The sequence below is a fragment of the Kitasatospora sp. NPDC048545 genome (assembly GCF_040651155.1).
Lineage (GTDB): Bacteria > Actinomycetota > Actinomycetes > Streptomycetales > Streptomycetaceae > Kitasatospora.
Genome location: NZ_JBEZIQ010000049.1, coordinates 1 through 57126 on the forward strand (window position 1 = coordinate 1; position 57126 = coordinate 57126).

Sequence of the window (57126 nt, forward strand, 5' to 3'; positions counted from 1 at the left end):
GACGCCGGAGCCACCGTCGCCACCCACCTCTTCAACGCCATGCCCGCCATCGCCCACCGCGCCCCCGGCCCCATCGTCGCCCTCCTGGAGGACGACCGGGTCACCGTCGAACTCATCAACGACGGCGTCCACCTGCACCCCTCCGTCCTCGACCTCGCCTACAACACCGCCGGCCCCTCCCGCGTCGCCCTCATCACCGACGCCATGGGCGCCGCCGGCATGGGCGACGGCCTCTACCCCCTCGGCCCCCTCCAGGTCCAGGTCAAGGACGGCGTCGCGCGGCTCCCCGACGGCAGCTCCATCGCCGGGTCCACCCTCACCCTCGACCGGGTCCTCCGAAGGTCCCTGACCGCGGGACGGATGACGCTGCCGCAGGCCGTCGAGTCGCTGTCCACGACCCCGGCCCGGCTGCTCGGCCTGAGCGACTCCGTCGGCTCGCTGGAGACCGGCAAGCTCGCCGACCTCGTCGTGGTCGACTCCGGGACCTACGACCTGGTCGCCGTGATGCGCCGCGGCCGCTGGGCCGTCGGCGACGGCCGGTTCACGGCGGTGCGGCGCGGCCGGTGATGGCACCCCTGGCATTTCTGCTCAAAGTTGCAGCATTTGCCGGTTCTATTGACATTAATGCGCAGTAACAGTGCACTTGGTGCGCAGGTCTCCTCGGCATCCTCGATACAAGGAGCTGGCTGTGCACCTCTCGGCCGCCGCCATCGCCCGCCGCTACGCCGCCGCCACCGGCGAACGGGACGTCACCGCCCGGCAGGTCGCCGAGCGCGCCGCGACCGGGGACCGGACGGCCACCGCCGTCCGGCAGGAAGCCGTCGACGCGCTCGCCGACGGCTTGGCGAGCGCGGTCACCCTGCTCGACCCGGAACGCGTCGTGATCGGCGGCGGCCTGGCGCGGGCCGGTGAGCCGTACTTGGCGCCGCTGCGCGAATCGCTGGGCGCCCGGCTCGCCTTCCAGGCGATGCCGGATCTCGTACCCGCCGAACTCGGCCACGAGGCAGGCTGCTTCGGGGCCGGACTGCTCGCGCGGGACCTCCTGGGCGCGGGAGCGGCGACGTGATCCTCACCGTCACGCCCAACGCGGCCCTGGACATCACCCACCACCTGGACCGGTTGCGCCCGCACGGCAGCAACCGGGTCCGGGCGGTGGCCGAGCGTGCGGGCGGCAAGGGCGTCAACGTCGCCCGGGTCCTGCACGCCCTCGGTCACCCGACCGTCGTCACCGGGCTGGTCGGCGGCATCACCGGCCGGGCGATCCGCGCCGAACTCGCCGCCGCCGGACTGACCGACCGCATGCTGGCGATCCCTGGTGAATCCCGGCGGACGGTGGCCGTGGTCGAGGAGAGCGTCGGGGACACCACCGTGCTGCTCGAACCCGGACCGGTGGTGGGTGTCGAGGAGTGGGAGCGGTTCCTCCATCACCTCGACACGCTGCTACCGGGCGCCGCCGCGGTGGTCCTCTCCGGCAGCCTGCCGCGCGGCCTCCCCCGGGACGCCTACGCCCAGTTGCTCCGGCACGCACACGCACACGGCGTCCCGGCCGTACTCGACGCCGACGGGGCGGCCCTGCGCGCGGCGCTTCCGGCAGGACCGGCCCTCATCAAGCCGAACGCCGACGAACTGACCGCCGCCACCGGCCTCGCCGACCCGGTCGCCGCCGCCCGCGCCCTGCACGCCGCCGGAGCGGGCGCGGTGGTCGCCTCGCTCGGCGCCGACGGCGTCATCGCCGTCACGCCGCACGGGAGTTGGCACGCCCGCGGACCCGAGCGGCTGGCCGGCAACCCCACCGGCGCCGGCGACGCCGCGGTCGCCGCGCTCACCCTCGGCCTGGTCACCCGCACCCCCTGGCCCGACCGGCTGGCCGAGGCCGTGGCACTCTCCGCGGCCGCCGTCGCCGCACCGCTCGCGGGCGACTTCGACCCGGCCGTCCACCGGGCCCTGCGCCCCCGCGTGAACGTCCGGCATCTCGCACCCTTCGCAGCAGAGGAGCCCGACCCGTGCCCCTGACCGGAACCGGCGCGATCGCCGCCGGACCCGTTGCCGATGCCGTGCGCGGCGTCGGCGCGTTCAACGTCATCCACCTCGAACACGCCCAGGCCGTCGTCGCCGGCGCCGAAGCCGCCGGTGCCCCGGTCATCCTGCAGATCAGCGAGAACGCCGTCCGCTACCACGGCGCCCTCGCCCCGATCGCCGCCGCCACCCTGGTCGTCGCCCGTGCCGCGAAGGTACCGGTCGCGGTGCACCTCGACCACGCCACCTCCATCGAACTCGTCCACGAAGCGGTGCAGTTGGGCCTCACCTCGGTCATGTACGACGCCTCCGCGCTCCCCTACAAGGAGAATGTGCGCACCACCGCCGAGGTGGTCCGGCACTGTCACGCCGCCGGCGTCTGGGTCGAGGCCGAACTCGGCGAGGTCGGCGGCAAGGACGGCGTCCACGCCCCCGGAGTGCGCACCGACCCCGCCGAGGCCGCCGCATTCGTCGCCGCCACCGGCGTGGACGCGCTCGCGGTGGCCGTCGGCACCTCCCACGCCATGCTCACCCGCGACGCGGTCCTCGACTTCGAACTCATCGCACGGCTGCACGAGGCAGTGCCGGTCCCGCTCGTGCTGCACGGCTCCTCCGGCGTGGCGGACCGTGACCTCACCGCCGCCGTGGACGCCGGCATGACCAAGGTCAACATAGCTACCCACCTCAACCGGGTGTTCACCACCGCCGTCCGCCGGGCCCTGGCCGACGACACCCGGCTGGTCGACACCCGCCGCTACCTCGGGCCCGCCCGCGCCGCCGTCGCCACCGAGGTCGCCCGCCTGCTCGGCGTGCTGAAGGCGGCGCCCGCCGTCTCCGAGCGCGGGCTCCACGCGCCGGCGGACTGAGACGTCGACATCGCCGGGTTCGACCCGCGCGGCTCACCGACGCCGGCCGACGGGCCCCGTCCCCGTCCCCGTTCTTCCGGACCCAGGTGAACCCCTACGGCCGGTTCGAGCCGGAGCCGGATTCCCGCCTCGACCTCGCCGTCGTGGCGCACTCCTGGAGGGCCTGACCGGAGTCGTCGGTCAGAGCGGCCGCGGTCAGGGTGAGGTGCCGGACCAGGATCTCGGCTGCGGTGTCGGCGTCGCGGGCCAGCGCAGCCTCCTCCAGCCTGCGGTGTTCCTCGGCGCCGTCCCGGTCGGGGTTGCGGTGCGCCGACCAACGGCGGGCCAGCTCACTCGCGGTCCACAACCGGTCGAAGGTCTCCAGCAGTGCGTGGTTTCCGCACCCCTCCAGCAACGTGCGGTGGAAGGCCCGATGAGCCTCGGCCCACGCGCCGGTGTAGTACTCGCCCTCCTCCGGCTCGTACGCCGGGGTGCGCGCCAGTCGGTGGTGGGAGGCCCGCACGCGGGCTTCCCAGTCGACGTCGCCGCGCTCGATGGACATGCGCAGTACGACCGGTTCGACGGTCCGGCGGGCTTCCGCGATCTCCTGCCAGCGGCGGTCGGAGAAGGACGGGACGGCGAAGCCGCGGTTGGGCAGCCGGTCGGCGAGCCCCTCACCGACCAGCCGCACGAGCGCCTCGCGCACCACGGCCAGGCTCACGCCCTGCTCCCTGGCAAGGTCCTGCGGCTTGAGGGGGGCACCAGGGGCGTGGTCCCCGCGCATGATCGCGTCCCGCAGGTGCGCGTAGACCTGCTCGGAGAGCATCTGCTTCCCCGGCGGGGTCGAGGAGTGCGCCGTCTGAGTCATGAGCTCATCCTAGACGATCCACTGGATAATCGATTATCCGTGTTATCGTCGATTCAGTAGTCGGCAGGGACGTCCGCCACCGTCACTTCGTCGTGGTGCATGCCCTCGACACCCCTCGGACGCGCGGTGCCGGTCGCCACTGCCGAAACTCCCGCACGACAGCGCCACCCGACTCCCGGAGACACCACCGCCATGCACCTCGACCCCCTTCCCGCCTCCGCCCGTACCGGCGACGGCCCGATGGACCTGAACGCCGTCCGCACCGTCAGCCACGCCGTCAGCGCCGCCCACCTGTTCATCCACCTCGCCCCCGAGACCGCCGAGCAGGCGGCCGAGCTCGGCGTGACCGACCGCGGGCCGGCCTACCTGGCCTTCCGGTCGGCCGCGATGGGCGGCGTTCCGTGGCAGGTCACGCTCGCGGCCTTCTACAACTTCAGCCCGCGGGCAGTACGGGCCATGGCGGGCGTGTGGGACGCCGCACCGCCCGAGCGGTGGCAGGCCGCCCGCTTCCTGGCCGCCGGACGGGCGATGCGGCGCGTCGACGTACGTCTCACGGACGACCACCGTGCCGAGGCCCGCTCGCTGATCGACCCGGTCGTCGCCGGTGCCGACTACGCCGGAAAGGTGCTGGCCGCCGCGAACGCCTCGGTCGGGCTTCCCCCCGATCCCCTCGTCGCGCTCTGGCAGCAGATCACGGTGGCGCGCGAGTGGCGCGGCGACGCCCATCTCGTCGTACTCGCCGACAACGGCCTCGGGCCGTGCGACTGCCTCGTTCTGCACACCGCGACCGGCCCCCTCCCGACGGCTCTCGCACGAGCGACCCGTCAGTGGGACGACGAGGAGTGGAACGCGGCGACGGCACGCCTCGTCGCACGCGGCTGGCTCGACTCCGACGCCGTGGTCACCGACGCCGGCAGGGCGGCACGCGAGCGCATCGAAGTGGAAACGGACGAGCACTGCGCCGCGTTGTGGGCACCGATCGGCAACGCGGGCGCCCGCCGCTTCGCCGCGCTCATCGCGCCGATCACCGACGCGTTCACCACAGCGGGAACGTTCCAGGCCGTTCGCGGGCGGTCCGATCCCGCATGAACGGTCCTTTGCGCGAGCACGGCCGGTAATGAGCCGCGAAGCCCCGGGCCCACGACCGGCCCTCAGCCCGCATCCCCGACCGGCTACCGGCTACCGGCTCCGCTACGTCCGCGGCCCCGAGGGCATCGTCGTCGGACTCGCCGAGGAACTCGGCTGACGGCCCTCGCAGCGCGGCAGGCGCGGCCGCGGCCGCGACCGGGAGCGCCCCGGCTCAGCCCTGGCCCGGTTCGCGCCCGGCAGGCAAGGGCTCCTGCTCCTCGGCGGACGGCTCGGCCTGCACGCCCGGACGCAGGCCGACGATCGCCACCACCGCGGCCGCGGCCATGATCGCCGCCATCCAGTAGAAGACCGTCTGGGTGGCGTGGGCGAAGTCGGCCCGGAAGAACGGCGGGATGCTCGCGGTGCCCCCGCTCCCGCCGCTCTGCGCCTGGACCTGGGAGAGGTGTGCGGCCGTGGCGGCCGCCTGATCCGGAGGCAGCCCCTGGGCGACCAGCGAGTCGGTCAGCCGGGAGCGCAGGTCGGTGACCAGGACGGTGCCCAGCACCGCCAGTCCCAGGCTCGCGGCGTAGTTGCGGACCGTCTGGGTGATGCCGGTCGCCTCGCCGTAGGACAGCCGCGAGGCGCGGTTGACCGCGTCCGTGCTGGCGGGGGAGAGCATGAAGCCCATGCCCGCGCCGGCCAGCACGATGTCCCACTGCTGGTCGCTGAAGCTCAGCGTGGTCACGTCGCCCGCCCACAGGTAGAACCCGAACGCGGCCAGGACGCACCCGAGCACCACCGGCCGCTTCGCGCCGCCCCGGTCGAGCATCCGGCCGCCGATCTGCGAGGCGATCACGAACCCGATGAAGAAGTAGAGCAGGAAGATGCCGGCGGTCGAGGAGGAGTCGCCCAGTGCGATCTGCGCGTACTCGCTGGAGAAGAAGAACACCGGGACGAAGACCAGCATCGAGATGCCGAGCACCAGGTTCTGCACGGAGAACGCCCGGATGCGGAAGATGTCCACCTGGATCAGCGGCGAGGCGGTGCGCTTCTCGACGAACACGAAGACGACCAGCAGCAGAACGCCGGCCGCGATGCAGAGCCCGATCGCCGGGTTCGACCAGCCCCAGACCTGCGACTGCTGGAACCCGAAGACGCTCAGCGCGACACCACCGGCGATCAGCGCCAGACCGCGGTAGTCCATGGGCGCCGGCCGGCTCTGCGTCACCGGTTTCGAGATCGCGATCAGCACCAGCGCGATCGCGGCCACCGGCAGGTTCACCCAGAAGATGGCCCGCCAGGTCCATTCGGTCAGGTAGCCGCCGAGGACCGGCCCGATCGCGGTCAGACCGCCCGCGATGCCGAAGAACAGGGCCAGCGCCCGCCCCCGCTCGCGCAGCACGAAGTTCTGCACCACGATCGCCAGCGCCGCCGGGAACATGAGGGCGCCGCCGAAGCCCTGGACGGCGCGGAAGGCGATCAGCCACGCCTCGGCCAGGCTCCCGGTGGGGGTGAGACCGCAACAGGCCGACGCGCCCGCGAAGACCAGCACCCCGACCACCACCATCCGGCGGTGGCCGACCGTGTCGGCGAGCCGACCGCCGAAGGCGAAGAACGCCGCCAGGGTGAGCAGGTAGGCGTTGACCGCCCACTGCACCCCCGTGCTGGTCAGTTTCAGCTCGTGCTGGATGTTCGGTACGGCGATCGACACGATCGTCTGGTCGATGAAGGTCATCGCGACGGCGAAGATCATCGCCGACAGCACCAGGTAGCGCGAGGACCCGCCGACGGGCGCACTGCTCACGGTTCGCCATCCCTCCGGGGTGCGTCCGCGCATCGACTGCCGGCGGATCACCTGTGGACCGGCCCCGTTCCTGGGGAAACGGGGCCGGTTCCTGCCGTTCGTGCGGCGGCTCCCATGCTAGCGACGGGCCCGGGGCGACGCCTGACGGAGCAGCGCGGACGGGTTGCCCCGCTGCCCGGGCTCCGCGGACGGGGGGTGGCGGGGCTCCGCAGGCGGGGGCCGTGGGGTGGCCGGGTCACACGGTGTCACGACCCGTTGCGTCGGCGACCGGTGTTTCGCCACCCCGGTGGTCCGGCAGGCGGGCTAGTCTCGGCCCGTGGGGCAGCCTGAGCAGCGCGCCGAGGGCGCGGGACCGTTCACCACCCGGCTCACCTGGCGGCCGCCCGGCGGCGGCACCGCCGTCTGGGAGTCACGACTCGCCCGGCGGCGCGGACTCATCGCCGTCCACCCGCCCGGTGCCCCGGCCCGTCGGCACGCCAGCGCCGACGCCGTTGCGATCACCCGGCTGCGCAGGCTCAACGCCATCGCCGCCACCGCCTTCGTCATCGGCGGAGCGCTGTTCGCGGCCGGCGCCGCCGTCGCCCAGTTCGGCGGGGGCGACGCCACCACCTGTGCGTCGATCTACTTCGCCGGCGGCCTCTTCTTCAACACCGGCGGGTACGTCTCCCTGCTCCAGGTCGTCAACGCCCCCCGGCACGTCCCGGGCGGCGAAGGCCGGCTGGTCACCCGCCGCTGGCGCTGGTGGAGCTACGAGCCGATGCGGGTGGACTGGCTCAGCGCGTCCGCCCTGTTCGCCGGGACCCTCGTGTTCGGCGTCAACCTGCTGGACTCCTTCCTCCAGGGGCTGAACGTCCAGCAGGTCAACCGGCTGATCTGGACTCCCGACGTCATCGGCTGCGTGCTCTTCCTGATCTCCGGTCACCTCGCCTTCGTCGAGATCTGCCACACCCGCCTGCCCTGCGTCCGCCGCCGCAGCCTCGGCTGGTGGATCACCGCCGTCAACCAGCTCGGATCCGTCCTCTTCATGGTGTCGGCACTCGCCGCCTACACCCGCCCCGCGACCGGCAGCCTGGTCAACGCGGACATCGCCGACTGGGGCACCCTCACGGGCGCCCTCTGCTTCTCCGTCGGCGGCGTGCTCCAGTACCTCGAACGTCCCTGACCCGGGCAGCCGGCCCGGCGCTCTGTCGGGAAGCGTTCCTGCCCGGGCCGGCCCCGGCCTGGCGCTCCACGGTCGGACGGGGTCCGGCACCTCCCCCGGTGCCGGACCCCGTCCGCGTTCCGTACGAACCCGTCGAGCTGCCGCACCGGCCCGCTCGGCCCTGCCGCGCACCGCCGTACGGTCCGTGCGGTCCGTGCGGTCCGGGAGTTCGGCGCGGCCGTCCGGCGGGCTCAGCCGTCCTGGAGGATCAGAGCCGCACTGCGGATGGCGGGGAGCCTGGCGTAGAGGGCTCCACCGGGACACTCGGTGGCGAAGCCGTCGCGGTGGCCGGAGATGGTGTCGAAGTCCACGACGGTGCCCTTGGGATACCGGCTGCCGTCGGAGGAGGAGGTCAACCGGGTGGTGCCACCGGCCATCTGGCCGGTGAGGCCGAGCTTCCAGGCCGCGATCTTCGCGAGGCCGTCCTGCAGCGCCTGCGGTGGGACGTCCGAGGTGTAGGTGCCGATCGCGGAGACACCGGCCGAGTTGCTGTTGAAGCCGAGGGTGTGGGCACCGAGGACGGGCTGGTCGACGCCGCCGGCGCGGCCCTCGTAGACGGTGCCGCAGCGGTCGACCAGGAAGTTGTAGCCGATGTCCCGCCAGCCGTTGCTCTGGACGTGGTACTGGTAGATCGATCTGATGATCCGGGGGGCGTCGCTGCAGGCGTAATCGGTGGCACTCGCCGTGTGGTGGACGAAGACCGCCCGGACCGGGCCGGTGTACCCGAATCCCGCCTCGCGGATGGACTCGTCCGCGCCCCAGCCGGCGCGGGTGACGATCTCGGGGCGCCCAGCGGTGTCGGTGGGTCCGGCCGGGCGTTCGGGCACGGTCTGCCGGTCGGTGGTGGCGGCTCCCTGCCCGGGGTCGACGAGTTCGACCCGCAGGCCGCGCGGCAGTCCGGCGGGACCGGGACGCACGTCCACGGCAACGCCGTCGCTGCGGCCGGCCCACAGCGGGGCGGTGGCGCCGCGGGGCACGGTGTCGGGGGCGTCCGCGGCGTCGGCCTCCAGTTGACGCCAGTCGCTCCAGCGGCCGGTGGCGGAGTCGCGGGTGCGGACCCGTACGGACCCCTGGGCGAGGGCGTCGGGGGCACCGTCCCAGACAACACCGAGGAGTTCGAACGGACGGGTTTCCCGGGGCGCGAGGACGCCCCCGGCGCCGAAGGCCAGTGAGGTGACCGAGCCGCCGCCGACGGAGGTGCGCAGCGTGGCAGTGGGGCTGCTCGAACCGTCCACGGCGACGGCCGCGGGCTGGAGGAGCAGGGCAGTGGTGCAGCCGGCAAGGACTGCTGCCGGGATCGAAATGCTCATGGAAGGGATGGTCACCACGGTTCACCGCCCCCGCACGCCACCGCCGGTAACGCACCGTCACGAAACGCCTCGGGGATGCGCCGGCGGGGAGTGGGATTTCCCTGGCCGGATGCACCCGGTCAGGCGGCGGTGGGCGGAGCGGACCGGCGCGGATGCCGTCCGCCGTACGGGTGGTCGGGCAGCGGCCGGTACGGGTGTCGCGGGGCTGGTTCCAGGGCTGACGCGGGTGCGGGAGCGAGGTGCCGGGCCGGGCGGAGAGCGTACGTCCGTTTGCCGTATCTCGTTGGGCCATAGCGGTGACTCAACAGCGACGCGTGTCTTCGCCGGATGGCGCGGAACTGTATACGGAAGATCCGTTTTACGGATCTTCCGGGAGCATCATGCGTACTCGAATCACCGCCCTGGTCCTGTCCGGGCTGACCTCGGCCGCCCTCGTCTGGGGCACGGGCGGCCAGGCATACGCCTCGCCCGTCGCCGACACCGGCACGGCGACGGCTCAGGGCCAATGGGTCGACAGCCTTCTGCGTATGGCCGAGCAGGGCGGCACGTCGGCCCGTGACACCTGGACCCTCACCGGCCGCAGCGACTTCCGTTCCACGTCGGCCCTCCGCCTGACCGACGGCGACCCCGACACCGCGCCGACGGCGACCGGTGACGGGGAAGCCGGCGGGGCACAGACCGATGCCGTGCAGCCCGACGAGGGCGAGCGGCTCGCGGGGCAGGCGCCGTCCACACCGACCACGCTGCCCGCGAAGGCGGGAGCAGGAACGGCCGGCACCGAGAACTGCGCCGGGCCCGGCCACGAGGGCCACGGGCACGTCAGCCGCCCCGTCCCCGGCAAGTGCCACTGCCTGCCCTGCGCCCCCGCCGGGCACGGGGAACACGGCGAGCACGGGGAACACGGGGAACACGGCGAGCACGGCGAGCACGGCGAGCACGGCGAGCACGGCGCCCCCGCCGGGCACGGCGAGCACGGCGAGCACGGCGAGCACGGCGAGCACGGCGAGCACGGCGAGCACGGCGAGCACGGCGCCCCCGCCGGGCACGGCGAACACGGGGAACACGGCGAGCACGGCGAGCACGGCGGCCAGGAGCAGGGCCAGGGTCAGAACGGTCAGCAGAACCAGCACCAGGGGCAAGGCCAGGACCAGCACGTCGACGTGACCGTCATCGTGCAGAACACCGTGGCCAACAACCTCGACAACAGCGCCAACAACATCGCCGCCGCCACCAGCAACTCGAACAACTCGGCACACAACAGCGCCGTCAACAACCAGTCCGCCAAACAGTCCAACCACCTCTCCAACCAGCAGTCCGCGCTCAACAAGATCAAGCTCGTCGCGCAGGAGGAAGGCCCGGGACGGCCGCCCCACAAGGGAGGCCACGAGATGACGCCCGGCCACCACGGCTCGGCCCCGGAGGAGCACGCCGGGCACCACCACGGCGAGCTGGCCCAGACCGGTGCGCCGAAGACACCCGTCCTGCTCGGCCTCTCCGCCGCGTTCCTCGCGGCCGGCGCGGCCGCCGTACGGCTGAGCCGGCGCCGCGCCTGACCGGTGCCTCGCAGGCCCCGGCAGCAGCCGGCCGGAGACGGCCGGAGACGGACGTGACCGCGGGCCCCACCAGGAGATCGTCCTGGTGGGGCCCGCGGTCTTGCGACCTCACGGCCCCCGCTGCCGGGAACCCCGGCACGCACGGCTCTTCCGGACGCCGTGCGCGGCCCACATCAGTCATCTGACTGACCGACACGCCTGCTGCCGGGCAGCACCCGGGACAGCAGGTGACGCGGACGACGGTGGGAAGGACGTCCGGGGTGGCCCGGCAGCCGGTGGCCGGTGGTTCGTCGGGAAGTCCCGGGCGGGGTGGCGTCAGCGGGCGTCGGGCGGGGGCAGGCGGCGGGTGATCCGGTCGAACAGGTCGGTCAGGGGCTCGCCGAGCTCCCGGCCGAACTCCGTGAGCCCGTAGGTGACCTGGGGCGGCGTGGTCGGCTCGACCTCCCGCCGGACCAGGCCGTCCTGGACCAGGGCGCGCAGGGTCTGGGAGAGCATCTTCTCGCTGACACCCCGGATGCTCTCGCGGAGTTCGTGGAACCGCAGGTCGTCGTTCCGCAGGGAGATCAGCACCCAGACACCCCACCGGCTGGTCACGTGGTCGACCACGGCCCGTGCGGGACAGTCGGTGTGAAACACCTCATAGCGCTTCACCGGAGCGGGCCGCCCGAACTGCACACCTTCCGTCATGTCATGAGCTTACCTAAAGGTATGTCCTTACGAAATGTAAGCCTGGCTCCTACTGTCATCGCCATCGACCGCGTCGAGCGCATGGAGCGCGTCGACGACACCGAGAACACCGAGGACATCGGGCAAGGAGCTGATCATGATCGTGGTGACCGGGGCGACCGGAAACGTGGGCCGGCCGCTGGTACGGGTGCTGGCGGACGCGGGCCGGGACGTGACGGCGGTGTCCCGGAACTCCTCCCAAGTACCGGACGGCGTAAGCCACTTCGCCGCCGACCTGGCCGAACCCGCCGGCCTCGAACCCGCACTGGCCGGGGCGGAGGCACTGTTCCTGCTGCTCTCCGGAGACCTGCACGCCGCCGGAGCCGATCCGGCCGGCATCGTCCGGCGCGCGGTGGCGAGCGGGGTCCGCCGGGTCGTCCTGCTCTCCACCCAGGGCGTGTCGACCAGGCCCTTCGGTCCGACCCGGATCGCGATGCGCGAACTGGAGGACGCCGTGCGGCAGTCCGGGACGCAATGGGCGGTCCTGCGGCCGGGAGGCTTCGCCTCCAACGCCCTGTGGTGGGCAGGATCCGTCCGCGACCGGCGGACCGTCGCCGCGCCCTTCGGCGACACCGGCGTGCCGATCATCGACCCGGCGGACATCGCCGAGGTCGCGGCCGCCTGTCTGCTGGACGACCGGTACAGCGGCGGCGTGTACGAGCTGACCGGCCCGGAGGTGATCACGCCGCGCGGGCAAACGGCGGCCATCACCGCCGCGCTGGACTCGCCGGTACGGTTCCACGAACTCACCCGCGACGAGGCCAAGGCGGCGATGGTCCGCAGCATGCCGGCCGAACTCGCCGACGACACCCTGGACATCCTCGGCTCCCCCAACCCGTCCGAGCTGCGCGTCAGCCCGGACGTCGAACGGGTCCTCGGCCGGCCCCCGCGCCGGTTCGCCGAGTGGGCCGTCCGCCACGCCGACGCGTTCCGCTGAGAACGGCGAGCCGGCCCTGCCGGGCATCCGGCCACCTCGGCGGGGTGAGCCGGGGTGAGCCGGGGTGAGCGGGGCAGCGTCGTATGGCTGCGGGGCAGGGCGGGCTCTCGGGACGGGGCCTGACGCCGAAGGCCCTGCCCTGCGGAAACCGTGGGCAGGCTGGGCTGGCGCGCGGCAGGCGTGCGAGAGGTCCCGCGCACCGGGAACGGCGCGCGGGACCGCGGCAGGAGGGTGGCACCTGGTGGGCCCGGTGCCGCCCTCGCGACCTGCCTGGGAAGAACTGCACGATCAGGACAGGACGCTCCAACTCTGCCCGGGCGCCGCGCCGTTCACGGCCTCGGTGGTCACCGTCGAGCCGGCCGTGCCACCGACGGCGCCGAGCGCGAGGCCGCTGGCGACGTTGGTGATGGTGAGCGCGCCGGTCGCGGCGTTCCCGTCGACCCGCCACTCCTGCCACGCGTTGCCCGGCGAGTAGTCCAGCAGGTAGGCGCTGTTGCCGGCCGCGGTGCCCGCTGACAGCACGGTGTGGGCGTGGGTGGCCGTGTCGCAGTTGTCGCTGATCCGCACGGTGCCGTCGGGGTTGGCCGTGAAGGTCCACTGCTCGGAGGTGTGCGTGGGCCACCAGGTGTTGACGTCGGCGGGCGAGGTGAGCGGCGAGCTGCACGTGCCGGCGACCTCCAGGACCAGGCCTGCGGTGCCGCCCGCGCCCAGCGCGTGGTACTTCCCGTCACCCACGACCGCCGCCGGCACGGTGCCGGCCTTCGGCGTGAGCCGGAACATCGCGACGCCGTGCGGGGCCACCCAGGCGCCGCCGACGGTGCCGCCGGCCGCGACCGTGCCGGTCGTGCCGGTCCACAGTTCCTTGTACGTGAACGCGCCGGTCAGCCCCAGCGCGGTGAGGTCGCTGCCGATCGTCCGCCAGTTGTCCGGGTCCTGGTTGACCAGCAGCACGGCGGTGTCCCCGTTCGCCAGCTGCCGCTTGAGCACGACCGGCGCCCTGGAGTCCGTCGGCGCGGCGCCGACCAGCGTCGCGGGCTTGGCGAGCGCGTCCTGGTCGACGGCGATGACGTCGGCGTTCTTGAGGACCGCCAGGCTCGACGCGCCGATCCCGGTGGACCAGGTGGCACCGTCCGCGCTGTGCTGCGACTGAGCGGCGGTGCGCAGGTCGGCGCCGGAGATCAGCGGGGCGGCGAGCATCGACAGGACGGAGGTCTCGGTGCGCGACTCGTCGTCGGTGAACGGCTTGTGGCAGGTGCAGGTGTCGGTGGTGCCGTAGAGGCCGTACACGTCGTTCCAGCCGGTGAACATCATGTCGAGGTCGTTCCAGCTGCCCGGGCGCACGTTGCCGGGGTACTGCAGGGCGGTGCGCAGCTGGCCGTTCCACAGCACGCCGTCGAGTTCGCTGTCGCGGTCCCCGCCGATCCGGCACAGGTTGGCCACCTGCCCGCACCACACGCCCGTCGGGGCGTAGCCCGGCGCGGTGAACGGCGCCGTCCCGGCGCTGCGGACGACCGGGTCGGTGCGGGCCGGATCGGCCGGGTCGAGAAGGTGGGGCACCCCGGTGTGGGCGGGCTGGGCGGAGACGCTGAGGGTGACCTTCGGGCGGCCCTGGGTGGCGGAGGCGGCATCGAGGGCGTGCTGGAAGGTCTGCACGCGGGTGTAGACGGAGCGGGTGAGCTCCTTGCCGATGCCCTGGGTGCCGTAGTCGTGACCGTCCGGGCCGGTGATCGGCGGGCCGTAGGGGCAGTCGTCGTACTTGACGAAGTCGACGCCCCAGGCGACGAAGTCGGCGGCGTCGGTGGTCTCGTGGCCGAGGCTGCCGGGGTGCATCTGGCAGGTCTCGTAGGTGTCGGTGGCGTAGAGGCCGAACTTCAGGCCCTTGGTGTGCGCGTACCGGGCCAGGTACTGGATGCCGTTGACGGTCCGGCCGTCGACGGTCTGCGAGGGGAAGTGGTCGGGGCGCGGGACGAGGTGGCCGGAGGTCGGGTCGTTGCCGGTGCCGTCGGTGCCGCTCACCGGGTTCCCGGCGGCGTCGTAGAGCTGCATCGATCCGCTCGGGGTCCGGACGAAGTCGGTGCTCTGGCCGTCCCGGTGCCACAGCGACCAGCCGTCGTCGATGGTGACGGTGTCGTAGCCGGCGGCGACCAGGCCGTTGGCGGCCATGAAGTCGATCGTCTGGACGACCTGTTCCTCGGTGACCTCGGTGCCGAGGGAGTTCCACGAGTTCCACCCCATGGGCGGGGTGAGGGCGTTGCCGTTGCCCAGGGCGGCGGCCGGGGCGGCCGCGCCGAGGGCGAGGGTTCCGAGGCCGGTCGCGGCGAGTGCCAGCGCGAGCAGGGGTGCCGCGAGGCGGTGCGGGAGCAGGCGCACGTGCGCTCCTGTGGGGGGTGTGGGGGTGTGTGGGGGTGTCATGTGGCGTCGCGCGGTGCCGTGGGGGCGGCGGGCCGATCACGTGTCGCCGGGCGGGGCGTTTGAACGTTCCAATTCGGGCGGCGCGGCCGCACGGCGGACGTGACCCTCGGTCCGCGGACCTCGACCCGCGAACCAGTGACATGTGCCATTTCACATGCCGCACCGGGGCGCCGTCAACGGGGTGCGCAGCAGCGGCCGTTGCTCCGCCCCGACAGGGCGTCAGTCAGAGGGTCGCGACCGCCGGGCCCGGTGACGACCGTCGGTGTCAGTGGCCACCACTACGTTCATCACCACAAGCGCCGCCGTTGCGGCGTACGTTCCCCCGAATCCTGAGGAGATGGTGTGCTTTCGCCTGCCTGGGAGAATGCGAGTACGGCCCGGGTGGTCCCGCCCGTCCGGCCGCGCAAGCTCGCCAAGGTCCCGTTCGTGGAGCTGGCCGACGGACGCCTGCAGGGCGTCGTCTCCAGCGGCTCGGACATCGGCCGGGTCTACGTGTCGGCCATCGCGGCCGGCACCTTCGAGTTCGCGTGCAGCACCAACAACAACCGGCCCTGCGGCGGTGCCAGGGGCAGCTACTGCAAGCACCTGGACGCCCTGATCACCGAGGCCGTCGAGCAGTTCGGCGGCGAGCGCGTCGCCCGCTACCTGCGGGTGGACACCGGCGCGCAGAGCCCCTGTGCCCGGGACATCGGCGGCACGATGACCGCCGCCCGCCCGGCCAAGGCCGCCGCGTCCCCGGCCGCCGCGGTGTTCGCCCGGTTCCTGAACCACCTGGAGTACCTGGAGCACGCCCCGGTGACCGCTCCGCTGCCCGACCTGCACTGGTTCCCGACGACGCGGGCGGTGGCGTGATGCGCACCGACGTCCTCTCCTCGCCGGTCGCCGGTCTCGACGAGGCCCTCGCCGTCGTCGACGCCTTCGACCGGGTGCTGACGGACGGTCTGCTCCGCCCGCAGCCCGCCCAGGCCCGGGCGCTCGCCGATCTCGCCGGTGCCGTCGCGGCCTCCCCGCTCGCCGCCACCGTCGCCGCGGCCGCCGAGAAGGCGGCCGCCGGTGCCGCGGACGAGGAGCACCTGCTCGCCCTGGCCGCGGCCCGTACCGCGCTGCTCGGCGCCGCGCACGACGCGCTCCGGCAGGTCGTCGCCGAGGCGACCGGCCGGACCACCGCCGCGTGGACCGCCCCCGCCCCCGCCACCCAGGACGCACCGAACCTGCTGTCCGCGGCCCGGGCCTGGCTCGCCGACCTGGCCCGCGCGGGCTGGCACGGCATGGACCACGACCTGGTGGCCGGCTCGGCGCAGGTGGTCACCGCGATGCTCCCGGATCCGGACCTGCGCCGACTGGCGGTCCTGCTCGACGGGTTCGCCGGTGAACTCGCCGCGTGTTGTCCCGGGGCCGGTCTGGAACGCGTGCCGGTGCGCCGGTGGGCGGACCTGTGGTCGCGGGCCCTGCTCCTGACGCACCCCGGCATGACCGCCGCGCCGAGCACCGGGACGGTCACCGGCCGACTGCTGCCGCTCGGTGTCGACCTGCAGGAGCACGCGACCGCCGCGCAGGCCCAGGTCCTCGCGGTGTTGGAGCCCGCCGACGGCTCCGCGCCGCGTCTGGTCCGGGCCTCCGTGTCGGCCCCGAAGCCGGACAGCGTCGTCGGCGCCGGGATCTGGCAGCTGCTCCGGCCGCGGCTGTCCCTCCTCGCCGCGGCCGGCGACGGCCGCGCGATGACGGTGACGGACCTGCCGGTCACCGCCGAGGGCGACCTCCTGTGGCGTGACGAGTGCGCGCAACCCGCGTCCCCGGCCGACCCGTTCGCGACCGCCCGAGCCGTCCTGCCCACCGCCCTCGACGCGCCGCTCGCGCCACTGGAGCGGCACCCCGTCCGGCTGGCCGCACCGGTCCTCGTGGAGGGCTACACCGCCCACGAGGACGACGGCGTGCTGACGTTCACCCTGGCCGGCCACCCGCTGACCGTCGACACCGGCCGGATCCCGGCGGCCTCGCCGCTCACGCCCCAGGCCGTGGCCGCGTCCACCGCGTGCATCGGCCTGCTGCGCTGGGACGCCGGGGCCTTCGCCCTCCAGCCGCTCGCCGTGGAAACCACGGTCAAACGCCGGACGGTGGGCGTACACGCCGGCGCATGGGCGGGCGGGACCACCGACAAGGCCGGCGCCAAGGCCGAGGCGGCCGCCACCGACACCGTGGCCGTGCTGCGCGAACGCGCCGGGAAGCTGCTGCGGAAGTGACCGAACCGATGACCGCACCCACCCCGGCGCCCGACGGCGCCCCCGTTCCGGATCCCGACGGCACCCCCCTTTCGGGGCTCAGCGGCCCACCCACCGCGGACTCCTCCGAGAACCGCCGTCAGGTGCTGTACTGGCACCTCCTGGCCCGCCTGTTCGACCCCGCGGAGCAGCCCGCTCTGGAGACGGCCGGCCTGGCCGTCGTCGAGGACATCGGTCTGCCCGCGGGCCTGTTGGACCCGCGCGTCTCCGTCGACTCCCTCGTCCAGCGCCATCCCCGGCTGGCCGCGGAGATCGAGGGCCTGATGACGCCGGACACCGACCCGGCCGACCCGGCCGGCCGTGACCGCGCCGCCGAGGTCCGGCGCGCGGCCCTGTACTCCAAGGTGCTCCTCAACACCTTCGCCACCGGCTCCGGCGCGGTGAGCGCGGGTCAGCTGTCCCGCTGGCAGTCCGACGCCGCGTGGCTGGAGCGCGCGCTCGGCTGCAAGCCGGGCGAGCTGCGCGCCGGCCGCCGCACCGGCGCGGGCGCCGCGTCCACCGGGACGGGCGCCGGCACGGGCTCGGGGAGCCCGGACCTGTCCACGCTCCTCCCCGTGATCGGCCCGGAACTCGCCGGCCTCGAAGCCGACCTGGTCAAGCGGATGCGCCTGCGGGAGGTCCTCGCCGACCACAAGCTCGCCTCCCGGCTCACCCCGAGCATGTCCCTGATCGAGCAGTTGCTGCACGACAAGGGCAATCTCGACGGTGTGGCGCTCGCCAACGCCAAGAAGCTGATCCGCCGCTTCGTCGACGAGGTCGCCGAGGTGCTGCGCACCCAGGTCGAGAAGGCCACGGTCGGGGAGATCGACCGCTCCGTGCCGCCGAAGCGGGTCTACCGCAACCTCGACCTGAAGCGCACGGTCTGGAAGAACCTGCCCAACTGGAACCCGGACGACGAGCGGCTGTACGTCGACCAGCTCCACTACAAGCGGACCGCCCGCAAGACCACGCCCCAGCGGCTGATCGTGGTGGTGGACCAGTCCGGCTCGATGGTCGACTCCATGGTCAACTGCACCATCCTCGCCTCGATCTTCGCCGGCCTGCCCAAGGTGGACGTCCACCTGGTGGCGTACGACACCCGCGCCGTCGACCTCACCCCCTGGGTCCACGACCCGTTCGAGACCCTGCTGCGCACCCAGCTCGGCGGCGGCACCGACGGCACCGTCGCCATGGCGCTCGCCCGGCCCAAGATCGCCGAACCGGTCAACACCGTCGTCGTATGGATATCCGACTTCTACGAGTGGAAGTGCGACGAGCTGTTCGAGCAGATGGCCGCCGTGCACCGCTCCGGGGCGAAGTTCATCCCGGTCGGCTCGGTCACCAGCTCGGGCCGCGGCAGCGTCAACCCGTGGTTCCGCGAACGGTTCAAGGACCAGGGCACCCCGGTGCTCTCCGGCCACATCGGCAAGCTCGTCCACGAGCTCAAGACCTTCCTCACCTGACCCGGCGCCCCGCGCGCCGACGCACACCTCCCCTGACCCCGCCGCAGAAAGGCGCCCGCCCGATGTCCGACATGCTCCGCGCTCCCGCCGAGACCAAGTACGCCGACGAACTGGACTACCTGGAGTCGGTCGACACCGACCCGAAGCCGTCCACCTGGCGGCTGTCCCCGAAGATGATCCGCACCTTCGTCCTCGGCTCCGACTCATCCGACGGCCCGGACCGCGAGATCGCCCAGAAGTGGTTCGGCGACCGCGGCGTCGTCGAACGCGCGATCGTCACCCTCGCCTCCGACCGCGGTCTCCTGCTCATCGGCGACCCCGGCACCGGCAAGAGCTGGCTCGCCGAACTGCTGGCCGCCGCCGTCTGCCGCAACTCGACCCAGGTCGTCCAGGGCACCGCCGGCACCACCGAGGACCACATCAAGTACTCCTGGAACGTGTCCATGGTGATCGCCAAGGGCCAGTCCCGGGAGTCGATGATCCCCTCCCCGATCATGACGGCGATGGAGACCGGCACCATCGGCCGCTTCGAGGAACTCACCCGCTCCACCAGCGACGTCCAGGACGCCCTGATCTCCATCCTGTCCGAGAAGTACGTCTCGGTGCCCGAACTCGGCGGCGAGGACGGCATCGTCTTCGCCAAGCCCGGCTTCGCGGTCATCGCCACGGCCAACAGCCGCGACCGCGGCGTCAACGACCTCTCCTCCGCGCTCAAGCGGCGCTTCAACTTCGTGCAGATCCCGGTCGTCACCGACAAGGCCAGCGAGGCGGAGATCGTCCGCTTCCGCACCGAGGAACTGCTGCGCCGCCACGACCTGCAGCTGGACGTGCCGCCCAGCCTCCTGGACGTGCTCCTGCGCAGCTTCGGAGACCTGCGCGACGTCGCCGCGACGGCGGGCAGCGACGACGAGCGGCTGGAGTCCGCGCTCTCCACCGCCGAACAGATCGGCGTGCTGGAGGACGCCGTCCTGCACAGCGACTTCTTCGGCGACCGCACGCTCACCGCCCGCGCCCTCGGCTCCTCCCTGGTCGCCTCGCTCGCCCGCCGCACCCCCGAGGACTCGGCCATCCTCACCAAGTACCTCACCGGCGTCGTCGGCCCGCGCAGCCAGCAGGAGGGCGGCGAATGGCCGCAGTTCCTCGACGCCGGCCTCGACACCCTCAAGGCGCTCGCATGAGCGACGCGACCACCCGGGTGCCGGCCGGCGACGGGCACCCCGCACCCGACACCTTCGCCGCCCTGCGCACCCAACTGCACGACGCCGCCGTCGAGTTCGCCGGAGGCCCCGGCGCCCTGGACGGCATCCTGCACGGCCTCGTCGACGACGTCGACCGCGCCCTGCGCGAGCCGATGGAGATCTTCCCCGTCTGCCACCACTCCCCCGCCTCCGCCACCGCCATGGCCCGCCGGCTGCGCGCCAAGCAGCCCAGGACGGTGTTCCTGGAGCTGTGCGAGGACATGACGCCGGTCCTCACCGAACTGCGCAACTGCCGCCTGCCGGTGGCGGTCCAGGCGTTCGCCACCCGCATCGACGGGTTCCCTGCCGACTGGGCGCCGCTGTCCGTCGTCGCGCCGATCACCGAGGCCTCCGCCGAGTACCAGGCCATCGCCTACGCGCTGGAGACGCCCGGTGTCGACCTGGTCCTCGTCGACCGGTCCAGCGACCACGTCTTCCAGTGGCAGCCCCGGCTGGACGCACCGGCCGAACCCGCCGCAGGCGAGGAGGAGTCCGCGCTGCACGGCGACGCCGTCGGCGTCGAACTCGGCGACCTGCGGCCCCGCTTCGCCGACCTGGAGAAGCACCTCCTGCGCCACGGCAACGTGCGGCACTGGTCGGAGTGGTGGCACCAGTACGTCGAGGTGCCGCTCGGCGACGCCGACCACGACACCTACCGGCAGGTCATGTTCCTGATCGGCAGCCTGTTCCGCCGGCTCGCACCCGGCGACCCGGACCGCGTCCGCGTGGACGAGGACCGCGAACGGTACATGTGGACCCGCATCCGCGAACACCTGGCCGCCACCGGCGCCGACCCGGCCGACAGCGTGTACGTCTGCGGCGCGTTCCACGCCGCCGGCCGCGTGGCCGAGTTCGGACTCCACGGCTCCGACACCTTCACCGTCTCCCCGCGCACCGCCACCGAGTGGCAGTACGGCCTGATCCCCTCCAGCCACTCCGCCATCGAGGCGCAGTTCGGCCTCGAACGCGGCTCCGTGTCCATCGCCGCGACCCACTGGGCGAAGAACCTCAAGCGCACCCGCACCCAGCCCTACCGGCTGAAGGGCCAGGCCGGTGCCAAGGCGGGCGCGAAGGCCGGCCTCACCTCCCCCCGGGCACGCAGGACCGCCGCGCCCACGCCGGTGCCCGACACCGACGCCACCGACCAGCTGTCCCGGTTCCTCCAGCGCCCGCCCGCCCTCGACCGGCTCGACCAGGAGGAACTGCTCGGCTGGTCCGTCGACATCGTGCGCGCCGCCCGCGGCAACGGCTACCTCGCCTCCACCGCCGACGCCATCGCCGTGTACGAGACCGCCATCCTGCTCGCCGGGATGCGCGACCGGGCCAAGCCCACCCCGTACGACTTCGAGGACGCGGCGGTCACCTGCATCGAGAAGGACACCGTCCCCGGCCGGCGCGACGTCCGCCGCCTCGTCGAGATCATGATGGGCGGCGACCGGATCGGCCAGGTCGGCTACGAATCACTGCCACCGCTCGCCCGTGAGGTCCACGACCGTCTCGCCCCGCTCGGCCTGAACCTCCAGGCCCGCGGCGTCAAACGGGCCCTGCTCGACCTCAAGTCCGACCCCGGCCTGCGGCCCTGCTCCGACGTGCTCTGGATGCTGCGCCACCTGATCCCCGACGCCGCCCGCCCCATCATGGGCGAACGCACCCTCGGCGAGACCTCCGTGCAGGAGTCCTGGGACGTCTCCCTCGGCACCCACCAACGGGCCCTGATCCAGCTCGGCTACGAAGGCGTCAGTCTCGAACAGGTCCTCGAACAGCGACTGCGCCGCGACGCCAACTCCCCGCAGGCCGACGCCGCGGTCGTCCTGCGGACCGTCGAGGACGCCACCCGCTACCTGGGCAGCCGCCGGCTCGCCGACGAACTCGGCACCCGGGCACTGGAGGCGCTGTCCACCGAACGCAGCGTCGACGGCGCGCCCGAAGTACTGCGCCGGGTGCGGAAGCTGCTCGCCTTCTACCGCACCAGCGAACCCGTCCTCCCGGAGTGGATCGAACGGTTCGCCAAGACCGGGTACGCGCACTACTGCACCCTGCTGCCGACGGCCTTCACCGACGAGGCGGCGACGGTGCGTCAGGTCGCGGCGACCCTGGGCTTCCTCTTCGGCATGGAGAGCCTGGCACTCTCGCTCGGCAGCGACCGCACCCAGCTGGAACTGGCCGTCGCGCAGTCCCACCCGGAGGAACCGTCGAAGGTCGCCCTGTTGTGGGCCGCACAGGTCCACCTCGGCCGCCTCACCCGCCATGACCTGCGCGAACGCTGCGCCGAACTGCTCGGCAACCCGCTCATGCTGCCCGCCTACCCCCGCTACCTCAGCGGGCTCCTGCACGCGCTGGAGCCCGTCCCGGGGCTGGTCGACCTCGTCGTCGAAGCCGTCTCCAACGCCTTCGCCCGGCTGCCCGACCCGGTCCTGCTGCCCTGGCTGCCCACCCTCATCGCCACCCTGCGCGTCGGCGGCGCCGACCTGGCACCCCTGCTGACCCGAGAAGCCGGACGCCTCTTCCCCGGCCGGCTCCCCGCCCTGGACGCCTGGGTCCCGCCGTGGCGCGCGACGGCGCCCGAACCGGCCACACCCGGCATCGAACCCGCCGGCCGGGGATCCGCCCTGCTCGCCACGCACCCCGGCACCTGCGACGCCCTCGCGGCCCTCCTCGGCTGCGACGGCACCTGGGCGGCACCGGGCACCCCGACGGGCTCGGCCCTGCTCGGCAGGCACCCCGGCACGGCCGGCGCGCTCGCACTCCTGCTCGGCGCGGCATGAGACGGCATGCCGGGTCGACGGAGGGCTGAGCCGCCGGCGAAGGGACGGGCCGTCCTCCCGGGACGGGCCGTCCCACTACGGGCCGTAGACGCGGCCCGGTTCGCACAGGGCGTCGATCCCGGCGCTCTCCGCCTCGCTCGGCTGCGCGTCCAGGGCGACATCGGTGACCTGCCGGGCACGGGTGCGGCCACCGTTCGATCATCGTGCGTTGTGGCGACAGACGGAGATCAACCGATGGCCGTGGGCCAGAGCGTATCCCCTGTCCGGTGACAGTCGGTATTCGACGGCCTGAGCGGAGATCAGGACGCACGCACCCGCCGCTTGGCGACAGGGCCTACAGGGCCTGCACGCCCGCCCGGTGAACCCGGATCAGGGCATCAGCGTCCATGCGGCCAGGATGCCAGGCACGCTCCGGCTCGCCGCCGCCGGGTCACGGCCGGCGATTCCGTTCCCCGGCGTGCCGGTGCCGGACGGCCTGCTGACAGGCTGCCTCGTGATCCAGGGACCGGTCAGGGGTGCCAGGCGGGGGCGGTGGCGATGGCCCTGAGTTGGTCGACCGTCAGGGCCGGGGTGCCCGGGAGTGCCTGGGCTTCGCTGGTGCCGTTCCATTCGGTCGCGAGGACGCGGGTGCCGTCCGGGTGCAGGACCTCCACGCTCCACCACAGCGTCGGGCCTGCGCCGGTCTTGGTCGCGCCGGTCTCCCGTACCAGCACGCTCGACCCGTCCGGGGCGTGCGTGAGGGTGCCCGACGTGTCCTGCTCGAACGCCTCGCGTTCGCGGGCCGCTTCGGCCTTGTCGCCCGGGCGGGGCCGGATGTGGACGGCGAGCATGCTGGTCCGGCCTTCCAGGGTGAGCGAGAGGTGGGCCTGGCCCGGGGTGTGCTGGGCGGCGCCGCTGTCCGTGACGGCGCCGGGCGGAAGCAGGGTGGCGGCGGTGGCCAGGATCTGCGCGGGTGCCGGTCCGGACGCGGCGGGTGCGGTGCCCGTGGCCCCGGTCGGGGCGGGGTTGGCGAAGACCGGGTTCCAGGCACTGCTGGTGACGGCGGCGACGAGCTGTGCGCTGGTCAGCGGTGGGGCGGGGCGGGACAGCGGGGGCCCGAAGCTGGTGGAGTTGACCTCCCAGATGCCCACCTGGCGCCCGTCGGTGCCGGTGTAGGTCGCCTGCCACTTGGTGACCTGGGCCTGCGCGTCGGGGGCCAGTTTGTCGACCACCACGATTCCCCCGTCGGGCAGGACGGTGCGCTCGCAGCCCTCGCTCGGTGCCTCGACCGGGTCGACGCACTGGGTGCCCCGGGTGGCGTCGGTGATCGGCAGGGCGACGCGGTTGATGGTCAGGTTCACCATGCCGGCGCCGTTGCCGTCGTCGTAGAGCAGGAACGCGGACGGCGGCAGGCCGGGGACGGGCCCGTCACCGACGCCGTTGCCGTTCGTGGCGCCGATCCGGCCGGGCGGCAGGACGGAGGTGAGCGTGTCGGTCATGAACCGGGCGGTGATCTGCTCGGGCCACCCGGCAGTGGGCGCCGTGGCGGTGCCGGTGCCCGCGTCGGCGCCCGGGTGCCACACGGCCAGGGCGACGACGGCGGCCGCGGTGAGGGCCGCGCCGCCGGTCAGCACCGCCTGGCGGCGCCGGTGCCGACGGTGGTGCCGGCGGGCGCCGTCGGCGAGGCCGGCCGCCGACGGGGCGGGGGCCAGGTCGGCGGCGTCGCGCAGGAGGCGCGCGAAGGTGTCGTCCGGGGACATGCCGTGACTCCTCATCTCGTTCGTGGGTGCGGTGGACGCGGTTCGGTCAGGAGCGGGCGAGGTCGTCCAACTCCGTGCCCAGCACGGCACGCAGCCGCGTCAGGGCGCGGGAACTGCGCGACCGTACGGCGCCCGCGCTCAGCTGCAGGACGTGCGCCGTGTCCTCGACGCTGCGGTCCTCCCAGAAGCGCAGGACGAGGACGGCCCGGTCCGGCGGGGGCAGTTCGCCCAGCGCCCGCAACAGGGTCAGGCGCAGGGCGGGGTCGGAGTCGGCGACCGCGGCCTCGGCGAAGGTGTCGGTCACGTGCTCGGTGCTGCTGCGGCGCCGGCGGTGGGACAGGAAGGTGTTGACCAGGACGGTCTGGGCGTAGCCTGCGGGGTTGTCCAGGCGCGCCACGCGGCGCCACTTCCCGTAGAGCTTGCCGAGGGCCTCCTGGGCGAGGTCCTCGGCGAGGTGCGCGTCGCCGCCCGTCAGCAGGAAGGCGGTCCTGACCAGGTGCTGCCCCCGTGCCGCGGCGAACTCCCGGAAGTCCGGGGTGGTTGAGCGGTCCATGTCTCTCTAACGCGGTGGGGGCCGGTTTTCGTCGCACGCGCTCGTTCTGCTTCCGCTCCCCGGCGTGCCGGTGCTCCCCGCCCGGCCGGCGGCCGAGGACACTGGGCGGTGTGACTGACGTGCGCGAGACCTTGGATTACCAGGCATTCGGTCGGGTGGTGCGCGAACTCGCGCAGACGATCGCCGACGACGGGTACGAGCCCGATCTCATCCTGAGCATCGCCCGTGGCGGTGTGTTCGTGGCGGGCGGTCTGGCGTACGCGCTGGACTGCAAGAACATCCACCTCGTGAACGTGGAGTTCTACACGGGCGTGGGCACCACCCTGGAGATGCCCGTCATGCTGGCGCCCGTCCCCGCGGCGATCGACTTCACCGCCAAGAAGGTCCTGATCGCCGACGACGTCGCCGACACGGGCAAGACGCTGAAGCTGGTGCACGACTTCTGTCTCGGTCACGTCGCCGAGGTGCGGTCCGCCGTCATCTACGAGAAGTCGCACTCGCTCGTGAAGTGCGAGTACGTGTGGAAGCGGACCGACCACTGGATCGAGTTCCCGTGGTCGACGCAGGGGCCGGTCGTCAAGCGCGACGGCCAGGTGCTCGACGCCTGACCGGCCCGGGGCGCCCCCGGCGGAAGCGGCTCGTTCCTCGCCCCCGTCGCCTTCACCGGTAGTGGGGTCGAGCAGCAGGTGGTGCATGATGCACGGCATGAGTGGACGGGCGGTCAGCAGTCGGGAGCGGGGGCCTGCCGGTCGCAGCGGCGGCCACGGGGGCTCCGCATGACGGCATCGCGGCGGTCGGACGGGGACGCGCTGGCGGGCGGCGGCGTCAACCACGTCGTGCGGGTCGGTCCGGCGGCCCGCGGGTCCGTGGAGCCGCACGGTCCAGGCCCTGCTGGACCACCTGGGGGAGGCGGGGTTCTCCGGTGCCCCGCGAGCGCACGGCTTCGACGCCGAGGGCCGGGAGGTCCTCGACTTCGTCCCCGGTCGCGTCGCCGGTTACCCGCTGCCGGACCACGTGCGGTCGGACGCGGCGCTGCGGGCCGTGGCGGTGATGCTGCGCGCGTACCACGACGCCACCGTCGGCTTCGTGCCTGCGGCGGACACCCGGTGGTACTTTCCCGCCCGTGAGCCGGCCGAGGTGATCTGTCACGGCGACGTCGCCCCCTACAACTGCGTCTTCCGCGACGAGCGGCCGGTCGCGTTCATCGACTTCGACACCGCCCATCCCGGTCCGCGTGTCTGGGACCTCGCCTACGCCGCCTACCGGTTCGTACCGCTGACCGATCCGGGCAACGAGGACTTCACCCTCCCGGTCGGGGAGCAGGTCCGCAGACTGCGGCTCCTCGCGGACGCCTACGGGCTGGACGACGGTGGTCGCGCGGCACTGCCCGACACGGCCCGGCACCGCCTGGAGCACCTGGTACATCACATGCGCGGGCAGGCCGAGGCCGGCTCCGCCGCGTTCGCCGAGCACGTCACCGCCGGGCACGACGCCCTGTACCTCACCGACGCGGCGCACATCGCCCGTCACACGGCAGCCTTCGCGCAGGCGCTGAGCCGGACCGCGCCGCAGCGGTGACGCTGTGAGACGGATCACGGTTGAGGTTGACCTCGGGGCAGGGTGGAGGCTCGTCGCAGCGGCAGGACGCCGAACCGGGCACCACCGAGGCGAAGGAGCAGCCATGTCCACCGATCTTTCCAGTCAGGTCCTGAATTGTCCGCAACTGCTGGCGGCGGTCGAGGAGTTGATCGAGTCCGGATTCCTCGGGGTCCAGGTCCGGGTGAACGACAAGCGAGGCGAGTGGGTCGGCGGTGCCGGCGTCCGCGAGCTGGGCGGGAGCGCCGAGGCGCTGACGAACGGACACTTCCGGATCGGCAGCAGCACCAAGAGCTTCGTCGCCACCTCGGTGCTGCTGCTGGTGGCCGAGGGCCGGATCGGCCTGGACGTCCCGGCCGCCGGCTACCTGCCCGAGTTCGGGCTCGACCGGCGGATCACGGTGCGGATGCTGCTGCAGCACACCAGCGGGATCTTCAACCACACCGGCGAGCTCTACGAGGACGGGACGGTCGTGTTCGGCGTTCCCTGGCAGGGCAAGGAGTGGGTGGACAACCGGTTCAGGACCTACCTGCCCGAGGAGCTGGTGAGGTTGTCGCTGTCCAGGCCGGCCCGGTTCGCGCCGGGGACGGGCTGGAGCTACGCGAACACCAACTACGTGCTGGCCCGGCTGGTGGTCGAGCGGGTCACCGGCCGTCCGTTCGCCGAGGAGGTGCAGCGGCTGGTCCTGGGACCGCTGGGCATGACCGGCACCCGTGCGCCGGGCGCCTCGCCGGAGGTCCCGGAGCCGCACAACCACGGCTACTACCGCTACGAGGACGCCGGGCGGGAGCGGACGGTCGACGTCACCCGGCAGAACCCGACCTGGGTCGGCGCCGGCGGGGACATGATCTCGACCACCCGGGACCTGCACACCTACTTCTCCGCGCTGATGGGCGGCAGGCTCCTGCCGGCCGAGCTGCTGGCCGAGATGCGCACCCCGGAGGCGACCGTCGGCTACGGCCTGGGGGTGTTCGCGCAGGACACCGGGGCCGGCACCGTCTTCCACCACAACGGCGCCACCATGGGCTCGGCGGCGCTGATGTACGGCGCCCCCGACGGCAGCACGACCCTGACCGCCGGGCTGACCTGGGTGGACGACGCCGACCTGTCGATAGCCCCAGCGTTCCAGGCCGCCCAACAGCGTTTCGTCGACGCGGTGTTCTGCGGCAAGCTGGGCCGATGAGGAACGCAGCGGGGAACGGGGTGACGATCGGGCAGGCGGCCGCGTTCGTCGGCGTCACGGTGAAGACGGTGCGGCACTACCACAAGCTCGGCCTGGTCGCGGAGCCGGACCGGGACGGCTCCGGCTACCGGCGTTACGGCTCCGGCGAGTTGCTGCAGCTGGTGCAGGTGCGGACGCTGGCCACCGCAGGCGTCCCGCTGGCCGGGATCGGGCCCGTGCTCGACTCCGACGCCGAGCGGTTCGGCGCCGAACTCGCCGACGTCGAACGGCAGCTCACCGCGCGCATCGACGAACTCGTCGCCCGCCGCGACACGCTGCGCCGGCTCGCCGACGGCGACCGGGCCCTGCTGCCCGACCGGGCCTGCGCGGTCCTGGCCCGGATGGCCGACCTCGGCTTCGGCCCCGACTACGTGGCCGCGCAACGCGAGGCCCTGGTCCTGGCCCGGGCGCTGGTGCCGGAGGGCTTCGACGGCTTCCTGTCCCAGCTCGAACACGGGCTGGACGACCCCGCGCACATCGAGCTGACCAAGCGCGGCTGGGAGGCCGAGAGCTGGGAGCCGGACGACCCGCGGATCGAGGAACTCGCGACCTCCATGGCCGAGCACTACCTCGCCAACCCCGCGCTGCTCGGGGACCCAGCCAGCCTGCGGGCCTGGGCCAAGGCCTCGGCCCAGTACGAGCTGATCAACGGCCACCGCGGGGACCGGGCACCGGTCGCGGCCCGGCTGACCGCACTCACCGAGTCCAAGCTGCGCTCCGCGGGCGGGCCCGTGCCGCACCGCTGACGAGGCCCGCGTGCCCCGGGGACGGAGAACGACGGTTCCAGGGAACGGTCGTTCTCCGGACGGCGGTTACCGGAACGGCCGTTCCCCGAGGCGTTCCCCGAGGTGTTGGTGTTCCCCGAGGCGGTCGCCGAGGCGGTCACCGACGGCCGGAGGGCGGGATCCCTCACCCCGCCGTCAACTGACGGTGGGTGACCCGGACGACCTCGTGCCAGAACGGTGCGGCTGACAGGTAGCCGCCGAGCGCGGCGAGCACGCCGAACGACACGTCGACGCTCACCCGGCCCTGCTCGGCCCAGTAGACGTCCTGCAGGTCCAGCAGCAGCGCGAACTCGTCGGTGATCAGGGCCGCGCCCGCCCCGTAGACGGCCGCCACCGCCGGGTGGCCGACCGCCTGCTCGTCACCGCGGACGGCCACCAGGCCGACGCCGGCCAGTGCCGCGATGCCGAGGTTGTAGTGGTGCAGGTGCTTACCGCCTGCCGAGACGTCGCCCCACGGCAGCCAGCCGCCCTTGATCCCGTGCGTGATGAACCGCACCGTGGCGAAGGTGGTGCCGAACGCGGCCCACATGACCACCAGTGACCGCTTCGTCGGCGTCAGGTGCCGGTCCGCTGCCCGCCGCCACGCGCCCACCAGCCGCGCAGGTGCCGCTGTTGCCATGCCGCCGACCTCCGACCGCCGTCCGGTCCCCCACGGCAGACGCTAACCGACGTGGTGCCGGCCCACCCCCCGACTGCCGCGGCCGCGGGGGGCGGGTGGCCACCCGGACGGCCGTCGTCAGGGCAGGGCGAGCGGCGAGGCCTCCCGGGCGGCCTGCTTGACGGCGGCGATCAGCTGGTGCCGGCGGGCCCGCAGGTCCTCGGGCCGGACGGACAGCGACACGCTCCCGATCACGGCACCGTTCGCCCCGAGCACGGGGGCGGCCAGACAGGCCAGCCCCGGCCGGGCCTCCTCGACGTCCAGGGCGACGCCGATCCGGCGGATCCGCCGCAGCTCCCGGTCGAGCCGTTCGGCGGAGGCGATGGTGTGCGGGGTGAACCGGTGCAGCCCCGGCTGTTCGAGGTAGCGGCGGCGCGCGGCCGGCCCGGCGGCGGCCAGGGCGATCTTGCCGTGCGCGTAGGCGTGCGAGCGGGGGTCGACGCCGACGGTCAGGTCGACCGGCTCGGCGCCCTCGGCGGCTGCGGTCCGCACGTCCGCGATCACCAGACCGTCGCCCTGGTAGGCCACGTAGTTCGCGGAGGCGTGGGTGGAGTGCCGCATGCGCGCGAGCACGCCGTCGATGCCGTCGGCGAGGCCCATCTGCTGCTGGAACGCCCGGTGGAGGGCCGAGATCCGGTATCCGAGGGTGTAGCCGCCGTCGGTGCGCACCAGGTAGCCGCGCTCGGTGAGCGGGGCCAGGAGGGTGTAGACCGTCGACAGGGCGCAGCCGAGCGTACGGGCCAGGGCCTTGGCCGGGACCGGGCCGTCGGCCTGCGCGACGAGTTCCAGCACCTCCAGGGTGCGGTCGGCGGCGCGCGGCCCGGTCTGGCCCGCCATGGCGAACGCTCCTCCTGCTGGTCTTCCGTGACCCGTCCAGTGTGCCGGTGGGCGGACCGGGGCGACCGACCGGCCCCCGGGTACGAGCGTCCCGGGGGCCGGGACCCGGGCGGCGGGGTCAGGCGGCGGGGTCAGGCGGCGGGGTCACGCCCGGGGCTCGGGCTCAGGACTCGTGGGGCGAGATCTCCCCCATCAGGTCCCAGCCGTCACGCTCCGGGAGGTCGATGCTGATGATCTTCGGCTTGGCCGCGACCGCGCCGGACAGCGTCTCCATCGCCTGCCGGAAGTGCGCCGACTCGACGTGGGCCCGGCCGGCCTCGCCGTCGCGGAACCCCTCCACCAGGACGTACTCGTTCGGGTCGTCCATGCTGCGGGACCAGTCGAAGAACAGGTTGCCCGGTTCGGCGCGGGTGGCCTCGGTGAAGTCGCGGACGATGTCCGGCCACTGCGCGGCGCGCTCGGGGCGGACGGGGAACTTCACGGTGATGAAGATCATGGAGGTCCTTCGGATCGGGGAGGACGGTCGGGTCCTCACCCTGCCCGAGCACCGGCCGGCACCGGAAGCAAGCGGCGCCGCGATTCCACCCATGCCGGAATCGCGGCGCGAGTCGGGTCACGAGTCGCGCCGCGAGTCGGGTCGCGTGTCGGGTCGCGTGTCGGGTCGCGTGTCGGGTCGCCCCGGGTCGCCCCGGGTCGGGAGTTCGACCGGGCCGGTCGGCGCCCCTTCCTACGCGGCCCCTGACAGGTCGGCCAGCACGACGGCGACGAGTTCGCGGCGGCTCCGGACACCGAACTTGTCGAAGACGGCGGTCAGGTGTTCCTGCACGGTATTGGCGGAGATGTGGAGCTCGTCGACCAGCTGGCGGGTGGAGTGCCCCCGGATGACCAGGGCTGCGACGCGGGTCTGGGCGTCGGTGAGTCCGTGGGCGCTGAGCAGGACCGCTCCGAGTTCCGCCGGTCGGGCCGGTTCCACCACCACGCCGATCTGCCGGCCCAGGCGGCTGGTGTGCAGGGCGAGCCACCGGCCCGAGCGCCCGCGGACGCGGACGGTCGAGGGCACCGGTCCGGCGGCGGCCGCGAGCACGCTGACCGGGAGCAGGCCGGCGTCCTGCCGGTCGCCGTCGGGGAAGTCGGTCAGCCACTGCTCGGCCTCGGGGCTCATGGACACGGTCCTGAGCGCGGAGTCGAGCAGGATGAGGCCCACCCCGTCCGGGCCGGCGGTGGCCTCCGGGGGCGGTGCTGCGGTCACCGCCGTGCGCAGGCCGGTCGCCAGCGCCGGTGCGATGCGCCGGACGAGGGCGATCTCCTCGCCGGTGAAGCCCGGGGAGGAGTCCTCCCGGTGCAGGCACAGCACGCCCCAGCAGCGGTGTCCGGTGACCAGCGCGGCGCGCAGTTCGTCGCCGAGCCCGAGGGGGGCCATGATCTCCCGGTAGCGGGCGCTGTCCCTCCGGTTGCCTTCGGTGGCCCGGTCCAACGAGCCGACCGGATCCGCCGCCCGGGCGAGGCCGGCGAACTTGTTGACGTCCGCGCGCCCGAACTCGTTGTCGAGGAAGAGCGCCGTCGCGGGGCCCAGCGGCTCCTCGGCGGTCGCCGAGGTGAACAGCAGGGTCACCGGATCGACGGTCGCGGAGAAGGCGGCCTCCGCCGGTACCACCCGGCGCAGACGGCCGAGGATCTCCGTGCCCAGCGCGGCGGTGTCCAGCCCGCCTTGGCACCGTCGTTCGATGTCGGCGAGTCGGCGTTCCACGGCCGCACCTGCCACGAACACGACTCTACTCCCGACTACTCCGGGCCCTGGACGAGCCCGAGCTGGCGCAGCAGTCCCAGCTCGTCGAGCCGACCCCAGCGTTCGACGATGCGGCCCTCCCGGAGCCGGAAGATGTTGATCCCCCGGAGCGTGACAGTGCGGCCGGTGGCCGGCGCGCCGAAGATCTCGCCGAGCTGGGTGCCGGTGGCGCTGAAGTGTTCCACGACAATGTCGTTCTCGGCGACGAGGAAGTCGGGCGTGGAGTGCCAGTCCGGGAAGGCACTGCGGAACAGGGCGGCGGCCCTGCGCATGCCCTCACGGCTGGTGTCGGAGTCGACCGGCGGGTCGTGGTCGAGGAAGTCCTCGGCGAGGTACTCGTCGACCGCCGCGAGGTCGCCCTCGGTGAACAGTGCGTCGATGAAAGCACGCACGATCTCTCGGTTGTCTGCGGTTCGGGTCTTCTCGATGGTGTCCATAGCCACAGTCTTCGACGCCGCCCGGGCTCCCGGTACCCCAGAAAACTGGGGTTTCTCCCCCACGCACCCGGTCATGTCGCCGTGGTCGTGCGAACCCTGGGCCGCAGGGGGGCGGTGGCCTGACAGTCACGAGCATCGCCGAGGCCGGGGTGGAGCGCTCGCCGGAGGCACCTCTCGGCGCGGTCGGTGCACGGTCCGTGAGCTGCTGGTATTCCTCTTGTCGCGAGGGAGGATGATTCCTCGTCAGGCGTCAGCGGTGCTACCAGAGCACGTCCTACTTTCAGTAGGAAGAGTCCGTGCGGTCCGGGCCTGGCGCTCCACAGTCGGACGGGGTCCGGCACCTCTGCAGGTGCCGGACCCCGTCCGCGTTCCCTCCCATGACCGCGGGGTCAGGGCAGGAGGACCACCTTGCCGCGGGTGCGGTGGGCTTCCAGGTCCGCGTGCGCGGTGGCGGCCCGGTCGAGCGGGTAGGTGCGGCCGATCGGCAGGGTGAGCCCGCCGGCCGCGGCCAGTCGCACCAGCTCCGGGAGGGAGTCCGCGCTCTGATCGGCGGCGCCGGCGCTGAAGCGCACGCCGTGCCGGCGGGCGGACGTGTCGGCGATGGTGATGACCGCGCCCGGGTCCCCGGTCAGCGCCACGGAATCGGCGAGCACGCCCGCGCCCGACGCGTCGAGGACCAGGTCCACACCGCCGGGAGCGGCGGCCTTCACCCGCTCGACCCAGCCGTCGCCGTAGCGGACCGCGGTCGCTCCGAGCGCGGTGACGCGCTCGATGTCCGACTCGCCGACCGTGCCGACCACCGTGATGCCGCGGGCGACGGCCAGCTGCACCGCGATGACGCCCACGCCGCCGGCAGCGCCGTGGATCAGCAGCGTCCGGCCCGCCTGAGCCCCGAGCTGCCCCAGCACCCGGTGCGCCGTCCGGCCGACGGTGACCAGCGCGGCGGCCACCTCCCAGGACATTCCCTCGGGCTTGGCCACCGGCCGCTCCAGCACGGCGTACTCGGCGTAGCCGCCGCCCACGGCGGCGCCGAGGACCTCATCCCCCACCACCGCGGCCACGCCCTCGCCGACCGCATCGACGACACCGGACGCGTCCAGGCCCGGGATCACCGGGAAGTCCACGGGGAACGTCTCGGCCATCAGGCCGGAGCGGACCTTCAGGTCGAGCGGATTCACGGAAGCGGCCTTGACCTTGATCCGGACCTGGCCCGGGCCGGGCTCGGGCACGGCGACCTGTGACAGCCGCAGGACCTCGGGCCCGCCGTACTCGGAGAAGGTGATTGCAGTGGACATCGTGAACTCCCAGGTGGTGACGGGTGGAACGACAGGTGGAGACGAAGGGGGGGATGGACCGGGACGGGCGGAACAAGCGGGACGGGCGGAGCCGGTAGGACCAGGGGACCGCACGGACGGTGTCCGGCCGCGCGGCCACGCCGGTGGCTCCGCCGGTCGGGCAGCCGGGGCGGTCAGGCAGTCAGGGTGGGGTAGTCGGTGTAGCCGCGGTGGTCGCCGCCGTAGAAGGTGGCCGTGTCGGGGGTGTTGAACGGGCCGCCGGCGGCCAGGCGGGCCGGCAGGTCGGGGTTGGCGAGGAAGAGCGCCCCGAAGGCGATGATGTCCGCGGTCCCCTCCTCGACCAGGGCCAGCGCGTCCGGGCCGGTGGCCTCGGGGTGGGTGAACGGGTTGAGGACGAGGGTGCCGGTGAAGCGCTCGCGCAGTTCCAGGGTCAGTTCGCGGTCCGGGCCCTCCAGCACGTGCAGGTAGGCGAGGCCGACCGGCTCCAGGGCGGCCACCAGGGCGCGGTAGGTGTCGCGGTGGTCGTCCTCGGCGATGTCGTTGTACGGGTTCGCCGGGGAGATCCGCAGGCCCACGCGGTCGGGGCCGATCGCCTCGGCCACGGCGGTGACCACCTCGACGGCGAAGCGGATCCGGCCCTCGACGTCGCCGCCCCAGTCGTCGGTGCGCCGGTTGGCGTTGGTGGACAGGAACTGGTGGACCAGGTAGCCGTTGGCGCCGTGGATCTCCACGCCGTCGAACCCGGCCTCGACGGCGGCGCGGGCCGCGGCGGCGAAGTCGTCGACCGTCCGGCGGATCTCCGCCTCGCTCAGCTCCTTGGGCGTCACGAAGTCCTTCGGCCCCTCGGCGGTGTAGACCTGGCCCTTCGCGGCGACCGCCGACGGGCCGACCGGCACCAGGCCGTCGGGCAGCAGGCTGGGGTGGCCGATCCGGCCGGTGTGCATCAGCTGCGCGAAGACCACGCCGCCCTCGCGGTGCACGGCGTCGGTCACCGTCCGCCACGCGGCGACCTGACCGGGCGTGTGCAGGCCGGGGGTGTCGGGGTAGCCCTGGCCGACGGCGGAGGGCTGGATGCCCTCGGTCACGATCAGTCCGGCGCCGGCGCGCTGCGCGTAGTAGGTCGCCATCAGCTCGGTGGGTTCGGCGCCGGGGCCGAAGGCCCGGCTGCGGGTCATCGGCGCCATCGCGATGCGGTTCGCCAGGTGCTTGCCGGCCAGGACGATGGGATCGAATGCAGTGGTCATGGTCATTCCCTCGGGAGAAGGGGTGCTGTGCGGCCCGGGTCTTCCGGACCCGCACCCGGGGTGGTTACCTGCTCGAACAAGTAAACCCCGGGAATCCCTTCCCGGAGAACGATGTGACCCAGGCCACATGCCATGAGCTGCTGATATGCCGAACCAAGCCAGGACGAACCGCGGGGAGGCGCATCGGAGAGTAGAGTTCTCCTGTTCAAGCAGTGAGTGAGGAAGCAATGACACAGCCCACACCGGCAGGTGGACCGACCCCCGAAGGACGGGACGCCACCGTCCCGCTGCCCGCCGCGGCCGGGGGCGGACCGGTCAGCCACGCGATCTTCCGCCTGGCCCGCCTGCACCGCATGCACGCCGGACAGCTCCTGCGCCCCCTCGGCCTCCACCCGGGCCAGGAGCTCGTCATGATGCAGCTGTGGGAACTCGGCGCCCAGCGCCAGAGCGACCTCGTACGGCTGCTCGACTCCGACGCGGCCACCATGACCCGCACCGTCCAGCGCCTCGAACAGGCCGGCTTCGTCCGCCGCCGCCCCGACCCCACCGACCGGCGCGCGTCCCTGGTCGAACCCACCCCCGCCAGCCAGGCCCTGCGCCACGAGGTCGAACGGGTCTGGACCCAGCTGGAGGACCTCGTCGCCGCCGATCTGAGCGCCGACGAACGCACCGACGCCCGGCACACCCTGGAACGCCTGGAGCACAACCTCGCCCAGGCCGCCGCCGACCCCGACCGCGCCGCGGACGCCAGGCCCTGAGCCGTACCCGGCGCGGGGGGGGTGCGGCAGGCCGGCGCAACGAGGAGGCGCGGCGGCGGATCGCGGCGGCGGATCGCGGTGGCGCAATCGCGGCGCCCGTGTCGTCCCCGATTGACCGGACTGCGGACCGGAGGTCGGGTAGCTTGCCTGGAAGCCGTCCACGCGTCGCGTCCCGGCTGCCCGACCGACGCCAAGTCGGTGCTGTCGCAAGGAGAGTGAGCCTCGCTTGTCGAACCTGCTCGACCGCCACCGCGCGGTCATGCCGAGGTGGATGTCGCTCTACTACGACGAGCCGATCGAGATCGTGAGCGGCCAGGGGCGCCGCGTCACCGACTCCGCCGGACGCAGCTACCTCGACTTCTTCGGCGGCATCCTCACCAACATGCTCGGGTACGACGTGCCCGAGGTGAGGCAGGCCGTCGAACGGCAGCTGCGCACCGGGATCGCGCACACCTCGACGCTGTACCTCCTCCGCACCCAGGTGGAGTTGGCCGAGCGGATCGCGGAGGTGTCGGGCATCGCGAACGCCAAGGTCTTCTTCACCAACTCCGGCACCGAGGCCAACGAGACGGCGCTGCTGCTCGCCACCAACGCCCGCCGGTCCGACCAGGTGCTCGCGCTGCGCAACAGCTACCACGGACGCTCGTACGCGGCCACGGCCGTCACCGGCAACCGGAGCTGGAAGAACTCCTCGCTCTCGCCCGTCAACGTGCACTACCTGCACGGCGCCGACCGCGTGCGCTTCCCGCACCTGTCGGACGAGGACTTCCTGGCCTTCTGCACGGACGATCTGCAGCAGGTCCTCGACACGGCCACCGCCACCGACGTCGCCTGCCTGATCGTGGAGCCCGTCCAGGGCGTCGGGGGCTTCACCGCACCGCCGGACGGGCTCCTCGCGCGGTACCGGGAGGTCCTGGACCGGTACGGGATCCTGCTGGTCTCGGACGAGGTGCAGACGGGCTGGGGCCGTACCGGAGAGCACTTCTGGGGCATCCGGGCGCACGGTGTGACGCCCCACGTCATGACCTTCGCGAAGGGCCTGGGGAACGGCTTCGCGATCGGCGGTGTCGTCGCGGACGGCGCGCTGATGGACGCACTTCCGGCCAACGGCATCTCCACGTTCGGTGGCAACCCGATCGCGACGGCGGCCGCCAAGGCCACCCTCGACTACCTGCTCGCCCACGACCTCCAGGCCAACGCCGACCGGCTCGGCCGGCTGCTGATCGACGGCCTGCGGTCCGCGGCGGAACGGCTCCCGGTCGCACGGGACGTCCGGGGCAAGGGCCTGATGTTCGCCGTCGACCTGGTCGACCCCGGTACCGGGGCGCCGAGCCCGTCGCTGGCCGCCCGGGTGCTGGAACACGCGAAGCAGCGGGGCCTGCTCATCGGCAAGGGCGGCCTCCACGGCCACGCCCTGCGGATGGCTCCCCCGCTCACCCTGACCGAGGACGAGGCGAGGGAAGGGCTCGGCATCCTCGTCGACTCGCTCGCAGCCGTCTGCTGACCCCACCGCCGTCGGCGAAACCCGCAGCCGTCTGCTGACCCCACCGCCGGGCGGGTCACGGGGCCTTCGGCAGTGCGGCGGCCACGGTCCGGGTGACGGCGGCCAGGTTGGCCTCGTCGAAGACGGCGAAGTGGCCTCCGGGCAGGAGGTGCAGGGAGCCGGGGGCGGCGGAGTGGGCGCACCACGAGGTGAGGTCGTCCGGGTCGACCAGGCGGTCGTCGCGGCCGCAGAGGACCGTGATCGGGGCCTCGATGCGCAGGTCCGGGGAACGGTCGGAGGCTTCGGTGCCCAGACGCAGGTCCGCCCGCAGGGTGCGCAGCAGGGCCGCACGCCACGGGGTGTCGCCGGCGAGTGCGGGGGGCATGTCGCCGCCGAGGTCGAGCAGGCGCAGGATGGTCGCGTCGTCGGCGTCATCGGTGAGCCGGCCGTCCCGGCCGCCGGGGATGCTTCCGGAGGCGATGAGGCCGGTGCACCGGTCGCCGAGGGCGCGGGCGACGTGCAGGCCGACGGTGGCGCCGAGGCTGTGGCCGAACACGAGGGTCGGCAGGTCCGGGTGCGGGGAGTCCGGCAGGCTGTCCAGGACGTCGTCGAGGGTCGCGCCGGGTGGTTCGCCGTACCGGCGTTCGCGGCCCGGCAGGGTCAGCCCGAGGATCTCGACGTGCGCGGGGAGGTCGCCGACGATCCGCCGGTAGCGGCTGGGGCCGGCGCCCGAGTGCGGGAGGACCAGCAGCCGGGCGGCGGGGGCCGGGGAGGGGCGCAGCGGTGTCCACCACTGCGCGGTGGCGGTGGCGGCAGCAGCAGCAGCGGTGGTGGTGTCGACGGGCGCGGACCGGGGTCGCGGGGGGCGGAGGTCGGTTGCCATGGGGCCTTTCCGGGTGGTGCGGGGTGGGCCGGTCGGCCCGCTCCGGCCGGTGTTCGGCGGGCGCGTGGCGACCGGCCCGGTGCGGGTGCCGGGTCAGGCGAGCCAGGAGCCGGGGGCCGGGTTCCCGATGACCTTGATGCCGTCGGGCTCGTCCTCCTGGATGTGGCTGCTGCCGAGCATGGCCACGTCCCAGACGTCCAGGTCGAGTTCGAGGCCGGCCAGGGCGGCGGCGAACTCCCGCCACGGCAGCGGTTCGCCGCGGTCGGTGGCAGCCAGCTGCTCCAGCAGCCGGGTGGTGGCCGGGGCGAGGTCGGGGCGTTCGGCGGCGCGCCCGCGGATGGCGGCGCCGATGCGCTCGACGGCGGCGTCACGGTCGAGGACGGTGGCGCCGTACTCGCCGGAGTTCAGGACGTGGTCGAGGGTCTCCCGGTCGTCGGTGCCGGGGGCGCCGTCCGCGAGCCGGGTGATCAGGCGCTTGCGGGGTTCGGGGTCGGCGAGGAGGTTGAGTTCGCGGACCAGGTCGGCCGGCTCGTCGGCGCAGTGGATCATGCTGCACATCCGGTTGGGGCGGCCGATCACGCTGCGCAGGCTGTCGGCGGCCTGCTGGGTGATGTCGGCCTTGCCCTTGAGCGAGCTGAGGTGCACGGTCGCCGGGAGGGCGTGGTCGCCGTGCCGGCGCAGGAGCAGCAGGAGGGTGGGGCCGGCCTGGAGCACGAGGTCGTTGACGGCGAGGCGGTCGAGGGTGGCCAGGGTGTGCTGGTGGCGCCAGAGTTCGCGGCCGGTGTGCCGGTCGAAGCGGAACATCTCGGCGCCGATGATCGAGAATCCGTGGCTTTCGAGGAAGTCGCGGATGACCTTGAGCTTGCCGGTGGCCAGGCCGTCGGGCTTGACGAGCATGAGGGCCGAGCGGTGCAGGACCTCGGTGGTCGCGTCGCCGAGGGCCGTGCGGAGTTCGTCGTGGCCTTCCCGGAAACAGGTGTCCAGTTCGTAGTGGTAGGCCTTGACCGGCATGCGGGTGAGTGTGGACCAGTTGACGGTGCCCATGGTGCGGTTCGCTTTCTCGGTGGGGTCGTGCTCGCGGTGGTGCGGGTGGGTCAGGCGTCGAGGAGGGCGGTGAGGCGGGCGTGGTTGTCGTCGAGGTCCGGGCCGAGCCCGAACTCCAGGACGGCCATGCCGTGGAGCTGTCGTGTCAGGTCGTCCTCGACCCGGGCGAGGACGGCGGGGTCGTGCTTGCCGGCGGCGAAGTCGCTGCGGCACAGCTCCAGTGCGTCGGTGACGCTCACCGGCCGGGTCTGCCGGTGTTCGCGGGTCAGGACGAGCAGGGCCTGCGGGCGGACCGCGGGCCGCAGGCGGCCCTCGAAGGCTGCGGGCCATTCGAGCCGGTGCTTGTCCCGGGCGGGGACCGGGGCGGTGCGGGCGCCGGTCAGTTCGGGCCGGCTGCGGACGAGTTCCGGGTCGAGGTAGGCGACGCGGGGGTAGCCCCAGAAGCGGCCCTCGGGGTCGTCGACGTGACGCATCATCGCGTCCTCGCCGGCGAAGTGGGCGCCGCTCAGCAGCCCCCAGGCGGTGAACGTGGACTTGCCCACGCCGCTGTCCGCGGTCACCAGCGCGGAGCGGCCGCCTACGGACAGGGCTCCGGCGTGCAGCCCGTAGTGGTGGTCGGAGCGCAGGGTGAGGACGAGGAAGGCCTTCTCGACGAGCCAGCGGCCCCACACGATCGGGTCGTCCAGGTCGGCGCGGGACAGGGTGAGGTGGATGGCGCGCCGGGCGGGTTCGATGGTCGCGGTGGACCCGCCGGTGTCGATGACGACCCGGTCGTCGGTGTCCCAGTGCGGCGGGAAGTAGGGCGGTGCCGCGGTGGGTGCGGGGGCGGTCTCGGTCACCTCGACGGTGAGGGCGACGGTGGGCGCGCCGGGCCACGGGGCGGTGTCCGCGGCCAGCGGGGCGCCGAACAGCCGGGTGACGACGGCCCGGGCGTCCTCGGGGGCGGTGCAGGCCACCCGGTAGCCGTAGAACTCGTACGGGGCGTGGTGCATGTGTGGTGTCCAATCCGCGCCGGGTGCGGCGTCGGGAGGTGTCAGGGGGTGGCGTGCGGCCCGGGGGCGTGGGTGGCGTCGACGGCTTGGGCCCGCAGGGCGCGGCGGGCGTCGTCGTGCTGCTCGCGCACGAGGCGGCGCAGCGCGGGCGGGGCGTCGGGGTGGCTCTCCAGCCAGTGGCCGGCGGCCTCGGCCGTGGTCGGCTCGCCGAGCGGGGGGAAGAGTCCGAGGACGATCTGCTTGGCCATCTCGTGGCTGCGGCCGTCCCAGATGCCGGCGATCGCCCGGAAGTAGCGCTCGGTGTAGGGGGCCAGCAGGGCGGGTTCGGTGGTTTCGGCGAATCCGGCGATGACGGCCCTCTGCAGCTGGTTGTCCAGGTCGCCGCGTTCGACGACGGCCGCCCACGCCTCGGCCTTGGCCTCGGTGCGGGGGCGGGCGGCCCGGGCGGTGGCCGCGTGGGCGGCGCCGGCCGGGGTGGGGTCGGTCCGCTCCTGCGCGGCGATCCCGGTGTCGTCGAGGCGGCCGGCCGCGGCGAGGCGGACGACGGCGGACCAGCGCAGTTCGGTGTCCGGGGTGAGGCCGGGTCCGGGGGCGGTGCCGTCCAGGACGCCGGCGACCAGGTCGAGGTGAGCCTCGGTGCGGGCGGACGCGATGAAGGCGCGCAGCCAGGCCAGTTGGTGGTCGCTGCCCGGTTCGGCGGTGCGCAGCCGGTCCAGGGCGGACTGGCTCCAGCGGGCGGTGAGTGCGGCGCGGGCGCCCGGGTCGGTGTAGTGGTGCAGGGCGTAGGCGGCCTGGCGGTGCAGGGATTCGACCACGCCGATGTCGGTTTCGGCGCCGGAGGCGGCGAGGACCAGGTCGAGGTAGGCGTGGGCGGGCAGTTCGCCGTCGCGGGTCATGTCCCAGGCGGCGGCCCAGCACAGTGCGCGGGGCAGGGGGTCGGCGAGGTCGCCGAGGCGTGCGGTGAGGGTGCGCGTGGAGAGGTCGTCGAAGCGGACCTTGGCGTAGGTCAGGTCGTCGTCGTTGAGCAGGACCAGGTCGGGCCGGGGGTGGCCGACGAGTTCGGGGATGTCGGTGAGTTCCTGCGCGGGGATGTCGGTCTCGACGCGGTGGACGCGGCGCAGGGTGCCGTCCGTGTCCGGGTGGTAGAGGCCGATGGCGATGCGGTGCGGGCGCAGGACGGCTTCCCCGGCGGCGCCGGGCGGGAGGGCCGGGGCCTGTTGGCGGACCCGGAAGCCGGTGATGCGGCCGTGGGCGTCGGTGTCGATCTCGGGGCGCAGCACGTTGGCGCCGGCGGTCTCCAGCCACAGTTTCGCCCAGCTGCCGAGGTCCCGGCCGGAGCTGCGTTCCAGGGCTCCGAGGAGGTCGGGCAGCCGGGTGTTGCCGTGGGCGTGCTCGGCGATGTAGCTGCGCACGCCGGCGAAGAAGGCGTCGGTGCCGACGTGGGCGGCGAGCTGTTTGAGGACGGAGGCGCCCTTGGCGTAGGTGATGCCGTCGAAGTTGACGAGCACGTCCTCCAGGTCGCGGATGGGGGCGACCACGGGGTGGGTGGAGGGCAGTTGGTCCTGGCGGTAGGCCTTGGCCTTCTGGTGGTTGGCGAAGGTGGTCCAGGAGTCGGTCCAGCGCGAGTCGGGCGCCAGGGCCTGGCAGGCGAACGAGCAGTAGGTGGCGAACGACTCGTTGAGCCACAGGTCGTCCCACCAGGCCATGGTGACGAGGTCGCCGAACCACATGTGGCTGAGTTCGTGCAGGACGGTCGCGGCGCGCTTGCGGTGGGCGGCCCCGGTGGCGCGGGAGCGGAAGACGTACTTCTCGCTGAAGGTGACGGCCGCGGCGTTCTCCATGGCTCCGGCGTTGAAGCCGGGGACGAAGATCTGGTCGTACTTCTCGAACGGGTACGGGTGTCCGAAGCGCTCCGGGAACCAGTCCAGGCCCTGCCGGGTGACGGCGAACATGTCGTCGGCGTCGAGGTGTTCGGCGAGGCTGCGGCGGCAGTACAGGCCGAGCGGCAGGGTGCGGTCGGCCGTGCGGTGCTCGCTGTGCACGGCGTGGAAGGGGCCGGCGGCGAGGGAGACCACATAGGTGGACAGCCGCGGGGTGCGCCCGAAGGTCCAGGTCCGGCAGTCCGGGACGGGGCCGGGGTCGTCCGTGGCGGGCGGGGTGTTGGAGATGACCGTCCAGTGCTGCGGGGCGGTGACGGTGAAGGCGAACCCGGCCTTCAGGTCGGGCTGGTCGAAGCAGGCGAACACCCGCTGGGCGTCGGCGACTTCGAACTGGCTGTACAGGTAGGTGTGGCCGTCGAGCGGGTCGGTGAAGCGGTGCAGGCCTTCGCCGGTGGTGGTGTAGGCGCAGCGCGCGGTGACCTTGACGTGGTTGCGCCCGGGGGCGGGGTCGGGCAGTTCGATCCGGGAGTCGCGGAAGACCCGGTCGGGTTCGAGGGGTCGCCCGTTGAGGAGCACTTCGTCCAGCCGGGGTGCCCGCAGGTCGAGGAAAAGCGGGGCGTGGGTGTCGGCGCAGTCGAAGTGGATCTCGGTGACGGAGGTGAAGGTGTCGTCCCGGGCGGCGGCCGACAGGTCGAGGGTGATGTCGTAGGTGTCGACCGTCAGGGCGCGGGAGCGCCGTGCGGCCTCGTCGGCGGTGAGGTTGGTGCCGGGCATGCGTCAGTGGTCCTCGTCCGTGAGCAGCCGGGCGCGCAGGGCGTCGACGGTGTCGTCGGCGAGGCCGACGCGGTCCTTGAGGTAGACCTGGACCGAGCCGTACCGGGTTTCCAGGTCGGTGAGGGTGAGGTCCATGATCACGGCGGGGGCGCGGCCGTAGCCGGGCCACTTGAGTTCGCGGTCCGGGTTGGCGCTCTTCCAGTCCTCGATCAGGCGCGCGGTGGCGGCCTCGGTGAGGGCGAAGTCGGCGAGGACGGTCTCGCGGGGCACGTCGAGGACGGTGAGCAGGAGGGCGCCGATGAGGCCGGTGCGGTCCTTGCCGGAGGTGCAGTGGAAGACGACCGGGCCGGGGGCGTGGGCGATCTGTTCCAGGACCTGGCGGATCTCCTCGACACCGTCGTCGGCGACCTCGGCGAAGCGGTCGGCGAGGTAGCGCCAGGGGTCGAGCGCCGGGTCGATCTCGGCCTGGTCGTACGGGCGGTGCTCGATGCTGAGGTTGACGTAGTGGAAGCGCTCGGGTTCGGGCACCTGGCCCTTGGTCTCGATCTCCCAGGGGTAGCGCAGGTCGATGACGGTGCGGATGCCGAGGTCCAGGAAGGTCCGCCAGTCGTCGCCGCGCAGTTTGCCGAGGTTGTCGGAGCGGTAGAGGGTGCGCCAGGGCACGGTGCGGCCGTCGGCGGAGCGGTAGCCGCCCAGGTCGCGGAAGTTGTGCAGGCGTTCGAACGTGACGTGCCGGTTCATCGGTTCTCTCCCTCGGTGTGCTGCCCCGTGCGGGCCCGTGCCGCCAGTTCCCGGTTGCTCCAGGCGGGGCTGCCGGTGATCTCCTCGCCGAACCAGTGCGGCGGCACGAAGGCCCGGGCCGCCTCGATGTCGGCGAACTCCACTTCGACCACCCGCAGTCCGGTCAGGGCGCCGTCGTACTCGTCGACCGTCGCGAGGTGGCCGTCGAGCGGGACGCTCCAGCGGACCTTGCTCAGGCACTCCCCGCCGGCCAGGTCCCACAGCTGGTCGAAGACCTCGTCGGCGACGGGGAACTCGACCTCCTGGCGGACCATGGCGCCGGAGGCCGGGTCGAAGGTCTTCGCCGTCATCAGCCGGGTGCCCTCCCCCGCGCGGACCCGGAACTCCACCGGGACGCCGGAGGGGGTCAGGTAGGCCTGCCGCAGGCGCTCGGCGGTGGCCTGCGGGGGCACCCGCCAGTCCTCGGCGACCTTGAACTTGCGTTCGATCTCGGTGCTCACCGCGACATCACCCGCAGCCGCGTGTCGGTGGACAGCCGGGCCCGGTCCAGCTTCCCGGACGGGGCGAGCGGCATCTCGGAGACGACGGTGATCCGGTTGGGCACCATGTGCGCGGGCAGCCGCTCGACGCAGGCCTGCCGCAGCAGGGCGGCGGTGCCGTCGGTCGCCTCCGTCCCGGGGCCGAGCGTGGTGTACGCGGCGAGGACGCTCTCCCCGCCGGCCGCCTCCTCCGTCACGGCCACGGCGTCCGCGACCCAGGGCACCGCGCGCAGGGCCGCCTCGATCTCGCCGAGCTCGATGCGGAACCCCCGCAGGTTGATCTGCCGGTCGTTGCGGCCCAGGTACTCGTAGGTGCCGTCGGACAGCTTCCGGGCCAGGTCGCCGGTGCGGTACCAGCGGCGGTGCGCCGTGTCGCCGGCCAGCCGCAGCTCGGGGAACCGCTCCGCGGTGAGGTCGGGCCGGTTGACGTAGCCGTGCGCCAGGCCCGGGCCGGCGATGTACGCCTCGCCGGGCTCGCCGTCGGGCACCGGGGCGCCGTGCTCGTCGAGGAGCACCATCGTGTGGTGGGCCAGCGGACGGCCGATCCAGGTGCCGCCGCTGTCGGAGGCGACCCGCTCGGGGGTGAGCGCGCCGAAGGTCGTGTGCACGGTGGTCTCGGTGATCCCGTACATGTTGACCAGGGTCTCCGAGCCGGGGCGCAGGGTCATCCAGGAGCGGACCGAGATCCGGTCGAGGGCCTCGCCGCCGAAGACCACGTAGCGCAGCGCCAGGTCGACGGGGCGCCGCTGGTAGGCCTTGGGCAGGTACTTGAAGAAGCTCGGCACCGTGCTGAGCACCGTCACCCGCTGCTCGGCGAGGAAGTCGAGCAGGGCGGCGGGGCGCTTGGCCGTGTCGGCGGGGACGAGGGCGATGCGGCCGCCGAACAGCAGCGCGCCCCAGATCTCCCACACCGAGAAGTCGAAGCTGTAGCTGAAGTACAGGCTCCAGACGTCCTCGGGGCCGAAGACGAAGGGGCCGTCCGCGCAAGAGCGGAAGAGTTCGAGGACGGCCTGCTCGTCGACAGCCACGCCCTTGGGGGTGCCGGTCGATCCCGAGGTGTGGATGACGTAGACCGGTACGTCGGCCGGCCGGGCCCGGGGGGCCGGCTGCGCCGCCGGCGCGTCCTCGCGCCACACCCGGACGACGCCGTCCGGCAGCGCCGGGCCGTCCTGCGCCGCGATGGCGACCCGGGCCCCGGTGTTGCGCGCCATGAACGCGAGCCGGTCGGCGGGGTAGGCCGGGTCCAGCGGCACGTAGCCGCAGCCGTGGCCGAGGACCGCGAGGATCGCGGCGACCACCTCCCAGCCCCGCTCCAGGCTGATCCCGACCAGTTCCCCGGGGCCGACCCCCGCTCGGGCCAGGCCCGAGCGGAACTCCCGGGCGGCCTGCTCCAGTTCGCCGTAGCTGACGTGGACGGAGCCGTCGGTGATCGCGACGGCGTCGGGCCGCTCGGCGGCCCGGGCGGCGTACACCTCGTAGAGGGACACCGCGTGCTTCAGGTCGTGCACTGGCTTCCTATCGGACTCGCGGGAACGGCGGGACGGGGCTCGGCTCGGCGCCGGTCACCCGGTGGCGGGCAGCGCGGCGAGGGCGGCGTGCAGCCGGTCGTAGCTCTCGTCGAGGTCGGCGGACACCTCGAACTCCCACAGCGGCAGGCCGGCCAGCAGGCCGCGCAGGTCCTCCTCGACGGCGGCGCACTGCTGCGCGTCCTTCGCGGTGGCGTAGTCCTCGCGGCAGCGCTCCAGGGCCTGCTCGACGTCGAGTCCGCGCAGCCCGCCGCTCTCACCGCGGACCAGGAAGACCAGGGCGTCGGGGCGGGCGCGGGTGGTCAGCCGCTCCTCCAGGGCCGGCGGCACGGTGACCCGGCTCTTGGCGCCGCCCTCGATGGAGGTGGCCGACGCCTCCCGGAGGACCTCGCTGCGGGCGATCATGTCCGGGGAGAGGTACAGGGCGCGCGGGTAGCCCCACAGGACGCCCTCGGGCTCGTCCATGTTCCGGGCCAGGATGTCCTCGCCGACCAGGCGGGCGCCCCGGTGCAGGGCCCAGTAGGTGAAGGTCGACTTGCCCACGCCGGCCGCGGCCGTCAGCACGGCGGTGCGCCCGGCGACCTCGACGGCGCCGGCGTGCAGCGGGTAGCTGCGCGGGTGGCGACAGACCAGGTAGAGGAAGAGCCGCTCCAGGATCCAGCGGCCCCACACCTGCGAGTCGTCGAGGTCGGCACGGGCGAGGGTGACGGTGCCGGACAGCGCCGCGGGGTCGAGGACGCAGCGGGAGGAGGCGGTGTCGATGACGATCGGGTCCCCGGTCATCACCTCCAGGTTGTGCGGCGGGTTGACCGCGGCGACCGCCGGGCCGTCCTGCACGTCGAAGGCCAGTCGCACGGTGCGCACGTGGCCGGCCGCGGGCGCGTCGGGCGCGGCCGACTCCGGGCCGAAGAAGTCCCGGACCACGCCGCGGGCGGCGCTGTCGTACGAGCACTCCACCCGGTGGCCGTAGACCTCGTGGACGGAGGCCAGGCGGCCGGTGCCGAGGGTGGGGGCGGTGACCCGCATGCTCGTGGAGACCTCCTGGGCGGCGGGCACCAGGTGCAGCCGCTGGATGTCGGGGCCCTCCCCGGCGGCGGGGCCGCAGTCCTCGCACGGGTCCTGGCCGAATCCGGCGAAGCGGTAGGCGACCTCCATGATCCGGTTGCGGTCGGTGCGCCGGAAGTCGGCCGTCAGGTGCACGCCGGCGGCGTGCGCCTGGTTCATCAGCCAGCGCAGCACGGTGGCACCGGTACCGAAGGACACCACCCGGCAGGAGGTGGCGAGCAGCTTCAGGTGCCAGCGGCCGGGCAGGCGCTGGAGCAGCAGCACGCCCACCGCCCCGTGGCTGCCGAAGCGGTCGGTCAGGCCGGCCACCAGCACGTCGTGGTCGGGATCGGCGAGCAGGGCGGTCAGGTCCTCGTGCGAGTAGTGCACGCCCGTCGCGTTCATCTGGCTGGTGCGCAGGGTGAGTTCCTCGACGCGCGCCAGCTGGTCGGGCCCGGCGTGCTCGACGACCAGGCGCAGGTCCAGGGAGCACAGGAACTCGTCGCCGGACCCGCTGTGCTCGGCCTCGGCGCGTTCGCGCCGCACGCCGGCCTGGTACATCGAGCGCCGGTTGGCCGCGTCCTCGGTGACGTGGGCCGGCGTGAACTCGGGCAGCCCGGTGAGTCCGGTCGCCCGCTCGGCCTCGTAGGTGCGCACCGCGGGCAGCTCGTGCTCGACCTCGGCCCGCTCGACGGGCTGGTCGTCGATGAACGCGATGGCGGACTCGGCGAACTTGAGCTCGGCGGCGATGGCGCGGACGCTGTCGGACTTGCGGCCCCAGCCGATCTGCGGGACCAGGAAGTACTCGGCCAGGCCCAGCTTCTCCAGCCGCGCCCAGGCGTGGTCGTGGTAGTTGCGGCTGGCGACCGACTGGAGGATGCCCCGGGAGTCCAGCTCCAGGACGGTGCGCCGGATCTCCTCGGACACCTCGACCTCCTCGTCCTCCAGGAGGGTGCCGCGCCACAGCGTGTTGTCCAGGTCCCAGACCAGGCACTTGACCGGGGCCTGGCTCTGGGCCGGGGTGGCGGCGGCCGGGGCCGGGGTGGCGGCGGGGGTCGGGGCGGCGGCGGGAACCGGCCCCGCGGCGGTGTCAGACATCGTCAGATCTCCCAGAGGGTGGCGGCCCAGGCGGCGACCGGGCTGTTGTTCAGGACGAGCACGTGGTCGCCGCGCCGCAGCCCGCCCTCGTCGAGGAGCCGCTGGAGGTTGAGCACGACGTCCATGGCGCCCAGGTGGCCGTACGCGGCCAGGTGGCGCCGGCACACCTGGTGGATCGGCAGGCCGAGCAGGCTCTCGTAGAAGTCGAAGGCCCCGGCGGTGACGTTCTGCATCAGGGTGGCGGCGATGTCGCCCTTGGCGACGCCGGCGTCCGCGAGGACCTCGTCGACCAGGCGGGACAGCCGCTGGCGGCTGTGCAGGGCGAGTTCGAACCGGTAGCGGTCCGCGGACCGGCATTCCTCCCGCCACTCGTACCAGGGGGCGGACTTGTAGTCGACGCGGAAGAGGTCGTGGAAGCTCCCGTCGCTCTCCATCCGGTGCGCCTTGAGCACCGGACGCCCGCCGCGCACCACCGTCATGGCGTACGCCCCGTCCCCGATCACGGTGACGGGGTAGCGCACCCGGTCCGCGCCGGTGGGACGGCTGGCGTGCGCGATGACGGCGCTGTCGCGGCGCGGGTCGGCGGCGATCAGGTCCCGGGCCAGGGCCCAGGCCGCGCTGGACCCGGTGCAGCCCAGGCCGTCGACGGTGAAGGAGAACGCGCCGGTCAGGCCGGACTCCAGCTGCACCTGGCCGACGTCCGAGCCGAGCAGGACGTCCGGGGAGCGGGGGCTGACGAGCAGCAGGAGGTCCGGGGCGGCCCCCGGTGCGAGGCCGAGGCCGCGCACCGCCTCGGCGGCGAGCCCGGCCGTGGCCCGGTCCTCGTGGACACCCACCGTCTCGATGCCCGAACCGAGGGCGAACGCCTTCTCCTCGTGGCCGAGCAGCCCCAGTTCGGGCAGGTCGGCCACCGCGGTCCGGTCCTCGGGCAGCAGGCAGTGGATGGCTCCGATGCCGATGTCGTCCCGCTGGTCGTGCTCCGTCATGCCCACACCGCCATTGCCTCGTCCGCCAGCAGCAGACGACTGATCTCGTTGCTTCCCTCGATGACTTCCATGAGCTTCGCGTCGCGGTAGGCCCGGGCCACCACGTGCGAGTTGTCGGCGCCCGCGGAGGCGAGCACCTGGACCGCCGAGGCCGCGCCCCGCGCGGCGGCCCCCGCGGCCACCTGCTTGGCCAGGACCGCCGAGGCGGCGTGCCGCGGCTGCCGGGCGTCCCAGTCGCCGCTGGCCCGCTCGCAGGCCAGGGTCGCGGTCCGCTCCGCGGTGTGCAGGTCGGCGATGTGACCGCGCACCAGCTGGTGCCCGGCGATCGGACCGCCGAAGGCGTGCCGCTGCGCGCTGTGCCGCACGACGGCCCGCAGACAGGCCCGCAGCATGCCGACGCAGCCCCAGGCCACGGAGATCCGGCCGTGGGTGAGCGGGGACGTCACCAGGAAGGTGGCCGGCATCCCGGCGCCGCCCAGCAGGAGGCCCGCGGGCAGCCGGACCCCGTCCAGACGCACCGTGGAGTGCCCGGCAGCCCGGCAGCCGAGCGGGTCGGGGACCCGCTCGATGCTCACGCCGGGCGCGTCCGCGGGCACCACGACGAGCGCGGCACCGTCCCCGTACCGGCCGAGGACGACGATCAGGGAGGCGTAGGCCGCGCCCGTCACCCAGGCCTTCTCGCCGTTCAGGACGACCGTGTCGCCGTCCCGGGTGATCTCGGTGGTCACGGCGGCCAGGTCGCTGCCGGCGCCCGGTTCGCTGAACGCGACGGCGGCGCTCTCGCCCGAGGTCAGCCGAGGCAGGAGTTCCTGCTGCTGGGCGGGCGTCCCGAAGCGGGTGACGGTCCAGGCGGCGATGCCCTGGGAGGTCATGACGCTGCGCAGCGAGCTGCAGGCCTCGCCGGTCGCGGCGATCAGCTCGCCCAGGTCGAGGCTGCTCAGTCCGAGGCCGCCGAACGCCTCGGGCACGTCGGCGCACAGGATGCCTTTGGTGCCCAGGTCGCGGATCACCTCCCGGGGTATCTCCCCGGTGCGGTCCCACTCCTCGGCGCGGCCCTCGGTCAGCTCCGCCACCAGGGCGGCCGCCTGCCGGGCGGACTCACGCATCGGTGCCGCCCGTCGTGTCCGCGCGCAGCCGCCCCACCAGGGCGGTCATCGCGCGGACGGTGCGGAAGTTGTCGAGCGTCAGGTCCGCTCCGCCGACGGCCACGCCGTACGCGGTCTCCACGTGGACGACCAGTTCCAGCGAGAACAGGGAGGTGACGGCGCCGGAGGCGAAGAGGTCGGTCTCGGGGTCCACGGGCACCTTGACCCGGCTCTCCAGGAAGGCGAGCAGCCCGGTCTCGATCTCGGTGGTGTTCTGCTGGGGGGAGGAGGTGGCGGACACGGCGATCGGGTCCCTCTCGGTCGGTGGTGTGGTGGGAGTGGGGGCCTGCACGGGGTCGGTGCGCATGCGGGTCAGGACCCGTAGTCGAAGAAGCCGCGGCCGGTCTTGCGCCCGTGGTCGCCGGCGGCAACCTTGTCGAGCAGGAGCCGGCAGGGTTCGTAGCCGGCGTCACCGGTGCGCTCGTGCAGGACCCGCAGGCTGTCCGCCACGTTGTCCAGGCCGATCAGGTCGGCCGTGGCCAGCGGGCCGGTGGTGTGGCCGAGGCAGCCGCGGAACAGCGCGTCCACCTCCTCGGGGCCGGCGATGCCCTCCTGCACGATCCGCGCGGACTCGTTGAGCATCCGCTGGAGGACCCGGTTGATGACGAAGCCGGGGCCGTCGCCGACCACGATCGACTCCCGGTCGAGGTCGGCGAGCAGCGCGAGGGTGCGGCCGAGGGCGTCGTCGGTGCTGCGGGGGCCGCGGATCACCTCGACGGTGCGGATCAGGTACGGCGGGTTCATGAAGTGGGCGCCGACGGCGTCCTCCGGGCGGGCGCAGTGCCCGGCGAGCTCGTCGACGGGGATGCCGGAGGTGTTGGTGATCACCGGGGTGCCGGGCTTCACCAGCGCCGAGGCCCTGGCGAGGACGTCCGCCTTGACCGCGGGCAGTTCGACGACGGCCTCCACGACGGCCGTGGCGGGTGCGATCGCGTCGAGGTCGGTGACGGTCCGCAGCTCGGGGTGGCGGATGTCCCGCGGCAGCTTGCCGAGGAGCTGGCCCTGCCGGATCTGTCGGCGCACGTCCTGGGCCGCGCGGGCCAGGATCTCCTCGTCGGTGTCGACCAGCACGACGGGAACGCCGTGGCCGAGGGCGAGGGCGGTGATGCCCGTGCCCATCACGCCCGCGCCCAGTACGGCGAGCAGGTGGTTGTGCTGTTCCGTCACGTCTTCACTCGTTTCGGTCGGATGCTGCGGCGAGCGTGGCGCCGAGCAGTTCGCGGTAGTGCGGGTCCCGGCCGGCGAGGTGCGCGAGCGAGGAGCGCAGCAGTGCCGCGGTGGGCACGGGCAGGTGTCCGCCCTCCTGCAGCCAGGGCTTCCAGGCTTCGGCTTCGACGCCGGCGTCGGCGCCCTCGTGGTCGGCCAGGTCGTAGAGCGCCATGCTGGTCAGGATGGGGTTGTCGCCGGCGCGGGCCCGGTCGGCGACGGCGGTGAGCCAGTCGGAACGGCTCGCCCGCCCGGTGGGCAGGCCGGCCTCGCCGAGGAGGGCGAACAGCCGGCGGGCGCCGTAGCCCTCGGGTGCGACCAGGTGGTAGGCGCGGCCGGCCGCGCCGGGGGCGAACAGCAGGTCCACGACGGCCCTGGAGACCAGGTCGACGGGGGCCATCGGCATCGGGCGGTCGTCGAGCGGGTGCACGCCGGTGGCCAGCCCGGAGGCGAGCATCCGCCAGATCATGTCCTTGGGGTTGCAGGCGCCGGTGCGGGTGGAGCCGAGAATCAGGCCGGGCCGGAAGATCCGGACCCGCATGCCCTCGGGCTCGGCACGTTCGAGCAGCCGCTCGCAGACCCACTTGCCGACGCCGTAGCCGCCCTGGGCGGGGTCGAGGGGCTGTTCGCGGGTCTCCGTGGTCCGGCCGTCGCCGCCGAGCGCCGCGCCGGTGGCGGCGAGCGAGGAGACGAACCCGAAGTCCCGGATCCCGTGCCGGCGCGCCCAGCGCAGCAGGCCGAGGGTGGCCAGCACGTTCTCGGAGCGCAGTTCGCTGTACGGCTCGGTGAACACGACCCTGGCCGCGCAGTGCAGGATCCGGCCGACCTCGCGGGCGAGTTCGCCGTCCCGGTGGTCCTCGCAGACCTGCTCGACGGTGTTCAGGTCGCCGAGGACGACCCGGACCCGGTCGGGGTCCGGGGCGGGCAGGGCGTAGGCCGCCGCGGCCCGGCGCAGCCGCTCCAGGCCCTCGGCCTCGTCGTCGGCGCGGACCAGGCAGTACACCCGGTGTTCGGTGGTGTCGAGGAGCTGGTGCAGCAGGAAGGCGCCGAGGAAGCCGGTGGCGCCGGTGAGGAGGACGCCCGTGCCGGGGGCCTGTCCGGGGGCGGTCTCGCCGAGCGGCAGGGCGAGGTCGGCGTCGACGAGGGCGCCCTCGCCGTCGGCGATCCGGTCGTGCTCGTCGGGGCCGGTGTCCGCGGTGTTCCTGGCGTCGACGATGGCCGCGAGGCGCCGGACGGTGGCCTTGCTGCCGCCGGCCCGGTGCAGGTTGACCAGGACGCCGAGGCGGGCGTGGATCTCCAGGCCCATCCGGACGGACAGCAGCGAGGTGCCGCCCAGGGTGCCGAACTCGTCGTCGGGGTCGATGGTGTCGGAGCCGAACAGTTCGGTCCAGATGTCCAGGAGGGTGTCCGTGGTGGCCGAGCCGGTGCGGGTGCGCGGTGCGGGCGCCGCGGCGGTGGCCGCGGGGGCGCCGGCCCGGGGCAGGGCGGTGTGGTCCAGCGCCCAGTAGCGGCGGCGCTCGTACGGGTAGGTGGGCAGGTCCAGGCGGCGGCCGCGGCCGCCGCGGGCGAGGTACTCCCAGTCGACGGCGGCGCCGTTCAGCCAGGCCGTGGTGAGCGCCTCGTCGAGGGCGTCGGGCGTGGGCACGCCGTGGGCGTCGATGAGCAGCTCGGGGTGCCGGCCCGCGGTGCCCGGTTCGCCGACCAGGGCGAGGACGTGGGCGTCGGCGGGGGCTTCGGCCGGGCCGGCCGCCACCTCGGCCTGGCCGGCGAAGGCCCGGACGAGGTGGTCGAGGATCCGGGCGGGCACGGCGGGCTGCGCCGGGGGCAGGAGGAGCACCCGGCGGGAGGTGGCCCGTACGGTACGGGCGTGCGGCGGTCGGGGCAGTCGCAGGGCGGCGGCCAGCCGGTCCGGGGCGGCGGTCACGACCCGGCGTTCGGCGAAGGCGGAGCGGCCGACCCGCAGGGTGTGGGCGACGTCGCCGACGGGCGCGCCGGCGTCGAGGCGGTCGGCGACGGCGCGGGAGAGCGCGTCGAGTTCGGTGCGGGTCCGGGCGGACAGCACGAGGCGCACCCGGTCGCCGGGTTCGGCCGACGGCCGGGTCGGCACGGGCGGCGGGGCGAGGACGACGGTGGCGTTGGTGCCGCCGAGGCCCATCGAGTTCACCAGGACGTGCCAGTCGTCGCCGTCCCGGACCGGGGCCTGCTCGGTGGGGATCCGGAAGGGGCTCTCGGCCAGCACGCCCGGGTCCCGCGGGTGTTCGAAGGACGGGTGCGGGGGCACGACGCCGGTGCGCGCCACGTGGACGGCCTTGATGAACCCGGCGATTCCGGCGGCCCAGCCGGCGTGGCCGATGTTGGCCTTGACCGAGCCGAGCGCGCAGCCGCCGGGGGCGGGCTGGGGGCTGCCGGCGTCGCGGGCCGCGGCGCGCATCCCGTCGGTCAGGCCGCGCAGTTCGAGGCTGTCGCCGAGCTGGGTGCCCGAGCCGTGGGCCTCCACGTAGCGCACGGTGTGCGCCGGCGCCCCGGCGACGGCGAGCGCCCCGGCGACCACGCCGGCCAGGCCCGCCGCGCTGGGCGCGGTGAAGCCGGACCGTACGGCGCCGTCGTTGCCGATCGCGCTGCCGCGGATGACGGCGAGCACCGGGTCGCCGTCGGCGAGGGCGTCGGCGAGGCGGCGCAGGACCACGGCGCCCACGCCGGCGCCGGCGCCGGTGCCGGTGGAGCGGGCGTCGAAGGGGCGGCAGTGGCCGTCCTCGGACATCACGCCGCCGGGTGCGTGGGTGTACCCCACCAGGGGGTCGCTGATGGCGGCGCCGCCGACCAGGGCGAGGTCGCACTCGCCGGAGAGCAGGCTCAGGACGGCCATGTGGACGCCGGTGAGCGAGGAGGAGCAGGCGGTCTGCACGCCGACGGAGGGCCCGCGCAGGCCGAGCTTGTAGGCGACCCGCGAGGCGATGAAGTCGGCGGTGCCGCCGAGCGTGAGGTCCAGGTCGTCGACGGCGGCGGCAAGGCCGTGCTCGCGGACCTTCGCGGCCTGCAGCCCGAAGGTGTACGGGCTCGGCCCGCCGCTGGCGAACACGCCGGTCACGGGGCCGCTGCCGGAGGGCGCGTGCCCGGCGGACTCCAGTGCCTCCCAGCACACTTCGAGGAACAGGCGGTGGGCCGGGTCGATCAGTTCGGCCTCGGCCGGGGAGTAGCCGAAGAACTCGGCGGCGAACAGCTCCACGTCGGGGACGGTGGCCGCGACCGGCACGAAGGCCGGGTCCTTCAGCTCCGCGTCCGACATGCCGGTGGCGCGCAGCCGTTCCTCGCTCTGCTCGCGGGTCGAGACGACGCCGCGGAGCAGGTTGTCCCAGAAGGTGGCGGCGTCCGGGCTGTCGGGGAAGCGGCAGCCGGTGCCGATGACCGCGATGTCGGTGCCGGCGTTCACGCGGCGCCTCCGGGGGTGGTGCCGCTGCGGCCGAGGAGCCGGGAGCGGTCGCGGCCGCCGAGGGCGGTGTCCGCCGGGGCGGCGGTGGCCGGACGGTCGGTCAGCAGGACCGCCTGGGCGCGGACGGTCGGGTGCTCGAAGAGGTCCTCGATGGCGACCTCGCGTCCGGTGATCTCCTCCAGGTGTTCCTGGAGGACCATGACGAGCAGCGAATGGCCGCCCGCGTCAAAGAAGTTGACGTCCACGTCCTGGACCTCGGCGCCGAGCACCGTGCTCCAGATCCGGCGTACGTCCTCGATCGGGTCCGTCATGGTCGTGCTTCTCCAGTCTCCTGGCCCGGGTCGGGCCGGTCGGTGTGTGCGCGCTGGTCCGGCTGCGGCGGCAGGGCCGGGCCGTCCGGCTCCGCGGCCAGCCGGTCGGCGGCCCGGACCAGGGCGTCCAGTAGCGTCTGCGCGGTGGCGGCGTCGAACAGCGCGGTGGCGTAGGCCAGTTCGAGTTCGATGCGGTCGCCGGTGTCCCGCAGGGTGAGTTCGAGTTCGTACTTGATCCGCAGCCCGGGCGGCGGGAGCTGCCGGGACTGCGCGGCGGGCCCGAGGTCGGGGACGGCGGGCGGGTCCATGACCGCGGTGACGAGCACCGGGGTGAGGGGCGGACGGCCGAGGGAGCGGCCCGGGTCGAGTGCGGCGACCAGGGTCTCGAAGGGCACGTCCGCGTACCGGTAACCGGCCACGCTCTCGTCCCGGACCCGCTCCAGCAGGACCCGCCAGGTCGGCTCGTCCCGCAGGTCGACCCGCAGCACGAGGGTCTTGACCAGCATGGCCACGGCCTCGGTCTCGGCGACGGTCGCCCGGCCCGCCCAGGGGAAGGCGAAGAGGAAGTCGCGCTGGCGGCCGGTCCCAGCCAGGACCGCGCCGAGCAGCGCGGGGGCCGCCATCGACACGGTGGCCCGCTCGGCGGCGAGGGTCGCGCGCAGGGCGGCGCTGGTCCCGGCGGTGAGCCGGGCCCGGCGGACGTCGGCCGAGGTGTCCTGGGACCGGGGGCGTTCCCGGTCCCGCGGCAGGTCGATGTCGGTGGGTGCGCCGCGCAGGCGGGCCAGCAGGGCTTCGGCCGGGTCGGCGCCGGACGGGGCCCGGTCGGCTGCCTCCGGGTCGGCCGGGCCGGTGGCGGCCAGGTCGGCGGGGTGCACCGCGGCCGGCAGTTCCGGCTTCCGCCCGTCCGCCAACGCCCGGTACACGTCGCCGAGTTGACGGAGCAGGAGCTGCTGCGCCCAGCCGTCGGCGACGATGTGGTGGATGACGAGCACCAGCAGGGTGCGCGGGCCCGCGGTGAGGACCCGGGCGCGGACCGGCGCCTGCTCGGCGAGGTCGAAGGGTGTCCAGCAGTACTCCGTGAGCAGGGCGGTGAGCGCCGCCTCGTCCAGGCCGGAGACGTCGGAGACCTCGACCTCGGGCAGCGGGGCGTCCGTGGTGCACAGCACCTGCCGGCTCGCCAGGTCGAGGCGGAACCGCGAGCGCAGGGCGGGGTGGTGGCCGACGACGGCGGCCACGGCGGCGGCGAGCAGCCGCGGGTCGGCGCCGGTCGACTCCACCACCGTGGGGGCCAGGTAGGCGGCGCGCTGGCCGGCGACCCGGTCCAGGAACGCCATGCGCTGCTGGACCGGGGTCGCCGGGTGCCGGCCGTCCTCGGCCCGCGCGGCGCCCGGGCGGGTGTCGCCGCCGGCCCGGCCGGTGCCCGGGTGCGCGCCCCGGGCGGCGTCCCGCAGGGCCGCGAAGCCGGCGACGGTCGGGCTGGTGAGGAAGTCGCCCAGGGCGAGGGCGAGGCCGTCCTCGCGCTCGACGGCGGCGAGCATCCGCACGGCCAGCAGGGAGTGCCCGCCGAGCGCGAAGAAGTCGTCGTCCGGTCCGAGCTGCTGCTCGGCGCCGGCCGGGGCGCCGCGGTCCTCGGTCGCCAGGGCCGCCAGGAAGCGGTCGCTCGCCCAGCGGTGGGCCGGGTCGGCACCGACCGCGCGGTGTCCGGCGCGCGGCAGCGGCTCGGCGCGCAGGGAGCGCAGCGCCCGGAAGTCGATCTTGTCGTTGACGGTCATGGGCAGGGCGTCCACCGGGTGGACCGTCCCGGGCAGCACCGCGGCCGGGAGCCAGCGCAGCAGCGGGCGGACCACGTCCTCGTGGGTGAGCGCGCCGCCGGAGGCGTCGAGGACCACGTACGCGACCAGGCGCGCCGGGTCGCCCTCGGCGGTGACCGCGGCGGACAGCACGGCCTCGTGCTGCTCCGCGATCAGGGTGGCGACCTCGGCGGGCTCGATGCGGTTGCCGAGGATCTTGACCTGCTCGTCGGCCCTGCCCAGGTACTCGACCAGGCCGTCCTCGCGGATCACGACCCGGTCGCCGGTGCGGTACATCCGGGCGTCGGGCTCGTCCGCGGGGGCGAAGGGGTCGGGCAGGAAGGCGGTGGCGGTCAGGTCGGGGCGGCCGAGGTAGCCGCGCGAGACGCCCGCGCCCGCGAGGTACAGCTCGCCAGGGATGCCGGGGGGAAGTTCCTCGCCGTCCGCCCCGAGCACGTAGGCGCGGGTGTTCCAGACGGGCAGGCCGATGGCGGGGGTCCGGGGGTCCTCCGGGGTGACCGGCGCGCACAGGCTGGTGCAGGAGACCTCGGTGGGGCCGTACACGTTGCGCAGGGGCACGCCCCAGCGGGCGTGGCACTCCGCGGCCAGGGCGCGGGTCAGCTTCTCGCCGCCGAGGTACAGCATCCGCAGGGTGCCGGCCCCGGGCCGCGCCCCGTCGGCGGTGGCGTCCTCGGCGTCCTCGGCGTCGAGGACGGCGCGCAGCAGGCCGGGGGTCATCGCGGCCACGGTGGTGGTGCGCAGCAGCGCGAGCATCGCCCGGCCGTCCTTGCGTTCCACGTCGTCGGCGTAGACGAGTTCGGCGCCCGAGACCAGGGCCCGGAAGGTCTCGAAGGTCGCCGGGTCGAAGGAGGTGCCCACC

Annotated in this window: 49 protein-coding genes (1 of these 49 only partly in view); 20 read left to right on the forward strand and 29 right to left on the reverse strand. The window is 73.8% G+C overall.

Annotated elements, in window-relative coordinates; all coding sequences use genetic code 11:
- The 4 genes from AB0D10_RS34330 to AB0D10_RS34345 all read left to right on the forward strand — a co-directional run.
- On the forward strand, window positions 1-567 hold a 567-nt coding region (locus tag AB0D10_RS34330), incomplete at its 5' end, for an amidohydrolase family protein (RefSeq protein ID WP_360263068.1).
- A 121-nt stretch (window positions 568-688) separates the two neighbouring features.
- The gene (locus AB0D10_RS34335) at window positions 689-1066 is read left to right on the forward strand and encodes an ROK family protein (protein ID WP_360263071.1); all 378 of its coding nucleotides are present in this window, start codon (window positions 689-691) and stop codon (window positions 1064-1066) included.
- On the forward strand, window positions 1063-2013 hold the full coding sequence (locus tag AB0D10_RS34340; RefSeq protein ID WP_360263073.1) for a 1-phosphofructokinase family hexose kinase: 951 nt from the start codon (window positions 1063-1065) through the stop codon (window positions 2011-2013). The genes AB0D10_RS34335 and AB0D10_RS34340 overlap by 4 nt, the downstream gene beginning before the upstream one ends.
- Window positions 2004-2882 carry a class II fructose-bisphosphate aldolase gene (locus AB0D10_RS34345; protein ID WP_360263075.1) on the forward strand — a complete coding sequence of 293 codons (879 nt, stop codon included), beginning with the start codon at window positions 2004-2006 and terminating at the stop codon, window positions 2880-2882. Before AB0D10_RS34340 ends, AB0D10_RS34345 begins: the two co-directional genes overlap by 10 nt.
- A 94-nt stretch (window positions 2883-2976) precedes the next feature.
- Here AB0D10_RS34345 and AB0D10_RS34350 read toward each other — a convergent pair whose 3' ends face one another.
- Entirely contained in the window at window positions 2977-3729 is a 753-nt protein-coding gene (locus AB0D10_RS34350; RefSeq protein ID WP_360263077.1) for a GntR family transcriptional regulator, read from the reverse strand.
- 192 nt (window positions 3730-3921) lie between these two features.
- Here AB0D10_RS34350 and AB0D10_RS34355 point away from each other — a divergent pair, with 192 nt between their 5' ends.
- Together AB0D10_RS34355 and AB0D10_RS34360 are read left to right on the forward strand one after the other, a co-directional pair.
- Window positions 3922-4818, forward strand: a complete 897-nt coding sequence (locus AB0D10_RS34355; protein ID WP_360263079.1) for a hypothetical protein — start codon at window positions 3922-3924, stop codon at window positions 4816-4818.
- A gap of 28 nt (window positions 4819-4846) precedes the next feature.
- A complete protein-coding gene (locus AB0D10_RS34360) occupies window positions 4847-4975 on the forward strand; it encodes a hypothetical protein (RefSeq protein ID WP_360263081.1) in 129 nt (42 codons plus the stop codon).
- A 54-nt stretch (window positions 4976-5029) separates the two neighbouring features.
- Here AB0D10_RS34360 and AB0D10_RS34365 read toward each other — a convergent pair whose 3' ends face one another.
- The gene (locus AB0D10_RS34365) at window positions 5030-6601 is read right to left on the reverse strand and encodes an MFS transporter (RefSeq protein ID WP_360263083.1); all 1572 of its coding nucleotides are present in this window, start codon (window positions 6599-6601) and stop codon (window positions 5030-5032) included.
- Window positions 6602-6917: 316 nt separating this feature from the next.
- Between AB0D10_RS34365 and AB0D10_RS34370 the strand changes: the two genes are divergently transcribed.
- Window positions 6918-7763 carry a hypothetical protein gene (locus tag AB0D10_RS34370; RefSeq protein ID WP_360263085.1) on the forward strand — a complete coding sequence of 282 codons (846 nt, stop codon included), beginning with the start codon at window positions 6918-6920 and terminating at the stop codon, window positions 7761-7763.
- A gap of 230 nt (window positions 7764-7993) precedes the next feature.
- Here AB0D10_RS34370 and AB0D10_RS34375 read toward each other — a convergent pair whose 3' ends face one another.
- Entirely contained in the window at window positions 7994-9112 is a 1119-nt protein-coding gene (locus AB0D10_RS34375) for a peptidoglycan recognition protein (protein WP_360263088.1), read from the reverse strand.
- A 380-nt stretch (window positions 9113-9492) separates the two neighbouring features.
- Between AB0D10_RS34375 and AB0D10_RS34380 the strand changes: the two genes are divergently transcribed.
- Window positions 9493-10665 (forward strand): hypothetical protein, encoded by a 1173-nt coding sequence (locus AB0D10_RS34380; protein ID WP_360263091.1) that lies wholly within the window; start codon window positions 9493-9495, stop codon window positions 10663-10665.
- 315 nt (window positions 10666-10980) lie between these two features.
- On the opposite strand, the gene AB0D10_RS34385 is transcribed toward AB0D10_RS34380, so the two are convergent.
- Window positions 10981-11352, reverse strand: a complete 372-nt coding sequence (locus tag AB0D10_RS34385; RefSeq protein WP_360263094.1) for a helix-turn-helix domain-containing protein — start codon at window positions 11350-11352, stop codon at window positions 10981-10983.
- A gap of 136 nt (window positions 11353-11488) precedes the next feature.
- Between AB0D10_RS34385 and AB0D10_RS34390 the strand changes: the two genes are divergently transcribed.
- Window positions 11489-12328 carry an NAD(P)H-binding protein gene (locus AB0D10_RS34390; RefSeq protein WP_360263097.1) on the forward strand — a complete coding sequence of 280 codons (840 nt, stop codon included), beginning with the start codon at window positions 11489-11491 and terminating at the stop codon, window positions 12326-12328.
- A 288-nt stretch (window positions 12329-12616) separates the two neighbouring features.
- On the opposite strand, the gene AB0D10_RS34395 is transcribed toward AB0D10_RS34390, so the two are convergent.
- Window positions 12617-14698 (reverse strand): hypothetical protein, encoded by a 2082-nt coding sequence (locus AB0D10_RS34395; RefSeq protein ID WP_360263100.1) that lies wholly within the window; start codon window positions 14696-14698, stop codon window positions 12617-12619.
- A 384-nt stretch (window positions 14699-15082) separates the two neighbouring features.
- Here AB0D10_RS34395 and AB0D10_RS34400 point away from each other — a divergent pair, with 384 nt between their 5' ends.
- From AB0D10_RS34400 to AB0D10_RS34420, 5 genes are all read left to right on the forward strand, one after another.
- Window positions 15083-15592, forward strand: coding sequence for a hypothetical protein (locus AB0D10_RS34400; protein ID WP_360263103.1), 510 nt, complete (start codon window positions 15083-15085; stop codon window positions 15590-15592).
- Window positions 15562-16980, forward strand: a complete 1419-nt coding sequence (locus AB0D10_RS34405; protein ID WP_360263228.1) for a hypothetical protein — start codon at window positions 15562-15564, stop codon at window positions 16978-16980. Before AB0D10_RS34400 ends, AB0D10_RS34405 begins: the two co-directional genes overlap by 31 nt.
- 8 nt (window positions 16981-16988) lie before the next feature.
- Window positions 16989-18461, forward strand: coding sequence for a VWA domain-containing protein (locus tag AB0D10_RS34410; RefSeq protein WP_360263105.1), 1473 nt, complete (start codon window positions 16989-16991; stop codon window positions 18459-18461).
- 62 nt (window positions 18462-18523) lie between these two features.
- Window positions 18524-19639: an AAA family ATPase gene (locus AB0D10_RS34415; protein ID WP_360263108.1), complete on the forward strand. Its 1116-nt coding sequence runs from the start codon at window positions 18524-18526 to the stop codon at window positions 19637-19639.
- Window positions 19636-22464, forward strand: a complete 2829-nt coding sequence (locus tag AB0D10_RS34420) for a hypothetical protein (protein WP_360263111.1) — start codon at window positions 19636-19638, stop codon at window positions 22462-22464. Before AB0D10_RS34415 ends, AB0D10_RS34420 begins: the two co-directional genes overlap by 4 nt.
- Before the next feature lie 509 nt (window positions 22465-22973).
- Here AB0D10_RS34420 and AB0D10_RS34425 read toward each other — a convergent pair.
- Both AB0D10_RS34425 and AB0D10_RS34430 read right to left on the reverse strand, forming a co-directional pair.
- On the reverse strand, window positions 22974-24203 hold the full coding sequence (locus AB0D10_RS34425; RefSeq protein WP_360263114.1) for a hypothetical protein: 1230 nt from the start codon (window positions 24201-24203) through the stop codon (window positions 22974-22976).
- Window positions 24204-24249: 46 nt separating this feature from the next.
- On the reverse strand, window positions 24250-24756 hold the full coding sequence (locus tag AB0D10_RS34430; RefSeq protein ID WP_360263116.1) for a SigE family RNA polymerase sigma factor: 507 nt from the start codon (window positions 24754-24756) through the stop codon (window positions 24250-24252).
- A 110-nt stretch (window positions 24757-24866) separates the two neighbouring features.
- On the opposite strand from AB0D10_RS34430, the gene AB0D10_RS34435 reads away from it, so the two are divergent.
- The 4 genes from AB0D10_RS34435 to AB0D10_RS34450 all read left to right on the forward strand — a co-directional run bounded on the left by AB0D10_RS34435 (window position 24867) and on the right by AB0D10_RS34450 (window position 28320).
- Window positions 24867-25364 (forward strand): phosphoribosyltransferase, encoded by a 498-nt coding sequence (locus AB0D10_RS34435; RefSeq protein WP_360263119.1) that lies wholly within the window; start codon window positions 24867-24869, stop codon window positions 25362-25364.
- A 406-nt stretch (window positions 25365-25770) separates the two neighbouring features.
- Window positions 25771-26334, forward strand: coding sequence for a phosphotransferase (locus AB0D10_RS34440; RefSeq protein WP_360263121.1), 564 nt, complete (start codon window positions 25771-25773; stop codon window positions 26332-26334).
- A gap of 103 nt (window positions 26335-26437) precedes the next feature.
- The gene (locus tag AB0D10_RS34445; RefSeq protein WP_360263124.1) at window positions 26438-27535 is read left to right on the forward strand and encodes a serine hydrolase domain-containing protein; all 1098 of its coding nucleotides are present in this window, start codon (window positions 26438-26440) and stop codon (window positions 27533-27535) included.
- Complete coding sequence (locus AB0D10_RS34450) at window positions 27532-28320, forward strand: MerR family transcriptional regulator (RefSeq protein WP_360263127.1); 789 nt, start codon at window positions 27532-27534, stop codon at window positions 28318-28320. The genes AB0D10_RS34445 and AB0D10_RS34450 overlap by 4 nt, the downstream gene beginning before the upstream one ends.
- Window positions 28321-28483: 163 nt before the next feature.
- On the opposite strand, the gene AB0D10_RS34455 is transcribed toward AB0D10_RS34450, so the two are convergent.
- The 7 genes from AB0D10_RS34455 to AB0D10_RS34485 form a co-directional block, all read right to left on the reverse strand.
- Window positions 28484-28978, reverse strand: coding sequence for a hypothetical protein (locus tag AB0D10_RS34455; RefSeq protein ID WP_360263130.1), 495 nt, complete (start codon window positions 28976-28978; stop codon window positions 28484-28486).
- A 117-nt stretch (window positions 28979-29095) separates the two neighbouring features.
- Window positions 29096-29854: an IclR family transcriptional regulator C-terminal domain-containing protein gene (locus AB0D10_RS34460; RefSeq protein ID WP_360263132.1), complete on the reverse strand. Its 759-nt coding sequence runs from the start codon at window positions 29852-29854 to the stop codon at window positions 29096-29098.
- A gap of 163 nt (window positions 29855-30017) precedes the next feature.
- The gene (locus tag AB0D10_RS34465; protein WP_360263135.1) at window positions 30018-30350 is read right to left on the reverse strand and encodes a putative quinol monooxygenase; all 333 of its coding nucleotides are present in this window, start codon (window positions 30348-30350) and stop codon (window positions 30018-30020) included.
- Between the two features lie 231 nt (window positions 30351-30581).
- Window positions 30582-31616 (reverse strand): LuxR C-terminal-related transcriptional regulator, encoded by a 1035-nt coding sequence (locus AB0D10_RS34470; RefSeq protein WP_360263138.1) that lies wholly within the window; start codon window positions 31614-31616, stop codon window positions 30582-30584.
- Window positions 31617-31636: 20 nt separating this feature from the next.
- Window positions 31637-32077 (reverse strand): ester cyclase, encoded by a 441-nt coding sequence (locus AB0D10_RS34475; RefSeq protein WP_360263140.1) that lies wholly within the window; start codon window positions 32075-32077, stop codon window positions 31637-31639.
- A gap of 389 nt (window positions 32078-32466) precedes the next feature.
- Window positions 32467-33372, reverse strand: coding sequence for an NADP-dependent oxidoreductase (locus tag AB0D10_RS34480; protein ID WP_360263143.1), 906 nt, complete (start codon window positions 33370-33372; stop codon window positions 32467-32469).
- A gap of 173 nt (window positions 33373-33545) precedes the next feature.
- A complete protein-coding gene (locus AB0D10_RS34485; RefSeq protein WP_360263146.1) occupies window positions 33546-34616 on the reverse strand; it encodes an alkene reductase in 1071 nt (356 codons plus the stop codon).
- Between the two features lie 227 nt (window positions 34617-34843).
- Between AB0D10_RS34485 and AB0D10_RS34490 the strand changes: the two genes are divergently transcribed.
- Window positions 34844-35374 (forward strand): MarR family winged helix-turn-helix transcriptional regulator, encoded by a 531-nt coding sequence (locus AB0D10_RS34490; protein WP_360263149.1) that lies wholly within the window; start codon window positions 34844-34846, stop codon window positions 35372-35374.
- A gap of 259 nt (window positions 35375-35633) precedes the next feature.
- On the forward strand, window positions 35634-36878 hold the full coding sequence (locus AB0D10_RS34495) for an aspartate aminotransferase family protein (protein ID WP_360263231.1): 1245 nt from the start codon (window positions 35634-35636) through the stop codon (window positions 36876-36878).
- Between the two features lie 55 nt (window positions 36879-36933).
- Here the strand turns inward: AB0D10_RS34495 and AB0D10_RS34500 are convergent, their stop codons facing one another.
- The 15 genes from AB0D10_RS34500 to AB0D10_RS34570 form a co-directional block, all read right to left on the reverse strand.
- Window positions 36934-37740, reverse strand: coding sequence for an alpha/beta fold hydrolase (locus AB0D10_RS34500; protein ID WP_360263151.1), 807 nt, complete (start codon window positions 37738-37740; stop codon window positions 36934-36936).
- Between the two features lie 93 nt (window positions 37741-37833).
- Complete coding sequence (locus AB0D10_RS34505; protein WP_360263154.1) at window positions 37834-38784, reverse strand: nucleoside-diphosphate kinase; 951 nt, start codon at window positions 38782-38784, stop codon at window positions 37834-37836.
- 50 nt (window positions 38785-38834) lie between these two features.
- Window positions 38835-39776 (reverse strand): hypothetical protein, encoded by a 942-nt coding sequence (locus AB0D10_RS34510; protein ID WP_360263156.1) that lies wholly within the window; start codon window positions 39774-39776, stop codon window positions 38835-38837.
- 41 nt (window positions 39777-39817) lie between these two features.
- Window positions 39818-42430, reverse strand: a complete 2613-nt coding sequence (gene pepN, locus AB0D10_RS34515) for an aminopeptidase N (RefSeq protein WP_360263159.1) — start codon at window positions 42428-42430, stop codon at window positions 39818-39820.
- A gap of 3 nt (window positions 42431-42433) precedes the next feature.
- The gene (locus tag AB0D10_RS34520; RefSeq protein WP_360263162.1) at window positions 42434-43171 is read right to left on the reverse strand and encodes a tyrosine-protein phosphatase; all 738 of its coding nucleotides are present in this window, start codon (window positions 43169-43171) and stop codon (window positions 42434-42436) included.
- A complete protein-coding gene (locus tag AB0D10_RS34525) occupies window positions 43168-43671 on the reverse strand; it encodes a CYTH domain-containing protein (RefSeq protein WP_360263165.1) in 504 nt (167 codons plus the stop codon). The genes AB0D10_RS34520 and AB0D10_RS34525 overlap by 4 nt, the downstream gene beginning before the upstream one ends.
- Window positions 43668-45218 carry an amino acid adenylation domain-containing protein gene (locus tag AB0D10_RS34530; protein ID WP_360263168.1) on the reverse strand — a complete coding sequence of 517 codons (1551 nt, stop codon included), beginning with the start codon at window positions 45216-45218 and terminating at the stop codon, window positions 43668-43670. The genes AB0D10_RS34525 and AB0D10_RS34530 overlap by 4 nt, the downstream gene beginning before the upstream one ends.
- Before the next feature lie 54 nt (window positions 45219-45272).
- On the reverse strand, window positions 45273-47378 hold the full coding sequence (locus tag AB0D10_RS34535; protein ID WP_360263171.1) for an HAD-IIIC family phosphatase: 2106 nt from the start codon (window positions 47376-47378) through the stop codon (window positions 45273-45275).
- A gap of 2 nt (window positions 47379-47380) precedes the next feature.
- Window positions 47381-48364, reverse strand: a complete 984-nt coding sequence (locus AB0D10_RS34540) for a 3-oxoacyl-[acyl-carrier-protein] synthase III C-terminal domain-containing protein (RefSeq protein ID WP_360263174.1) — start codon at window positions 48362-48364, stop codon at window positions 47381-47383.
- Window positions 48361-49470, reverse strand: a complete 1110-nt coding sequence (locus AB0D10_RS34545) for an acyl-CoA dehydrogenase family protein (protein WP_360263176.1) — start codon at window positions 49468-49470, stop codon at window positions 48361-48363. Before AB0D10_RS34545 ends, AB0D10_RS34540 begins: the two co-directional genes overlap by 4 nt.
- Window positions 49463-49816 (reverse strand): acyl carrier protein, encoded by a 354-nt coding sequence (locus AB0D10_RS34550; RefSeq protein ID WP_360263179.1) that lies wholly within the window; start codon window positions 49814-49816, stop codon window positions 49463-49465. The genes AB0D10_RS34545 and AB0D10_RS34550 overlap by 8 nt, the downstream gene beginning before the upstream one ends.
- A gap of 5 nt (window positions 49817-49821) precedes the next feature.
- On the reverse strand, window positions 49822-50676 hold the full coding sequence (locus tag AB0D10_RS34555) for a 3-hydroxyacyl-CoA dehydrogenase family protein (RefSeq protein WP_360263182.1): 855 nt from the start codon (window positions 50674-50676) through the stop codon (window positions 49822-49824).
- 4 nt (window positions 50677-50680) lie between these two features.
- Window positions 50681-54145: a thioester reductase domain-containing protein gene (locus AB0D10_RS34560; protein ID WP_360263185.1), complete on the reverse strand. Its 3465-nt coding sequence runs from the start codon at window positions 54143-54145 to the stop codon at window positions 50681-50683.
- The gene (locus tag AB0D10_RS34565) at window positions 54142-54456 is read right to left on the reverse strand and encodes an acyl carrier protein (protein WP_360263188.1); all 315 of its coding nucleotides are present in this window, start codon (window positions 54454-54456) and stop codon (window positions 54142-54144) included. Before AB0D10_RS34565 ends, AB0D10_RS34560 begins: the two co-directional genes overlap by 4 nt.
- A protein-coding gene (locus tag AB0D10_RS34570) for an amino acid adenylation domain-containing protein (protein ID WP_360263191.1) crosses the window boundary here: on the reverse strand, window positions 54453-57126 show its 3' portion. Its footprint extends 1991 nt past the window's final position; 2674 of the gene's 4665 nt are visible here — the last part of the coding sequence; its start codon lies beyond the right edge, outside the window; the stop codon is at window positions 54453-54455. The genes AB0D10_RS34565 and AB0D10_RS34570 overlap by 4 nt, the downstream gene beginning before the upstream one ends.

Excerpts from the sequence above, each read along its gene's own strand:
- AB0D10_RS34350 (WP_360263077.1), bottom strand. The coding sequence starts at position 3,729 with ATGACTCAGACGGCGCACTCCTCGACCCCGCCGGGGAAGCAGATGCTC.
- AB0D10_RS34355 (WP_360263079.1), top strand. The coding sequence starts at position 3,922 with ATGCACCTCGACCCCCTTCCCGCCTCCGCCCGTACCGGCGACGGCCCG.
- AB0D10_RS34360 (WP_360263081.1), top strand. The coding sequence starts at position 4,847 with ATGAGCCGCGAAGCCCCGGGCCCACGACCGGCCCTCAGCCCGCATCCC.
- AB0D10_RS34375 (WP_360263088.1), bottom strand. The coding sequence starts at position 9,112 with ATGAGCATTTCGATCCCGGCAGCAGTCCTTGCCGGCTGCACCACTGCC.
- AB0D10_RS34380 (WP_360263091.1), top strand. The coding sequence starts at position 9,493 with ATGCGTACTCGAATCACCGCCCTGGTCCTGTCCGGGCTGACCTCGGCC.
- AB0D10_RS34385 (WP_360263094.1), bottom strand. The coding sequence starts at position 11,352 with ATGACGGAAGGTGTGCAGTTCGGGCGGCCCGCTCCGGTGAAGCGCTAT.
- AB0D10_RS34390 (WP_360263097.1), top strand. The coding sequence starts at position 11,489 with ATGATCGTGGTGACCGGGGCGACCGGAAACGTGGGCCGGCCGCTGGTA.
- AB0D10_RS34410 (WP_360263105.1), top strand. The coding sequence starts at position 16,989 with ATGACCGCACCCACCCCGGCGCCCGACGGCGCCCCCGTTCCGGATCCC.
- AB0D10_RS34415 (WP_360263108.1), top strand. The coding sequence starts at position 18,524 with ATGTCCGACATGCTCCGCGCTCCCGCCGAGACCAAGTACGCCGACGAA.
- AB0D10_RS34420 (WP_360263111.1), top strand. The coding sequence starts at position 19,636 with ATGAGCGACGCGACCACCCGGGTGCCGGCCGGCGACGGGCACCCCGCA.
- AB0D10_RS34425 (WP_360263114.1), bottom strand. The coding sequence starts at position 24,203 with ATGTCCCCGGACGACACCTTCGCGCGCCTCCTGCGCGACGCCGCCGAC.
- AB0D10_RS34430 (WP_360263116.1), bottom strand. The coding sequence starts at position 24,756 with ATGGACCGCTCAACCACCCCGGACTTCCGGGAGTTCGCCGCGGCACGG.
- AB0D10_RS34445 (WP_360263124.1), top strand. The coding sequence starts at position 26,438 with ATGTCCACCGATCTTTCCAGTCAGGTCCTGAATTGTCCGCAACTGCTG.
- AB0D10_RS34450 (WP_360263127.1), top strand. The coding sequence starts at position 27,532 with ATGAGGAACGCAGCGGGGAACGGGGTGACGATCGGGCAGGCGGCCGCG.
- AB0D10_RS34455 (WP_360263130.1), bottom strand. The coding sequence starts at position 28,978 with ATGGCAACAGCGGCACCTGCGCGGCTGGTGGGCGCGTGGCGGCGGGCA.
- AB0D10_RS34460 (WP_360263132.1), bottom strand. The coding sequence starts at position 29,854 with ATGGCGGGCCAGACCGGGCCGCGCGCCGCCGACCGCACCCTGGAGGTG.
- AB0D10_RS34465 (WP_360263135.1), bottom strand. The coding sequence starts at position 30,350 with ATGATCTTCATCACCGTGAAGTTCCCCGTCCGCCCCGAGCGCGCCGCG.
- AB0D10_RS34475 (WP_360263140.1), bottom strand. The coding sequence starts at position 32,077 with ATGGACACCATCGAGAAGACCCGAACCGCAGACAACCGAGAGATCGTG.
- AB0D10_RS34480 (WP_360263143.1), bottom strand. The coding sequence starts at position 33,372 with ATGTCCACTGCAATCACCTTCTCCGAGTACGGCGGGCCCGAGGTCCTG.
- AB0D10_RS34485 (WP_360263146.1), bottom strand. The coding sequence starts at position 34,616 with ATGACCACTGCATTCGATCCCATCGTCCTGGCCGGCAAGCACCTGGCG.
- AB0D10_RS34490 (WP_360263149.1), top strand. The coding sequence starts at position 34,844 with ATGACACAGCCCACACCGGCAGGTGGACCGACCCCCGAAGGACGGGAC.
- AB0D10_RS34495 (WP_360263231.1), top strand. The coding sequence starts at position 35,634 with ATGCCGAGGTGGATGTCGCTCTACTACGACGAGCCGATCGAGATCGTG.
- AB0D10_RS34500 (WP_360263151.1), bottom strand. The coding sequence starts at position 37,740 with ATGGCAACCGACCTCCGCCCCCCGCGACCCCGGTCCGCGCCCGTCGAC.
- AB0D10_RS34505 (WP_360263154.1), bottom strand. The coding sequence starts at position 38,784 with ATGGGCACCGTCAACTGGTCCACACTCACCCGCATGCCGGTCAAGGCC.
- AB0D10_RS34510 (WP_360263156.1), bottom strand. The coding sequence starts at position 39,776 with ATGCACCACGCCCCGTACGAGTTCTACGGCTACCGGGTGGCCTGCACC.
- pepN (WP_360263159.1), bottom strand. The coding sequence starts at position 42,430 with ATGCCCGGCACCAACCTCACCGCCGACGAGGCCGCACGGCGCTCCCGC.
- AB0D10_RS34520 (WP_360263162.1), bottom strand. The coding sequence starts at position 43,171 with ATGAACCGGCACGTCACGTTCGAACGCCTGCACAACTTCCGCGACCTG.
- AB0D10_RS34535 (WP_360263171.1), bottom strand. The coding sequence starts at position 47,378 with ATGTCTGACACCGCCGCGGGGCCGGTTCCCGCCGCCGCCCCGACCCCC.
- AB0D10_RS34540 (WP_360263174.1), bottom strand. The coding sequence starts at position 48,364 with ATGACGGAGCACGACCAGCGGGACGACATCGGCATCGGAGCCATCCAC.
- AB0D10_RS34545 (WP_360263176.1), bottom strand. The coding sequence starts at position 49,470 with ATGCGTGAGTCCGCCCGGCAGGCGGCCGCCCTGGTGGCGGAGCTGACC.
- AB0D10_RS34550 (WP_360263179.1), bottom strand. The coding sequence starts at position 49,816 with ATGCGCACCGACCCCGTGCAGGCCCCCACTCCCACCACACCACCGACC.
- AB0D10_RS34565 (WP_360263188.1), bottom strand. The coding sequence starts at position 54,456 with ATGACGGACCCGATCGAGGACGTACGCCGGATCTGGAGCACGGTGCTC.